Below are 55,397 nucleotides of genomic sequence, written 5' to 3' on the forward strand. Positions count from 1 at the left end.
TCGCCTCAGAGAGACGGGGTATCAACATATCTGGCGTTGATTTTTGGCACGCTGTTGAGTTCTCAAGGAACGAACGCTTCCTTCGTACTCACCCTCACGGGCTTTCCTCCGGGCGCTTCCCTTCGTTCTTGCGATTCCGACTCTATCAGATCCTTTCGGGCCTGATTCCCTGTCGGCGGGGCCTTTCGACATTCACTACGTTAGCCGATTCCCTTGCCAACTCATAATCGAGTTCCGCGAGATTGAATTCAGGCATGCGGGCACGCCGAATTCGACCCCGCTGAGGGGTGACCGTAGGTAGTGGTTTGGCCGCTTCCGGCTGCTGGCGAATGCCGTACCCGGTTCAAGCGGCTCGGGCTACATTACGCACCCTCCGAGGGCGCGTCAACTTCGTCGACGCCTGGGTACGTGGGCCCGATAAGGGCTCACGGTCGGGTCGTTGGAGACCCAGAAGCGCCAGGGGTGGACGCCACCATCACCGGCCACACCTGTGCGCGGGCCGTTGCTTACCTGGTCGGAGCCGGTAGCAGTGCCCGTCAGGATCCGCAAGGGGGTCTCTCCGGGGGCGCAGGCGTCCGTGCCGTTCAGGGCGCGGTCCACACCCAGGGCCGTGGCCAGACGGGCAGGGCCTTTGGCCAGTTCTTTGTCGTTTCGGGCCGAGAGTCGACGTTTACGGGCGAGTTCGGCGCCCTCGATCACCTCGCCGGCCCGGAGCAGGACCGCGCTCGCGCGCCCCTCCGGTCCGCACACGAGGTTCATGCAGAACCACATGCCGTAGGTGAAGTAGACGTACACATGGCCGGGCGGACCGAACATCACGTCGTTGCGGGCGGTGCGGCCGCGATAAGCGTGGGAGCCGGGGTCGGCAGCGCCGTCGTAGGCCTCGACCTCCGTCAGGCGCAGGGCGATCGGACCGTCCGGGGTCGTACGTACGAGGATGCGGCCGAGGAGGTCGGGGGCGACCTCCAATACGGGGCGGTCGAAGAACTCCCTGGGGAGTGGCGTACGGTCCGGGGGCGTGATCATGGCGTCCGAGCCTAGTCCAGACCGGTGGATGCCAAGGGGTGGTCAAGCCCCGGTCTGATTGCCAGGGTGAGGGCGCGGAACCGGATGTGCCCGGATCGCGTTTGTAGGGATCAAGGGTCCACACGTAAAGGGAGAGTCATGGCGTTCAAGAAGCTGCTCGCGAGTCTGGGGGCCGGCGGGGCTTCGGTCGAGACGGTGCTGACCGAGGTCAACGTCGTTCCGGGTGGCGTCGTCCAGGGTGAGGTGCGGATCCAGGGCGGGTCCGTGAACCAGGAGATCGAGGGCCTGTCGGTGGGCCTGCAGGCCAAGGTCGAGGTCGAGAGCGGCGACGAGGAGTACAAGCAGAACATCGAGTTCACGAAGGTGAGCCTCGGCGGGGCCTTCGAGCTGCAGGCCGGGGCGGTGCACGCCGTGCCGTTCGGGCTGGAGATCCCGTGGGAGACGCCGATCACGATGATCGACGGGCAGGCGCTGCGCGGGATGAACATCGGTGTGACCACCGAGCTGGCGATCGCCCGCGCCATCGACTCCGGTGACCTGGACCCGATCAATGTGCACCCGCTGCCGGCGCAGAAGGCCATTCTGGACGCCTTCATCCAGCTGGGCTTCCGCTTCAAGAACGCGGACATGGAGCGCGGTCACATCCGCAACACACGTCAGCGGCTGCCGTTCTACCAGGAGATCGAGTTCTTCCCGCCGTCGCAGTACCGCGGGCTGAACCAGGTCGAGTTGAGCTTCGTGGCCGACGAGCACGCCATGGACGTCGTCCTGGAGATGGACAAGAAGCCCGGTCTGTTCAGCGAGGGCAGTGACACCTTCCGTTCGTTCCAGGTGGGTCAGCACGACTTCCAGGGGACCGACTGGGCGGCGTATCTCAACCAGTGGCTGTCCGAGGTCGGCAGCAAGCGGAACTGGTTCTAGGCTCGGAACTGCTGATTCCGTAATCGATCAGGAGGTACCGAGGTGACCGAGCTCAAGCGGCGGCCGCTCCCCCACGACTTCCATCCGCCCGTGCCGGCGTTCACGGTGACGAGTGAGGACGTCCAGGAGGGCGCCACGCTCAAGGACGCTCAGGTCTTCGCGGCCGGCAACACCTCGCCGCAGCTGCGGTGGGAGGGTTTCCCGGCCGGGACGAAGAGCTTCGCCGTGACCTGCTACGACCCGGACGCCCCGACGGGCAGCGGGTTCTGGCACTGGACCGTGTTCGACATCCCGGCCTCGGTGACCGAGCTGCCGGCGGGTGCGGGCAGCGGCAAGTTCGAGGGACTGCCCGAGGGCGCCGTGCAGGTGCGCAACGACTACGGGACGAAGGAGTTCGGCGGCGCCGCGCCGCCGCCCGGTGACGGGCCGCACCGTTATGTGTTCACGGTGTACGCCGTGGACCAGGAGAAGCTGGGTCCAAATTCCGATGCCTCTCCGGCGGTCGTCGGTTTCAATCTGCGCTTCCACACGCTGGCCCGCGCGCAGCTGGTCGGCGAGTACGAGGTGCCTGCGGAAAGCTGATGTCCGCCGAAGCCTGACGTTCATTGAACGTTTGCCCGCCCCCGGTCATGGAAGTGATCGGGGGCGGGCATTTTTTATTGCGTTGTCCATCTCGGCGTGCCCGGCCAGAGTTGATCCAAGCCCGCCAGGGGGGTGGGCCGGTGCACATGGGAGGTGGGCTGGATGCGGGACACGCTGGTGCTGAACGCGAGCTTCGAGCCGCTGTCTACGGTGACGATGAACCGGGCTGTCGTTCTGGTGCTGCAGGACAAGGCCGTCGTCGAGCAGGCCCACCCCGAACTGCGCATGCGCGGTGCCGCGGTCGACATACCCGTGCCCCGGGTGATCCGGCTGTGCAGATACGTGAAGGTGCCGTTCCGAAGACAAGCGCCATGGTCCAGGCGAGGTGTGCTGGTCAGGGACCGGCACCGGTGCGCCTACTGCGGCAGGCGCGCGACGACCGTGGACCACGTGGTGCCGAAGTCGCGGGGCGGGCAGGACTCCTGGCTCAACACGGTTGCCTCGTGTGCGGAGGACAATCACCGGAAGGCGGATCGGACTCCTGAGCAGGCCGGGATGCCGCTGTTGCGGCAGCCGTTCGAGCCGACGCCGCAGGATGCGATGTTGCTGACGCTGGGGGCGGAGGAGTTTTCGGCTCTGCCGGCTTGGCTGGCTCGGGATGCTGCCTGAGTTTTCGCCGTAGGGTGCCAGGTTGTTGGTTGGGCGCGGGTGGGTTGTGGCTTGTCGCGCAGTTCCCCGCGCCCCCAAGAACTTCAGTCGCCCGCGCTCCCAGAGAAACCGCAGCCTCCCGCGCCCCCGAAAAACCTCAGTCTATGGACGGCCTCTCGCGCCGTTCTGTCGCCTTCTCGGGGGCGGGGGTGCCGCCGCCCGGGGTGCCGCTCAGGCCGAAGTTGCCCATGGCGCCGGACAGGCCCTTGAGGGCGTCGCCGATCTCGCTGGGGACGATCCAGAGCTTGTTGGCGTCGCCCTCGGCGATCTTCGGGAGCATCTGGAGGTACTGGTAGCTCAGCAGCTTCTGGTCGGGGTCGCCGGCGTGGATCGACTCGAAGACCGTACGGATCGCCTGGGCTTCACCCTCGGCTCGCAGGGCGGCCGCCTTGGCCTCACCTTCGGCGCGCAGGATCTGGGACTGCTTCTCGCCCTCGGCGGTGAGGATCGCGGCCTGGCGCGTACCTTCGGCGGTGAGGATCGCGGCGCGCTTGTCACGGTCGGCGCGCATCTGCTTCTCCATCGAGTCCTGGATGGAGGTGGGCGGTTCGATCGCCTTGAGCTCGACGCGGTTGACGCGGATGCCCCACTTGCCGGTGGCCTCGTCGAGGACGCCGCGCAGGGCCGCGTTGATCTCCTCGCGGGAGGTCAGGGTCCGCTCCAGGTCCATGCCGCCGATGATGTTGCGGAGCGTGGTGACGGTCAGCTGCTCGATCGCCTGGATGTAGCTGGCGACTTCGTAGGTGGCCGCGCGGGCGTCGGTGACCTGGTAGTAGATGACCGTGTCGATGTTCACGACCAGGTTGTCCTGGGTGATCACCGGCTGGGGCGGGAAGGGCACGACCTGTTCGCGCAGGTCGATGCGGTTGCGGATGGTGTCGATGAACGGGACGACGATGTTGAGGCCCGCGTTGAGCGTCCGTGTGTAGCGGCCGAAGCGCTCGACGATGGCGGCGCTGGCCTGCGGGATGACTTGGATCGTCCTGATCAGGGCGATGAAGACCAACACCACCAGAATGATCAGGACGATGATGATCGGTTCCATCGGTCTTCCCGTACCCTTCTCCGCCTCGGCGCTTTCGGAAGATCTTATGGCTGTTGAAGATCTTGCTGGTCGAGTCTGTCAGACCGTCGCACAACTCGGGGGCTGTTCGGTTCAGTTGAGTCCTACGAGGTCAGATGACGATCGCGGTGGCACCTTCGATCTCCACGACATCCACTTCCTGGCCGACTTCATAGGCGCTGCCGTTGTCGAGGGAGCGTGCCGACCAGATCTCGCCGCCGAGCTTGATGCGCCCTCCGGAGGCGTCGACGCGCTCCAGTACTACGGCTTGCTTGCCCTTCAACGCCTCTACGCCGGTGGCGAGTTGGGGGCGTTGCGCGCTGTGCCGGGCCGCGATGGGCCGTACGACGGCGATGAGGGCGACCGAGACGACGACGAAGGCGAGGACCTGGGCCACGACGCCGAAGCCCAGTCCGGCCATGACCGCGGCGGCGACGGCGCCCACGGCGAGCATGCCGAATTCCGGCATTGCCGTGACCACGAGGGGGATTCCGAGCGCAGCCGCGCCTACGAGCCACCACACCCAAGCGTCGATGTCGTTCACATGGTCATGGTAGGACCGCGGGTCCCGCCTCCGACAGGGCGCGATGCGCGGCAGCGGGCTTCTTGTCCGGGCTTTCGCGGGTGCTTCACAGAGTGGTGCTGCACCGAGTCAGGACAGCGGCAGGCCCTGGGCGGTCCAGCGGTCACCCACCTGTTCCACGACGAGCGGGAGGCCGAAGCACAAGGAGAGGTTGCGGCTGGTGAGTTCGAGCTCCAGCGGGCCGGCGGCGAGCACCTTGCCCTGACGGATCATCAGGACGTGGGTGAAGCCGGGGGCGATCTCCTCGACATGGTGGGTGACCATGATCATCGAGGGGGCGATCGGGTCGCGGGCGAGGCGGCCGAGGCGGCGTACGAGGTCCTCGCGGCCGCCGAGGTCGAGGCCGGCGGCGGGCTCGTCGAGGAGGAGCAGCTCGGGGTCGGTCATCAGGGCGCGGGCGATCAGGGTGCGCTTGCGCTCGCCCTCGGAGAGGGTGCCGAACTTCCGGTCGACGTACTCGGTCATGCCGAGGCGGTCGAGGAAGGCGCGGGCGCGCTGCTCGTCGACGTCCTCGTACTCCTCCTGCCAGCCGGCCGTCATGCCGTACGCGGCGGTCAGCACGGTCTGCAGGACGGTCTGGCGCTTGGGGAGCTTGTCGACCATGGCGATGCCGGCCACGCCGATGCGCGGGCGCAGCTCGAATACGTCGGTGCCGGGCCTGCCGAGGGTCTCGCCGAGGATGGTCGCGGTGCCCTTGCTGGGGTAGAGGTAGCTGGACGCGACGTTGAGGAGGGTGGTCTTGCCGGCGCCGTTCGGGCCGAGGATGACCCAGCGCTCGCCTTCCTTGACCGACCAGGAGACCTGGTCCACCAGAGCCCGGCCCTCCCGGACCACGGATACGTCCTGAAGCTCCAGAACATCGCTCATGAGCGCGTTGTCTCCCCTTGCAGTGTGACCGGTCTCGGCGTCTCGGCTGTGCGTGCGCGTTTGTGGGCGCCGCCCTCAACGAAATCTACGCCACCGGCCGCCCGGTCCATTCCATCGGTCCGGTCCTTAGGGTGGAGGCATGCTCTCGGAACCGCGTTCAGGACGCCTTGCGGCTTGGGGAAATGCCCTTTTGGCCGGACTTGTCTCTCCCGATGATGCCGTGCTCACGATCGTCGGGGACGATGCCGTGCACCGTATGGAGGGGCTGCCCGGTGAAACGGGGCCGGTAGGGCTCACACTCGCGCTCGGGCGGCTGCGGGCACTCGGCGTGACCGGGCTGCGGCTGGCGCTGCCCGCGCCGGGCCATCCGCTGGGGCTGAGCGGTCCGCCGGAGTTCAACGCACGGGCGTTGGACGCCGAGGAGGCGGTCATCTGTTACGGCGCCGCGTTCGGGCTGGTGCCCGAGGTGTACGAGGCCGGGCCCGAGGGCGATCTGCATGTCGAGGTGGTCTGGCACTGTCTGCCGGTCCGGGAGGCACCGCCCGCCGACGTGCCCTCCCTCGGCGAGGCCGAGCGGGAGCTGGCGGAGGCTCTGCGGGACGCCACGGAGGTGTTGTCGCGGCTGGACGTCGCCGCGTCGGGGCCGGTGGCGGAGGCGGCGATCGATGCGTACCGGGCACGGGCCGAGCGGAAGCGGGACGTGCTGGCTCCGGGGTATCCGCCGCGGGCGGTGCGGGTGCTGGAGCTGGCGCAGCGGGTCGGACTGCTGGTCTCGCTGGCCCGGGAGAACGGGCACGGGGGCGCGGTGAGCTCCGCGGAGATGGGGGCGCGGGCGGAGGCGCTGCGGCCGGTGGAGCGGGTGGCTCGGCGGGCGCAGGTCGCCGCGTACAACTCCGTTGTGGAGGAGCGGGAGCGGGGGGTGAGGTGAGCGGGGGTGTGCAGTGAGCGCCGGGTTCTTTGGCGCCGGTGTTCGGGGTGCCGTAGCTGGGGGCTTTGCCCCCAGACCCCCTTTTCGACCTGGACGGCCTCGTCCTCAAGCGCCGGACGGGCTGGATGGCTGACGTGCGCCGAGACGGTTCCGCATGAACGGGACCGTTCCGCGTAAAAGTGACCCCGGCCTCCCGCTTGCTGACGGGAGGCCGGGGTCACTGCGTACATGAGACCGCGTCAGCGGTTGAGGCCCAGGTTGCCGAAGGCCGGGTTCAGGACGCCCACGACGTTCACGCTGTTGCCCACCGCGTTCACCGGGATGTGCACCGGGGCCTGGACGAGGTTGCCCGAGATGACACCGGGCGAGCCCACGGCCTTGCCGTCGGCGTGTGCGTCGGTGGCGGAGGCCATACCGGCACCAGCGGCGATCAGACCGCCGGCCACCATCGTCACGGCCGCTGCCTTCTTCAGGTTCTTCACTGTTCTAAGCCCTCCCTGGCGATTGCTGCGACGCTCGCCGCAGCACGCAATCAAGAACGGCGGAGATCCACGAAGGATGCGCCATCCGGGGGACATTCCCACGACGGTATGAATCTCAGTCCGGAACGGAACCCTCCGTGTTGCCGTCCGGCGCGCCCGCGCGTGCGGCTCGTGTCAGCCGGTCACGCCGTGGCGCACGGCCCACAGAGCCGCCTGGGTGCGGTCCGCCAAATCGAGCTTCATCAGGATGTTCGAGACGTGGGTCTTGACGGTCTTCTCGGACAGGACGAGGGCGCGCGCGATCTCGCGGTTCGAGCGGCCGTCCGCTATCAGGCCCAGCACCTCGCGCTCCCGCTCCGTGAGTGAACCGCCTCTCCCCTGGCCCGAGTTGGCCTCCTCCTGGGAGAGCAGGGCGCCCGCGACCTCGGGCTGGAGCAGGATGTGCCCGGCGTGCACGGAGCGGATGGCTCCGGCGAGTGCGTCCGGGTCCACGTCCTTGTAGACATAGCCGGCGGCGCCCGCGCGCAGGGCCGGGACCACCGTGCGCTGCTCGGTGAAGCTGGTGACGATCAGCACGCGCGCGGGGTTGTCCAGCTCGCGCAGTCTGCGCAGGGCGTCCACGCCGTCCATGCCCGGCATCTTGACGTCCATCAGGACGACGTCGGGCCGCAACTCCTCGGCGCGGGCGACTCCTTCGGCGCCGTCGGCCGCCTCGCCCACGACCTCGATGTCGTCCTGCACCTCCAGGAAGGTGCGCAGGCCGCGGCGGACCACCTGGTGGTCGTCGACGAGCAGCACCTTGATTGCGTCAGCCACCGGGGACCTCCATCTCGATCGTGGTGCCCTTTCCGGGCGCCGACTCCACGGTCAGCGTGCCGCCGACCCCGCTCGCGCGGTCGCGCATGGAGACCAGGCCCAGATGGCGTCCCGCCCGTCGTATCGCCTTCGGGTCGAAACCGCTGCCGTCGTCCGTCACCCGCAGGACCGCCGCGGTGCCGCGCCGGGCCAGGGTCACGTCGACCCGCTGTGCGCCGGAGTGCCGCAGGGCGTTGTGCAGGGCCTCCTGGGCGACGCGGAGAAAGGCCTCCTCCTGGGAGGCGGGCAGCGCCCGTACGCCACAGCAGTCGAAGGTCACGCGCGCGGTGTGGGCGCGGTCGAGGACCTGGATCTGGGTGCGCAGGGTGGCCACGAGGCCGTCCTCGTCGAGGGCCGCGGGGCGCAACTCCACGACGGCGGCGCGCAGTTCGTCGGCGGCCTCGGCGGCGAGCGCCGCCACCTGCTGCAGCTCGCCCTTGGCCCGGGAGGGGTCGCGGTCGACGAGGGCGGCGGCGGCCTGGGCGGTCAGGCGCAGGGAGAAGAGCTTCTGGCTGACCGCGTCGTGCAGTTCGTGGGCGAGCCGGGAGCGCTCCTCGGCGATCGTGAGCTCGCGGCTGCGCTCGTACAGGCGCGCGTTGGTGAGGGCGATCGCCGCGTGCTGGGCGAAGATCTCCAGCAGCTCCGCGTCGTCCTCGGTGAAGCCGCAGCCGCCCTCCGGCTTGGGGCAGTTCTTGTTGGCGAGGAAGAGCGCGCCGATGACCTCGTCGCTGTCCTTGATGGGCAGGCCCAGGAAGTCGGACATGTCGGGGTGGGCGGAGGGCCAGCCCTCGAAACGGAGGTCCTTGCGCACATCGGCGAGGCGCTCGGTCTTCGCCTCCTGCAGCATCGAGGCGAGGATGCCGTGCTGGCGCGGGAGGGGGCCGATGGCCTTCCACTGGGCGTCGCTCACGCCGTCGACGACGAACTGGGCGAAGCCGCCGTGGTCGTCGGGGACCCCCAGCGCGGCGTACTGCGCGCCGAGCAGCTCGCGGGCCGAGGCGACGATCGTCTTGAGGACGTCGCGCACCTCGAGATGCCTGCTCATCGCCAGCAGTGCGGCACTCACCGCCGCCAGGCCGGACCGGGGCTCCTGACTCATGTCCTCAAGGTACCGGCGGGGTGTGACAGCGCGGATCGGACCTGTGGCGGCGCCGACTGCGCCGGTGGGCCTAGGGCCGGAGAACTAGGGCGAGGGCCCCGGGCCTACGGCTTAGGGCGAAGGGCCCCGGCATCTTGCGGCCCGCGTCCGAGGCGGGGCGGGCGGTGCGGTTCCTACGTTGAAGTCACCGCCGATCGAGAGGCGGCCGAGACGAGGGGACGTGTCATGCCGGTAGCGATCATCACGGGGGCCTCGAAGGGGCTGGGACGGGCGCTGGCCGAGGCGCTGGCCGCGCGCGGCTGGGATCTGGTGCTGGACGCCAGAACGGCCGGGGTCCTTCAGGAGGCGGCGGACGGAGTCAGGACGTACGGCACGCGCGTGACGGCACTGCCCGGGGATGTGACGGACGCCGGTCACCGGGCCGAGCTGGTGGCCGCCGCCTGGCGGCTGGGCGGGCTCGATCTGCTGGTGAGCAATGCGAGCGCCCTGGGCGCCAAGCCTCTCGTACGCCTGGAGGCGCTTCCTGCTGAGGGGCTGCGGCGGGCGCTGGAGGTGAACGTGGTGGCCGCGCTGGGCCTGGTCCAGGAGGCGCTGCCGCTGCTGCGGGCGTCCGGGGCGGGCACGGTGATCACGGTCAGTTCGGACGCGGCCGCCGAGGCGTATGAGACATGGGGCGGGTACGGGGCGTCGAAGGCGGCCCTGGACCATCTCGCCGCGGTGCTCGGCGCGGAGGAGCCGGGGCAGCGGGTCTGGGCCGTCGACCCGGGCGACATGGCCACCGATCTGTACGCGGCGGCCGTACCGGACGACGGCGATCCGCGGCCGGCGCCCGTCAGTGTGGTGCCGGGCTTCCTGCGGCTGCTGGACGAGCGACCGGCCAGTGGCCGCTATGCGGTTCCGGCGCTGCTGGAGGGGCAGCGATGACGGTGGCGACGGGCGTCCCTCCGCGCGAGCCTGTCCGGGCGTGGAGCAAGGTCCCGGAGGAACTGCTCGCCCGCGTTCCGGTCGAGCAGCGCGGGGCCGGGCTCGGCCGGGATGCCGTACGGCTGCTCGTGTCGCGCGGGACGCAGGTGTCGCACCACGCCTTCACGGAGCTGCCGCGGCTGCTGCGGGCCGGAGACCTGCTCGTGGTGAACACCTCGCCCACGCTGGCGGCCGCCGTGGACGGGCGGGTCGGGCACGCGCGCGTGGTGGTGCATTTCTCCACGCGCGCAGACGACGGGCGGTGGGCCGTCGAGCTGCGCGATCCCGACGGAAAGGGCACCACGCGCGCGCGTGCGGGCGGGCCCGCGGGTGTGGAGGTGCGCCTGCCGGGGGGTGTGCGGCTGGTCCTGGAGGAGCCGCTCGGCGCGCACGCCGACCGGCTGTGGTGGGCGCGGGCGTCCGGGGCGGAGGTCCTCGGGATGCTGCGGGAGCACGGGCGGCCCATTCGCTACTCCTATACGGAGCGGGATCAGCCGCTGTCGGTGTACCAGACGGTGTTCGCGCTGCCGACGGCCGACGGGGCGGGCAGTGCGGAGATGCCGAGCGCGGCGCGGCCCTTCACCGCGCGGCTGGTGGCCGAGCTGGTGAGCCGGGGCGTGCAGTTCGCGCCGATCACGCTGCACACCGGGGTGGCCTCGGCGGAGGCGCACGAGCCGCCGTATCCGGAGCGGTTCTCGGTGCCCGGGGCCTCGGCGCGGCTGATCAACGCGGCGCGGGCGGGCGGCGGGCGGGTCGTCGCCGTCGGGACGACCGCTGTACGGGCGGTGGAGTCCGCTGCCGGGCCCGACGGCGTCGTACGCGCGCGTGCGGGGTGGACGGACCTCGTCATCACCCCGGAGCGCGGGGTGCGGGTGGTGGACGGGCTGCTGACCGGTCTGCACGAGCCGGAGGCCTCCCATCTGCTGATGCTGGAGGCGATCGCCGGACGGGCCGCGATCGACCGCGGCTACGACGAGGCGCTGCGCGGTCTGTATCTGTGGCACGAGTTCGGGGACGTCCATCTCCTCCTTCCGGAGGAGAGTCCTCACACAGAGCATTGCTGCAGCAACTGCTGGTGAGACCTTAACGGGCCCGATGTGAGCCCGCGCATAGGGCGCACATCACGTACGAAGGACGTTAGGAGATAAAGCGTCCCCTTTTGAGCGGGGCGGACGGTCCAGTCTGCCCCGTTTTGCCCTTCCCTGATCCACTATCCAGGATCGTACGTCACACCTTTGCCTGGAGTTTTTGCGGTCGCTAAGAATGGCTGCCGTCGCTGAGCGCCGCGGGTTCCCACCGCGGCGTTTGTGCGGGCCGGGCCCCATGCCCCCCGCAGACCCCGAGCGACTCCGCGCTATTCGAAGAGGTCCGTCTGCCATGCCCAAGAAGTTCGAGATTCGCCGACTCAGTCGTTCGCTCAACCGCCACCAGCGGATCGCCGTGGCCGGTGTCGCCACCCTCGGTGCCGCCGCTCTCGCCTTCTCCGCGGTGCCCAGCAACGCCGACACGACCACGCAGGACACCGCGGCCTCCACGGCCAAGGTGGAGTACAGCACCAAGCCCATCAAGGACGTCAAGGCCGACGTCACCGACCAGCTCGCCGGTGCCGACCTGAAGGCGCAGGCCGCGAAGAAGGCCGCCGCCGAGAAGGCCGCGGCGAAGAAGGCCGCCGCGCAGAAGAAGGCCGCTGCCGCCGCCGCTGCCAAGAAGAAGGCCGAGGCCGCGCGCAAGGCCAAGGAGGCCGCGAGCCGGTCCGCCAAGCGCGCCACCGTCAAGAAGGCCGTCACCAAGACCTACGCCAACAACCTGGACGGCTGGATCAAGCAGTCCCTGGACATCATGAAGTCCAAGGGCATCCCGGGCAGCTACAACGGTCTGTACCGCAACATCATGCGGGAGTCCTCCGGCAACCCGAACGCGATCAACGGCTGGGACATCAACGCCATCAACGGCATCCCGTCGAAGGGCCTGCTGCAGGTCATCCCGCCGACCTTCAGCGCCTACCACGTCGCCGGCACGTCCTGGAACATCTACAACCCGGTCGCCAACATCACCGCTGCCGCCAACTACGCGGCCGACAAGTACGGCTCGATCGACAACGTCAACAGCGCGTACTGAGGTCGGCGCGGACCTCTTCACGTGAACTGAACGCCGAAGGGCGGCACCCCCTGACGGGTGCCGCCCTTCGTGGTACGAGGCCGCCGTACGACAGCGACGTACGAGCGCGCCTACTTGCGCATGACCTCCGGTTCGTGGCGGCGCAGGAAGCGGGCCACGAAGAAGCCGCAGATGATGCCGAGGACGATCAGGGCGAGCATGTCCATGCCCCAGGCGCCGACCGTGTGCTCCCACAGCGGGTCGTTGCTCTTGCCCTTGCCGGGCGGGCTGATCTTGTTGAAGTCCAGCGTGGCGCCCGCGGCGGCCACCGCCCAGCGCGACGGCATCAGGTACGAGATCTGGTTGGCGCCGATCGAGCCGTTCAGAGCGAACAGGCAGCCGGTGAACACGACCTGGATGATCGCGAACATGACCAGCAGCGGCATGGTCTTCTCGGCGGTCTTCACCAGCGACGAGATGATCAGGCCGAACATCATCGAGGTGAAGCCCAGCGCCATGATCGGCAGCGAGAGCTCCAGGAGCGTGGCGTTGCCGAGGACGAGCCCCTTCTCGGGGATCTCGCGGCTGGCGAAGCCGATGACGCCGACCATCAGGCCCTGCAGCAGGGTGACCGCGCCGAGCACGAAGACCTTGGACATCAGATAGGCGGAGCGGGACAGGCCGGTCGCGCGTTCCCGCTCGTAGATGACCCGTTCCTTGATCAGCTCACGGACGGAGTTCGCGGCGCCGGCGAAGCAGGCGCCGACCGCGAGGATCAGCAGCACCGTGGTGGCCGTGCCGTTCGGGACGGGCTGGCCGGTGGCCCGGTTGATCATCGGGTTGGGCAGCAGGCCCTTGCCCGAGTCGATGAGCAGGCTCACCGAGCCGAGGACGAGCGGCAGGATCACCGTCAGGGCCAGGAAGCCCTTGTCGGAGGCGATGACCGAGACATAGCGGCGCACCAGCGTGACGAACTGGGACATCCAGCCCTGCGGCTTCGGCGGCTTCATCGCCTGCATCGGCGGCATCTGTACGGACTGCGGCGCAACGGCGTCGATGTCCGCGGCGTACATCTGGTAGTGCTGCGAGCCCTTCCAGCGTCCCGCCCAGTCGTAATCGCGGTAGTTCTCGAAGGCGGAGAAGACGTCGGCCCAGCTGTCGTAGCCGAAGAAGTTCAGCGCCTCCTCCGGCGGGCCGAAGTAGGCGACCGCGCCGCCCGGGGCCATCACCAGGAGCTTGTCGCAGATCGCCAGCTCCGCCACCGAGTGGGTGACGACGAGGACCGTGCGGCCGTCGTCGGCGAGGCCCCGCAGCAGCTGCATGACGTCGCGGTCCATGCCCGGGTCGAGGCCGGAGGTCGGCTCGTCCAGGAAGATCAGGGACGGCTTGGTGAGCAGCTCCAGGGCCACCGAGACACGCTTGCGCTGGCCACCGGAGAGGGAGGTGACCTTCTTCTCCTTGTGGATGTCGAGCTTGAGCTCGCGCAGCACCTCGTCGATGCGGGCCTCGCGCTCGGCGCCGGTGGTGTCGGCGGGGAAGCGGAGCTTGGCCGCGTATTTCAGCGCCTTCTTGACGGTCAGCTCCTTGTGCAGGATGTCGTCCTGCGGGACCAGACCGATGCGCTGGCGCAGCTCGGCGAACTGCTTGTAGAGGTTGCGGTTGTCGTAGAGGACATCGCCCTGGTTGGCGGGCCGGTAGCCGGTGAGCGCCTTGAGCAGCGTCGACTTTCCGGAACCGGACGGGCCGATGACCGCGATCAGCGACTTCTCCGGGACGCCGAAGGAGACGTCCTTGAGGATCTGCTTGCCGCCGTCGACCGTGACGGTCAGATGGCGGGCCGAGAAGGAGACCTCACCGGTGTCGACGAACTCCTCGAGGCGGTCGCCGACCAGGCGGAAGGTGGAGTGGCCGACGCCGACGATGTCGTTCGGGCCGAGCAGCTGCGAGCCGCCCTTGGCGATCGGCTGGCCGTTGACGTACGTGCCGTTGTGCGAGCCGAGGTCGCGGATCTCGAAGCGGCCGTCGGGCGTCGCGTGGAACTCGGCGTGGTGCCGGGAGACCTGCAGGTCGGAGACGACCAGTTCGTTCTCCAGGGCACGGCCGATGCGCATGACGCGGCCGAGCGAGAACTGGTGGAACGTGGTCGGGCTGCGGTCGCCGTAGACCGGCGGCGCCCCCGCGCCACCACCGGGGCCCTGCTGCGCCGGGACCTGCGGCGCCCCCTGCTGCGGCCAGCCGGCCTGCGGGGCCTGCTGCGGCGGCGCCTGCTGCGCCCAGCCGGGGCTCGCGCCCTGGGCGGCGTACGGCTGCTGCTGTGGCTGCACGACGGCGGCCGCCGCACCGGCGACGGTCACCTTCGGGCCGTCGGTCGCGTTGCCGAGGTGCACCGCGGAGCCCGGCCCGATCTCCAACTGGTGGATCCGCTGCCCCTGCACGAAGGTGCCGTTCGTGCTGCCGTGGTCCTCGATGACCCAACTACGGCCGCTCCAGCTGATCGTGGCGTGACGCCAGGACACTCTGGCGTCGTCGATCACCATGTCGCCCTGCGGATCGCGTCCGAGGGTGTACGGCCTGGACGGATCGAGCGTCCAGGTACGTCCATTCAATTCCAGTACGAGTTCCGGCACTCCACGCCCCATGAGTAGTCCCCCGAGTTACCCCCATCACAGGGAGTCTAGGGATGTCGAACATCGTCGGGAACTATTTCAGGCTCGCCCCCCTGACCGAAAGTCGGGCCTTGTGAAGACCACGCGCGTGCGCATCGGATGGTTCCGTTGACGGGGTTGAAACCGACCCGGAGAGTGGTAATCCACGCGAGGGGGACCGGCACGGTGGCCGTGCCGTGCCGCGGATCGGGGGGTCTGCCATGAGCGCGTCGTCGAGGGTCGAGACCGTACGAAGCGGTACGCGGGTGCCGTGGGGAGACATCGTGCTGTCCGCGATCGCCTCGGTGAGCTGGGCGTTGATCGGAATGGCGGGCACGGCGGCGCTGGGTCTGCATCTGCTGGAGGCGGACGCCTCGGCCTCGCTCGGACCGATGACCGCGGCGGTCGTGGCGCTCGCCGCGGGCGGCTCGGTCACCCCGTCCGGCGATGTGTCGGCCTTCGGACTGAAGGGCGCGGAGGCGCACACGGCCGTCACGATCACGCCGCTGGGCGTGAGTCTGGTCGGCGCACTACTGCTGTCCTGGTTCTTTCTACGGTCCCTGCGGTCGACCGGAGTTGTCGTCGCACCGTCCGAACTCCTCGCGCGCGCGGGCGCGGTGGTCGCGCTGTTCGTGGCCACGCTGGGCGGGCTGGCGTGGGCGGGACACGATGTCATCACGATCGACGGGGGCTCACTGGGCCTCGACAAGCTGCCCGGCGGCGGAGGCGGGGGCGGCGGCGTGGAGATCCCCGGTCTCGGCGACATCGGTGACATCGGCGGGCTGCTGCCCGACAACATCGGCAACCTCATCGACGCGAAGGCGGCGGTCGGCTTCACCGTCGACACCGCGCCCACGCTGCTCGGCGGTCTGGTCTGGTGCGCCGGCGTCCTGCTGATCGCCCTGCTGGCCTCGCGCCGCACGCCCCTGCCGACCGGCTGGGAGGCCGTGCACCGGGTCGTGCGGCCGGCGGTGTCGGCGATCGTCGCGGTGATGCTGACGGCGGTGGCGGCCGGCCTCGCGGCGGCCGCGTACGCGGCGATCGGCGACGAGCACCCCAAGCGGATCTTCGGCGCCGCGCTGCTGGGCGCGCCCAACGGCACCTGGCTGGGCATCCCGATCGGCCTGTTCGTGCCGTTCGACGGCAACGCGAGCGGTCCGCTCGCCACCTTCCTGCCGGATCCGCTGGACGACCTGCTCACCGCGAAGACCGACCAGTCGGTGACGCTGGGGCGGCTCGCGGACCTGGACGGGCGGGTGTGGCTGCTGGGCGTGGCGGCGGCCGTGATGATGCTGCTGGCCGGAGTGCTGACGGCGGTGCGGACGCCGGAGGGCACGCCGGTCGCCTTCGCGGGCACGGGCGCCCCCACGGCAGGCGGCGCCGGTGGAACCGGCTCCCCCGGCGTGCGCGAGCCGGGCGCTCTCGCCTTCGCGGGCCGGTGCGCGCTGCGGCTGGGCATCGTCACGGCGTTGACGCTGCCGCTGCTCGCCTGGCTCACGGAGGTGTCCGTGGACGCCTCGCTGTCGGTGCTGGGCTTCGACGCGTTCGGCGCCGGGATCGAGCTGCACGGAAGCCTCGGCATGGCGCTGCTCCTCGGTGCCCTGTGGGGTGCGGGAGCGGGGGCCGCCGGGGCGCTGCTGGCCCGGGCCACGGGTGCGGCGGGACGAAGGGCGGCCCCGCTCGCGCTGACGGCCGTGCCCGCGGGGGCGGCGGCCGAGGGCGCCGGGCAGCCGCAGTACGCGCGCGAGGCGGGCGCCGGGGTTCCGGCCGAGCCGCGCGCGCGACGGGGCGAGCCCGGGCCGTCCGGGCCGTCCGGGCCGTATACGCCCAGCGCCTCGTACCGGGCGCCGAACCCCGCCACCAATCCCTATCTGCAACTGCCGGACGAGCTGCGCGAACCGGAGGACGCACGGCCGCCGTCCGGCGAGACCGCGGACCCCGGTGAGCGGACGCGTGAGCTGCCTCGTGAGCAGGGCGGTGAGCAGGGCGGTGAGCAGCCGCCCAGGACGCCCGAGGAGGGCGCCGGCGGCATGTACGGTGCGCCCACGGTCGCCCGCCCGATCGGTGGCCCGCCTCCGCGGTCCTCGCGCCGTCCACCCCGGCAACGCCCCGGCGACCGCTCGAAGCCCGCACCGGGCGAGCAACCGCCGCCGCCTCCTCCCCCACCGCCACCGCCGCCGGGGAGGCCCAAGGGCCGCCGGTGAGCTGAGGGCGGCGGGTCGTACAAGAGCCCTTCAGCCTCGCGTCACCCACCCGACACCCACTGTTCCGTGTCCGTCAGGCGGACCACAGCGGCGGTGGGCACTGCGTGCCGGATACGGTGGGTACACCATGAGCGCTTCGCAGACCCCGCCCTCTGACGTCACGCCCGACGCCCCCACTCTGCTGGTCAAGATCTTCGGCAAGGACAGGCCGGGCATCACGGCCGGTCTCTTCGACACCCTCGCCGCCTACTCGGTCGACGTGGTCGACATCGAGCAGGTCGTCACCCGTGGCCGAATGGTGCTGTGCGCGCTGGTGACCCAGCCGCCCGCCGGGCTCGAGGGCGACCTGCGCGCGACCGTGCACAGCTGGGCCGAGTCGATGAAGATGCAGGCGGAGATCATCTCCGGCCACGGCGACAACCGGCCACGCGGTCTCGGGCGCTCGCTGGTCACCGTGCTCGGTCATCCGCTCACCTCGGAGGCGACCGCCCGGATCGCCGCCAAGATCGCCAAGGCCGGCGGCAACATCGACCGCATCTTCCGGCTCGCCAAGTACCCCGTCACGGCGGTGGAGTTCGCGGTCTCGGGTGTGGAGACCGAGCCGCTGCGCACGGCTCTCGTGACGGACGCCGCGGCACTCGGTGTCGATGTGGCGGTCGTCGCGGCGGGTCTGCACCGGCGGGCCCAGCGCCTGGTGGTCATGGACGTCGACTCGACGCTCATCCAGGACGAGGTGATCGAGCTCTTCGCGGCGCACGCGGGCTGCGCGGACAAGGTCGCCGAGGTCACCGCGGCCGCGATGCGCGGGGAGCTGGACTTCGAGCAGTCGCTGCACGCGCGCGTGGCGCTGCTCGAGGGGCTCGACGCCTCCGTGGTGGACAAGGTGCGCAGCGAGGTGCGGCTGACACCCGGTGCCCGCACGCTCATCCGCACGCTGAAGCGGCTCGGATACCAAGTGGGCGTCGTATCCGGCGGGTTCACCCAGGTCACCGACGACCTCAAGGAGCGGCTCGGGCTCGACTTCGCCCAGGCCAACACCCTGGAGATCGTCGACGGAAGACTCACCGGCAGGGTCATCGGCGAGATCGTCGACCGTGCGGGCAAGGCGCGGCTGCTGCGCCGGTTCGCCGCCGAGGCGGGCGTACCCCTGGTGCAGACCGTCGCGATCGGTGACGGCGCCAACGACCTGGACATGCTGAACGCGGCCGGTCTCGGGGTCGCCTTCAACGCCAAGCCGGTCGTACGGGAGGCGGCGCACACCGCCGTGAACGTGCCCTTCCTGGACACCGTCCTGTATCTGCTGGGCGTCACCCGCGAAGAGGTCGAGGCGGCGGACACGATGGACGAGCAGTAGAGCGTCGACCAGTAGCGGAGCATCTTCGTACGTCGAGTTCGTACGTCGAGGGGCCCGGCACCGTGGTGGTGCCGGGCCCCTCGTGCGTCGTGGCGGCTACTCGGTCGGTGCCCAGTAGTCGATCAGCTTGGCGGTGGCCGGCTCCAGGCTCTTCCAGGAGCCCTCGAAGGACAGGACCGCGAAGGCGGCGGCCGGGAACCCGCGCTGGCTCATCCGCTCGCGGGCGTCGCCCTCGGCCGAGCCGGCCAGGATGTCGGCGAGGCCCTGCACACCCGGGTTGTGGCCGATGAGCACGGCGTTCTGTGCGTCGTCGGGGGTCTCGTTGAGCAGTGCGATCAGCTCGCCGGGCGAGGCCTCGTAGATACGCTCCTCGTAGACGGTTTTCGGCCGCTGCGGGAACTCGTGAACGGCGAGCTTCCAGGTTTCTCGGGTCCGGATCGAGGTGGAGCACAGGGCCAGGTGGAAGGGGATGCCGGTGTCGGCCAGCTTGCGTCCGGCGACTGCGGCGTCCGTGCGGCCCCGGTCAGCCAGGGGGCGCTCATGGTCGGTCACCTGCGGCCAGTCGGCTTTCGCATGCCGGAAGAGGACGATCCTGCGGGGTTCAGCGACGCTCATGGAATCCAGCTTCGCATGAAACAGGCCATCAGGCGCAGGTAGTTGACCGGCGGTCCGAGAGGGGTATCGGCGGTCCGAGAGGGGCTCAGCGCGCCACGAGCTGCTGTATGCGCTCGAAGAGGTGGGTGATCGCCGGGTCGCTCGCCGCCTGCGCGTGGGTGGGGTTCAGCATCAGGGCCAGGAGCACGATGAAGGCGAGCGTCGGCAGGGCCAGTGCCCACCAGGGCAGCCTGGTCTGGACGCCACCCGTGGTCGACGGGTGGTGCAGGGTCTGCGAACGGGCCGACATGAGAGCCTCCGCGATCTTCGAGTGGTCGGTGACCGCCCCCGCGGTCACGATTCGAAGGTACGCAGTCGGCGGCCCCCAACCCATCCGGAGACCCACCCACTTGACCCTGACACCCGCCCCCTAGGGGATGGTGGGGCTAGCCCCACCATCGGGCGTCACACATCGGCGTCACGCATCGGGCGTCACGGCGAGGCGATCGTCGCGATGATGGCGATGATCACGAAGATGGCGAGGAACGAGCCGAAGACCAGCAGCATCTTCTTCTGGCCGTTCTTGGGGTTCGGGTCGAGCACGGGCATGCGCCAAGTCTCCCACCTCGCGGCGCCGGCACTGCCGCCGGGGGTCAGGCGGCCGCCTCGTCCTCGACCGTGCGGTTGCGGCCCGCCAGGACGCCGACCACCATCTGCGGGATCAGCAGGGCGGTCATGAGGCCGATCGGCAGGCTCCAGCCGCCGCTGTGCTGGTAGAGCACGCCCACCAGGAGCGGCCCGGGGATGGAGATCAGATAGCCGGTGCTCTGCGCGAAGCCGGACAGCTGGGCCACTCCGGCGCTGGTCCTGGACCGCATGCCGACCATCGTCAGGGCCAGCGGGAACGAGCAGTTGGAGATGCCGAGCAGCAGGGCCCACGCCCAGGAGCCGGCGGCGGGGGCGAGATAGAGGCCGGCGTACCCGGCGAGGCCGCACACGCCCAGCGCGATCACGATGGGGCCCTGGTGGGGCAGCCGGGTGGCGAGGCGCGGGATGACGAAGGCCAGCGGCACACCCATGACCATGGTGACGGCGAGCAGCAGTCCCGCGGTGCCCGCGGGCACGCCCGCGTCCCGGAAGATCTGTGCCATCCAGCCCATGGTGACGTAGGCACCGGTGGCCTGGAGCCCGAAGTAGACGGCGAGGGCCCAGGCGGTGCCGCTACGGGTGATCCGCAACGCGGGCGCCGCCACGCGCGCGTGCTCCCGCTGCCCGGCCGGCTGCTCGGCGGACCGGCCGTCGGGCTGTCCGGCGGACCGCGCGCCCGGCTGCTCGGCGGACCGCGCGCCCCGCTGCCGTACGAACGGGATCCACGGCACGATGGCGACCACCCCGAGCAGCGACCAGATCGCGAGCCCCGACTGCCAACTGCCGCCCAGGGCCTCGGTCATGGGCACCGTCACCGCCGCCGCGACCGCGGTGCCCAGGGCGAGGGCCATCGAGTAGAGGCCGGTCATGGAACCGACCCGGTCGGGGAACCAGCGCTTGACGATGACCGGCATCAGGACGTTGCTGACCGCGATGCCCATGAGCGTGAGCGCGCTGGCGGCTAGGAAGCCCGCCGTGCTGTGGGTGTACGGCCGCACCAGGAGTCCCGCGGCGATGGCGACCATGCCGGCGCAGACCACCGCGGCCGGTCCGAAGCGGCGGGCCAGGCGGGGGGCGGTGACGCCGAAGACGGCGAAGCAGAGCGGCGGCACGGAGGTGAGCAGTCCGGCCACGCTGCCGCTCATGCCGAGCCCGTCGCGGACCTCCTCCAGGAGCGCGCCGAGACTGGTGATGGCAGGCCGGAGGTTCAGGGCGGTCAGCACGATGCCGACCACCAGCAGCCGCGTCGCCCACGCGCGCGTGGCGGGCTCTGTGGTCGTGTGCGCCTCCGGGGTGCGTATCTGCGGGGACGTGACCGTCCTGGATTCCTCGCTTGCCATGACGCCCATCATAGAATCATGGGATGATTGGTTGTCCATCGTGCGGCCGTCCCGACCGTCCTGCCCGCCCGGCCCCGTCCCTCCCGTGCGAAGGTGTGCCATGCCCTTGAGCCACCCGCGCCGTTCGGCGCTGTCCGAGCAGGTCATCGCCGCGCTGCGGCATCAGATCACCTCGGGCGAGTGGCCGGTCGGCTCACGCATCCCCACCGAGCCGGAGCTGGTCGAGCAGCTCGGTGTGGCCCGGAACACGGTCCGTGAGGCCGTCCGCGCGCTCGCCCACAACGGCCTGCTGGACATCCGTCAGGGCTCGGGCACCTACGTCGTGGCGACCAGTGAGCTGGCGGGCGTGATGCACCGCCGCTTCGCCGACGCGGACCCGCGGCACGTCGCCGAGCTGCGCTCCACGCTGGAGTCGGCCGCCGCGAGACTGGCCGCCGAGCGGCGCACGGAGAAGGACCTCAAGCAGCTCGACACGCTGCTCGTGCGGCGCGAGGAGGCCTGGGAGTCGGGCGACACGGAGGCGTTCGTGGCGGCGGACGCCACCTTCCACCTGGCGGTGGTGGCGGCGTCCCACAACGACGTGATGAGCGCGATGTACGCCGACCTCGGCGAGGTGCTGCGGGACTGGCTGCGCGACGACGTCGGCGAGGCGCTGACGCCGGAGACGTACATGGAGCACACCCGCCTGGTGGACGCGATCCGCGCGGGCGACGCCGAGGCGGCGGGCTCGGCGGCGGCGAGCTATCCGGTCCTGTGCCGTCCGGGCCGTCCGGGGCGGTTCACCGCTTCTGGTGGCTGATCCACACCGAGCGGACCTCCTCCCAGCACCGTCCGGTGAGCCGTACGGTCATGGCCGGCCAGGCGTCGACCCGGGCGCCGTCGGTGTCGAGGTCCCACCAGCGAGCGCACTCGACGTGCAGGCTGACGCCGTCGGTCCGCGGATAGGGGTTGTGGCAGTACGCGGTCACGTGCGAGCCGGTGATCCGGATGCGGCACTGGGCGCCGAAGGGCTCCGGCGAGGGCGGCTTCGCGGGCTGCACGCGCGCGTGGGGCATCGCGTCGTACGGCAGGGACATCACCTCGTAGGGCAGGGACAGCACGAGGACGACGGCGAAGGTCGCTGAGGCCAAGCTGCGGAACAGACGCACAAGGGGACCTCCTCGGCCGTGCTCGGGAGGGAATCACGTGCCGGAACACGTCATCCCACGTGCTGAACACGTCATCCAGAGTGCCCAGTTGAGGCCCCGACCCGCCCGGCCGGGTAGGCCGAACGGGTGACATGCCAAGGGCGCGCGCCCGGCAGGACACGCGCCCTCGATCGCCGTCGTACGGCAGCGGCGGCGCTCACGCGCCGATGGCGTGCAGACCCCCGTCGACGTGGATGATCTCGCCCGTCGTCTTCGGGAACCAGTCGCTCAGCAGGGCGACGATGCCCTTGCCGGCCGGCTCCGGGTCCTTGAGGTCCCACTCCAGCGGGGAGCGGCTGTCCCACACCGCGGCCAGGTCGCTGAAGCCCGGGATGGACTTGGCGGCCATCGAGCCGATCGGGCCCGCGGAGATGAGGTTGCAGCGGATGTTCTGCTTGCCAAGGTCACGGGCGAGATAGCGGCTGGTGGCCTCCAGGGCTGCCTTGGCCGGGCCCATCCAGTCGTACTGCGGCCAGGCGTACTGGGCGTCGAAGGTGAGGCCGACGACCGAGCCGCCGTTCTGCATCAGCGGCAGACAGGCCATGGTCAGCGACTTCAGGGAGTACGCCGAGACGTGCATGGCCGTGGCGACCGACTCGAACGGCGTGTTCAGGAAGTTGCCGCCGAGCGCGTCCTGCGGCGCGAAGCCGATGGAGTGCACGACGCCGTCGAGGCCGCCGAGCTCCTCGCCGACGACGTCGGCCAGGCGGCCCATGTGCTCGTCGTTGGTGACGTCGAGCTCGATGACCTTGGTGGGCTTGGGGAGCTTCTTGGCGATGCGCTCGGTCAGCGTGGGCCGCGGGAACGCGGTGAGGATGATCTCGGCGCCCTGCTCCTGGGCCAGCTTGGCGGCGTGGAAGGCGATGGAGGACTCCATCAGCACACCGGTGATCAGGACGCGCTTGCCCTCGAGAATTCCGCTCATGGTGATCAGTGACCCATTCCCAGTCCGCCGTCAACGGGGATGACGGCTCCAGTGATGTACGAGGCGTCGTCGGAGGCGAGGAACCGCACCGTCGCGGCCACCTCCTCGGGCTGCGCGTACCGGCCGAGCGGCACCTGCGACACGATGCCCGCCCGCTGCTCGTCGGTGAGCACCTTGGTCATGTCGGTGTCGACGAAGCCGGGCGAGACGACATTGAAGGTGATGTTGCGCGAGCCCAGCTCACGGGCGAGGGAGCGCGCGAAGCCGACGAGACCGGCCTTGGAGGCGGCGTAGTTCGCCTGGCCGGGTCCGCCGAGCAGGCCGACGACCGACGAGATGAGGACGACACGGCCCTTCTTGGCGCGCAGCATGCCGCGGTTGGCGCGCTTGACCACGCGGAAGGTGCCGGTGAGGTTGGTGTCGAGGACGGACGTGAAGTCCTCCTCGGACATCCGCATCAGGAGCTGGTCCTTGGTGATGCCGGCGTTGGCCACCAGGACCTCGACCGGGCCGTGCTCCGCCTCGATCTCCTTGTAGGCCTGCTCCACCTGCTCGGTGTCGGTGATGTCGCACTTGACCGCGAGGAAGCCGGCCGGCGGCTCTCCCGAGCGGTATGTGATCGCGACCTTGTCGCCGGCGTCGGCGAATGCGCGGGCGATGGCGAGGCCGATGCCCCGGTTGCCTCCGGTGACGAGAACCGAGCGGCTCAACGGATCACCCTTTCGATAGCGGTCTGATGCCTCCGCCCGACACCTGGATGACAGGCGGCTTCCTCGAAAACCTATCGGTCGGACGCCTCCGGCGGACAATCGGGCACCGACAGTGGCCAACGGGACTCGCTGTCGGGTCCCTACAGAAAGTTCTCCGGACCGGAGCGAAACCTGTGGTCCGCCGGGCCGCTCACGCGACATGATCGGAGCAGCCACAGGTCACGACAGGTCACAACGGGTCACGACAACAAGGAGAGACCTCGGTGCCTCATTCCATCGACGAAGCCTTCACGGCACTTCCTCTACGCGCCCTGGCCGACGCGGCGCTGGCACGCGCGCGTGCGCTGGGCGCCGAGCACGCGGACTTCCGGTTCGAGCGGGTGCGCAACGCCTCCTGGCGGTTCCGCGACGCCAAGCCCGCCGGTTCGTCGGACACCACCGACCTCGGGTACGCGGTCCGGGTCGTGCACGGCGGCACCTGGGGCTTCGCCTCGGGTGTGGATCTGAGCCTCGACGCCGCCGCCAAGGTCGCCTCGCAGGCGGTGGCGATGGCCAAGCTGTCGGCCCAGGTGATCAAGGCGGCCGGTTCGGACGAGCGCGTGGAGCTCGCCGATGAGCCCGTGCACGCGGACAAGACGTGGATCTCGTCGTACGAGATCGATCCGTTCACCGTGCCCGACGAGGAGAAGTCGGCGCTGCTGGCGGACTGGAGCGCCCGGCTGCTCGCGGCGGGCGGCGTGGACCATGTGGACGCCTCCCTGCTCACCGTGCACGAGAACAAGTTCTACGCCGACACCGCCGGGACGGTGACCACCCAGCAGCGCGTACGGCTGCACCCTCAGCTGACGGCCGTGTCGGTCGACGAGTCGAGCGGCGAGTTCGACTCGATGCGGACGATCGCGCCGCCGGTCGGACGCGGCTGGGAGTACCTCACGGGCACCGGCTGGGACTGGGAGGGCGAGCTGGAGCAGCTCCCGGAGCTGCTCGCCGAGAAGATGCGCGCGCCCAGCGTCGAGGCGGGCCTGTACGACCTCGTCGTCGATCCGTCCAACCTCTGGCTGACCATCCACGAGTCCATCGGCCACGCCACCGAACTGGACCGCGCGTTCGGCTACGAGGCCGCCTACGCCGGCACCTCCTTCGCCACGTTCGACCAGCTGGGCAAGCTCAGGTACGGCTCCGAGCTGATGAACGTCACCGGTGACCGCACCGCCGAGCACGGCCTGGCGACCATCGGCTACGACGACGAGGGCGTCGAGGGCCAGTCCTGGGACCTGGTCAAGGACGGCACGCTCGTCGGCTACCAGCTCGACCGGCGCATCGCGAAGCTCACCGGCTTCGACCGCTCCAACGGCTGCGCCTACGCCGACTCCCCCGGGCATGTGCCGGTGCAGCGCATGGCCAACGTGTCGCTGCAGCCGGACCCGGCCGGGATGGCCACCGAGGATCTGATCGGCGGGGTCGACCGCGGGATCTACGTCGTCGGGGACCGCTCCTGGTCCATCGACATGCAGCGCTACAACTTCCAGTTCACCGGCCAGCGGTTCTTCAGGATCGAGAACGGGCGGATCACCGGGCAGCTGCGGGACGTCGCCTACCAGGCGACGACCACCGACTTCTGGGGCTCGATGGCCGCGGTGGGCGGCCCGCAGACCTATGTCCTCGGGGGCGCGTTCAACTGCGGCAAGGCCCAGCCGGGCCAGGTCGCCGCCGTCTCGCACGGCTGCCCCTCGGCCCTCTTCAAGGGCGTCAACATCCTCAACACCACCTCGGAGGCCGGTCGATGAGCGCGGGTACCAGCAAGGCGAGCAAGCCCCACGAGGTCGTCGAGCGGGCCCTGGCGCTGTCCACCGCCGACGGCTGCGTCGTCATCGCCGACGAGCACTCCACCGCCAATCTGCGCTGGGCGGGCAACGCGCTCACCACGAACGGCGTCACGCGCGGGCGCACCCTCACGGTGATCGCCACCGTCGACGGCAAGGAGGGCACGGCCTCCGGCGTCGTCTCCCGTTCGGCCGTGACCGCGGACGATCTGGAGCCCCTGGTGCGGGCCGCCGAGGCCGCCGCGCGCGGCGCCGGACCCGCCGAGGACGCGCAGCCCCTGGTGACGAACGTGGCGCAGTCGCCGGACTTCACCGACGCGCCCGCCGAGACCACCTCCGCCGTGTTCACCGACTTCGCGCCCGCCCTCGGCGAGGCGTTCGCACGCGCGCGTGCGGGCGGCCGCGAGTTGTACGGCTTCGCCAACCACGAGCTGGTGTCGAGCTATGTGGGCACGTCGACGGGGCTGCGGCTGCGGCACGACCAGCCCAACGGGACGCTGGAGGTGAACGCCAAGTCGCCGGACCGCACGCGTTCGGCGTGGGCCGGGCGCTCCACGCGCGACTTCAAGGACGTGGACCCGGCGGCGCTGGACGCGGAGCTCGCGGTGCGCCTGGGCTGGGCCGAGCGCCACATCGACCTGCCGGCCGGGCGCTACGAGACACTGCTGCCGCCGACCGCCGTCGCGGACCTGCTGATCTACCAGCTGTGGTCGGCCTCGGGCCGGGACGCGGCGGAGGGCCGCACGGTGTTCTCCCGGCCGGGCGGCGGCACGCGCGTGGGCGACCGGCTCAGCGAGCTGCCGCTGACCCTGTGCAGCGACCCGAACGAGCCGGGGCTTGAGTCGGCGCCGTTCGTGATCGCGCACTCCTCCGGCGGCGACCAGTCCGTCTTCGACAACGGCCTGCCGCTCGCTGCCACCGACTGGGTGCGCGAGGGCGAGCTGGCGCATCTGACCACCACCCGGCACAGCGCCGGTCTGACCGGTCTGCCGGTGGCCCCGGCGATCGACAACCTGATCCTGACCGGCGGCCAGGACCGCTCTCTGGAGGAGATGGTCGCGAGCACCGAGCGCGGGCTGCTGCTGACCTGTCTGTGGTACATCCGCGAGGTCGACCCGGCGACCCTGCTGCTGACCGGGCTGACCCGGGACGGCGTGTACCTGGTGGAGAACGGCGAGGTGACCGGCGAGGTGAACAACTTCCGCTTCAACGAGTCGCCGGTCGACCTGCTGGGGCGGGCCACCGAGGCCGGGCGCACCGAAAAGACGCTGCCCCGGGAGTGGAGCGACTGGTTCACTAGGGCTGCGATGCCGGCGCTGCGGGTGCCCGACTTCAATATGAGCTCTGTCAGTCGGGGCGTATAACCTCGTAGCCGGTGGTCGAGCGACCGCCCGAGATCATCAAGGAGATACGAGAACCGTGACGGACATCGTCGACGAACTGCAGTGGCGTGGGCTGATCGCCCTCTCCACTGACGAGGACGCATTGCGCAAGGCGTTCGCGGACGGTCCCGTCACGTTCTATTGCGGCTTCGACCCGACCGCGCCCAGCCTGCACCTCGGCAATCTCGTGCAGATCCTGACGATGCGCCGCATCCAGCAGGCGGGCAACCGCCCTCTGGGCCTGGTCGGGGGCGCCACCGGCCTGATCGGTGACCCCAAGCCCAACTCCGAGCGCACGCTCAACGCCCCCGAGATCGTCGCCCAGTGGGTCGAGCGGCTGCGCGCGCAGATCGCCCCGCTGCTGGACTTCGAGGGTCCGAACGCCGCGGTGATGGTCAACAACCTGGACTGGACGCAGGGCCTGTCGGCCATCGAGTTCCTGCGGGACGTCGGCAAGCACTTCCGCGTGAACAAGATGATCGCGAAGGAGGCCGTCTCCCGGCGCCTGGAGTCCCAGGAGGGCATCAGCTACACGGAGTTCAGCTACCAGATCCTCCAGGGCATGGACTTCCTGCAGCTGTTCCGCCGGTACGGCTGCACCCTGCAGACCGGCGGCAGCGACCAGTGGGGCAACCTCACCTCGGGCACCGACCTGATCCACAAGGTCGAGCCCGACGCGGTGGTGCACGCCCTGGGCACGCCGCTGATCACCAAGGCCGACGGCACCAAGTTCGGCAAGACGGAGTCCGGCACGGTCTGGCTCGACCCCGAGATGACCACGCCGTACGCCTTCTACCAGTTCTGGCTGAACGCGGACGACCGGGACGTCTCCAAGTTCCTGCGCATCTTCAGCTTCCGCTCCCGCGAGGAGATCGAGGAGCTGGAGCGGCAGACCGAGGAGCGTCCGCAGGCCCGTGCCGCCCAGCGTGCGCTGGCGGAGGAGCTGACGACGCTGGTGCACGGCGCCGACCAGACGGCCGCGGTGATCGCCGCGTCCCGCGCCCTGTTCGGACAGGGCGAGCTGGCGGAGCTGGACGAGAAGACGCTGACCGCCTCGCTGTCCGAGGTGCCGCACATCAAGGTCGCCGAGCTCGGCCCTGTCGTCGACCTGTTCGCCGAGGTCGGGCTGGTGGCCAGCAAGTCGGCCGCGCGGCGCACGGTCAAGGAGGGCGGCGCCTACGTGAACAACGTGAAGGTCGCCGCCGAGGACGCGGTCCCCACCGCGCAGGACCTGCTGCACGGACGCTGGCTGGTGCTGCGGCGCGGCAAGAAGAACCTGGCGGCGGTGGAGGTCGTGTCCGCGTAGACACGGCCCGCGAAGACGCATCCCGAGGGGCGGGTTCCCGGCTGGGCCCGCCCCTTCGGCGTGCCTGGGCTAGGCCCGCTGCCGCTGCTGCTTCTTCTTGCCGAGCGTCGCCATGTACAGCATGTCGACCACGAAGACGATGACGATCGCCGCGACCAGCTGGAAGGCGTGCCGGCTCCAGTCGATGCCGGAGGTCGACTCGACACCGGCGGCGCGGGCGATCGCGTTGCCCACGATGGCGCCGAGCATGCCGCAGATGGTGGTCAGCCAGAGAGGGCTGTGCTGCTTTCCGGGAATGATCGCCTTGGCGATCAGACCCAGCACGAAACCGACGATGATCGCCCACAACCAGCCCATGGCTGCCTCCTAGTACGGATCGACGTGAGCATTACGCCCAGTGTCGGCCCGTGCACCGTACGGCGCATGTCGGGGAGGGCCGTACGCGCTACGGCTGAGGCCGTTCGCCCAGGCAGGAGACGACCCGGTCTCGTAGGCGGCGCAGGCGCGGCGTAACGTTGGAGGTGTCCGGGAGTCGTCCCCCGACCGGGGATGCACCGGTCACGGGGGCGGGCAGAGTCCGATGCGGGCGGATGGTGGAATCTGATGCGGAAGCAGCATGGCACGGGCAACGGCCAGGTTTTCCGGATCACCGGCGCCCGGACGAGCCTCGACGAGGACGTGCGCGGACGGCAGCGCAGGTATGTCATCTCGATGTCGATCCGTACGGTGGCGGTGATCCTGGCGGCCTCGCTGTGGAACGTCGAACGGCACGTGGCGATCGTGGCGTTGGTGCTCGGGCTGGTCCTCCCCTATATCGCCGTGGTGATCGCGAACGCGGGGCGGGAGAACGCGCCGTCGCTTCCGTCGACGTTCGTGAGCGTTCCGATGCGTCCGATGATTGGGCCGCCGCGGACGAACGACGGTCCTGCGGAACCGGTCCCGGAAGATGTCGCGGGTGAGGCCGCGCCCGGTGCAAAAGGCGAACCTCGCGACCGGGCGTGATCCCGGCGGGCCGCGTGCGGACGGGCTTCGGGGCCGTGCCGAGGCTCAAGAAATGCTCAGATCAATCATGTTGTTCCGGTGCCAAGCGACCGGTTACCCGTGACATACTTCGTAGGCGCTCCGCATCCCCCGTCGGAGCGACGGACCGACGCCGGGCAGCTCCCCCCGTGGCTGCTCGGCGTCGCCTTGTTTGCCGTACCTGTGAGACGAATCCGTGAGTGAAGAGACCCCGATCTGCTCCGCCAAGGGCTGCCGTGCCGCAGCCGTGTGGGTGCTGGCGTGGAACAACCCGAAGATCCACACGCCGGAGCGGCGCAAGACGTGGCTCGCGTGCGAGGAGCACCGGGAGCATCTCTCCCAGTTCCTCGGTGTCCGGGGGATGTTGAAGGACGTCGTGAAGTTCGAGGACTGGGAAGCGCCCGAGGGGTCGTAGGGCCGTAAAGCCGTAGGGCCTGTCCTAGCCGCCGATCGCGGACATCGGGCGGTCCGGCTGGATGAACGACGGGTCGTCAAGGCCCGCTCCGGCCTTCTTGCCCCACATGGCCAGGCGCCAGATGCGGGCGATCTCCTCGTCCGGTGCGCCGGAGCGCAGGGCGGCGCGCAGGTCCGTCTCCTCCGTCGCGAACAGGCAGGTCCGTATCTGTCCGTCGGCCGTGAGGCGGGTGCGGTCGCAGGCCGCGCAGAACGGGCGGGTGACGGACGCGATGACGCCGACGCGGTGCGGTCCGCCGTCCACGATCCACCGCTCGGCGGGCGCCGAGCCGCGCTCCTGGGAGCCTTCCGGGGTCAGCTCGAAGCGGGTGCGCAGGGCGGTGAGGATGTCGCCCGCGGTGACCATCCCCTCGCGCTTCCAGCCGTGCTGGGCGTCCAGGGGCATCTGCTCGATGAAGCGCAGTTCGTAGTCGTGCTCGATCGCCCAGGCGAGGAGGTCCGGGGCCTCGTCCTCGTTCAGCCCCGGCATCAGGACCGTGTTGACCTTGACCGGGGTCAGGTCGGCGGCGCGGGCGGCGTCCAGGCCCTCGATGACGTCCTTGTGCCGGTCGCGGCGGGTGAGGGTCTTGAAGACGTCCGGGCGGAGGGTGTCCAGCGAGACGTTCACCCGGTCCAGGCCCGCCGTCTTCAGGGCCGCGGCCGTGCGCTTGAGGCCGATGCCGTTGGTCGTCAAAGACATCCGGGGGCGGGAGCGCAGCGCGGCGACCCGCTCGACGATGCCGACCAGACCCGGGCGCAGCAAGGGTTCGCCGCCGGTGAAGCGCACTTCCTTTATGCCGAGCGCGGTGGTGGCGATGTCGATCAGGCGGACGATCTCGTCGTCCGTGAGCAGGTCCGGTTTGGCCAGCCACTGCAGGCCCTCCTCGGGCATGCAGTACGTGCACCGCAGGTTGCACCGGTCGGTCAGCGAGACCCTCAGGTCGGTGGCCACCCGGCCGTAGGTGTCGATGAGCACGTGGGCCCCCTCCCCCTCATTGCGCGCCAGCTCTGCTTCGCCGGCTGTGCTTCGTGTTTCCGTTACCTGCGAGCCTACGTGACACGACTGACAACTACAGCGGCCCGATCCCACCAGGTACGACGCGGCCGCGTCGTAGGGATCTACGACGCGGCCGCTCAGTGAGGTGCCGAGGTGCGGTCAGTGGGCCCCGGTGCCGGTGAGGGACCGGACCTCCAGCTCGGCGTACTTGCCGGCGTCCGGCTCCTCCTTGGACAGATAGGTGCCGACGACGCCCAGCAGGAAGCCGACCGGGATCGAGATGATGCCCGGGTTCTCCAGCGGGAACCAGTGGAAGTCGACGTCGGGGAACATCGAGGTCTCCTTGCCGGAGACCACCGGCGAGAACAGCACCAGGCCGACCGCCGTGATCAGGCCGCCGTAGATCGACCACAGTGCTCCGGAGGTGTTGAACCGCTTCCAGAAGAGGCTGTAGAGGATGGTCGGCAGGTTGGCGGAGGCGGCGACCGCGAACGCGAGGGCGACGAGGCCCGCGACGTTCAGATCACGGGCCAGGGCGCCGAGCAGGATGGAGACCGCGCCGATGCCGACCGTGGCCAGTCGGGCCGCGCGCACCTCCTCCTTCTCGTTCGCCTGGCCCTTCTTGATGACGTTGGCGTAGATGTCGTGGGCGAACGACGAGGACGAGGCCAGGGTCAGGCCGGCGACGACCGCGAGGATCGTGGCGAAGGCGACCGCGGAGATGGAGGCGAGCAGGACGGCGCCCCAGTTGGAGTCGACGCCGCCCAGATGCAGCGCCAGCAGGGGCGCGGCCGTGTTGCCCGCCTTGTTGGAGGCGATGATCTCGTCGGGCTTGATGAGCGCGGCGGCGCCGAAGCCCAGCGCGAGGGTCATCAGGTAGAAGGCGCCGATGAGGCCGATGGCCCAGTTCACGGACTTACGGGCGGCCTTGGCCGTGGGCACGGTGTAGAAGCGGATCAGGATGTGCGGCAGGCCCGCGGTGCCCAGGACCAGGGCGATGCCCAGGGAGATGAAGTCCAGCTTGGACGTCGAGGTCAGGCCGTACTTCAGGCCGGGCTCCAGGAAGGCAGAGCCCTTGCCGCTGTTGTCGGCGGCCGTGCCGAGCAGGTCGGAGATGTTGAAGTTGAACTTCAGCAGCACCAGGAAGGTCAGCAGGATGGCGCCGACGATCAGCAGGACGGCCTTGACCATCTGGACCCAGGTGGTGCCCTTCATGCCGCCGATGGTGACGTAGACGATCATCAGGACGCCGACCAGGGCGACGATGCCGATCTTGCCGCCGTCGCTGGTGATGCCGAGCAGCAGCGAGACCAGGACGCCGGCGCCCGCCATCTGCGCGAGCAGGTAGAAGATCGACACGACGATGGTGGAGGTGCCGGCCGCGGTGCGGACCGGACGCTGGCGCATGCGGTAGGCGAGGACGTCGCCCATCGTGTAGCGGCCCGAGTTGCGCAGCGGCTCGGCGACCAGGAGCAGCGCCACGAGCCAGGCGACCAGGAAGCCGATGGAGTACAGGAAGCCGTCGTACCCGGCGAGCGCGATCGCGCCCGCGATGCCGAGGAAGGACGCGGCGGACATGTAGTCGCCGGAGACCGCGAGGCCGTTCTGGAAGGCGGTGAACTGCCGTCCGCCGGCGTAGAAGTCGGCGGCGTTCTTGGTCTGGCGGCCGGCCCACACCGTGATGACGAGGGTGGCGGCGACGAAGACCGAGAACAGGGTGATGATCAGCCCCCGGTGCTCGCTTGCCTCTCCGGCCGCGAGCAGGGTGGTCTGTACGGAGCTCATGCGCCTCCCTCCATACGGGACTTGATGGCCTCGGCCTTGGGGTCGAGCTTCGCGGCGGCGTGCCGCGAGTACCACCAGGCGATGAGGAACGTGGTCAGGAACTGCGCCAGGCCGAGCGCCAGGGCGACGTTGATGTTGCCGAACAGCTTGGTGCCCATGAAGTCGCCCGCGTAGTTCGACAGCAGGACGTAGAGCAGGTACCAGGCGGTGAACGCGATGGTCAGCGGGAAGGCGAAGGAGCGGTAGGAGCGGCGCAGTTCACCGAACTCCGCGCTCTCCTGCTCCGCGACGAACTCCTCGGTGGAAGGAAGTCGGGCTTGGGTTTTCGAGGGGGGCGGTGTCTCGGTGGCCACGGAGTCTCCTCGCGTTGCGGGTGCGGTTGTGACGGGGATCGGGGGCGAGTTTCCTCGCGCTCCCTGCTCAAGGTCACGGCGCCACGCGAAGACGGGTTCAACTGACTTGACCGGTTTCCGAACTCTTCTTGGGCAGCTCATTGCTGACCAGCGACATGGGGGGTTAGGTTCTGGCCTGCACCGCCCGTCATGTACCTGCCCGAGAACCACCGTGTCTCGGGCGGTTCCGTTTCCGGATGATGTGGAGATCCCATGGCTCATCTGCGTTCCAGACGCCGTCTCGCCCTCGCCGTGCCCGTCGTGCTGTCCCTGACGGCCTCGCTCGGTTTCCTGCCGGCGGCCGCACAGGCCGCCCCGCGCGCGGAGGCCGCCGCGCAGACGGCCGACGCGGGGACCTACGCGTATCTCGTCAACACCAGGACGGACCACCACACCATCAAGTCGGTGGAGAAGGCGATCGCCGCGAACGGCGGCAGCATCGTGGCCTCGTACGACCGGATCGGCGTCATCGTCGCCCACTCGGCGAACCCCGACTTCGCCGCCAAGATACGCAAGGTACGCGGTGTGCAGTCGGCGGGTGCCTCCCGCACCTCGCCGGTGACCGCGGCGGGCACGACGGACGAGGGAGCGGTCCAGCACCTCTCCGCGGCCCAGGCCGCCAAGGTCGCGAAGGGCTCGGCGGCCGGCCAGGAGCCGCTCGAGGCCGACCAGTGGGACCTCAGGGCGATCGGCGCGGACAAGGCCGCCCGGATCGACCCCGGCAGCCGGAAGGTGACCGTCGGCGTCATCGACACCGGTGTGGACGACACCCACCCGGACATCGCGCCCAACTTCTCCCCCTCGCAGTCCGCGAACTGCGTGAGCGGCAAGGCCGACACGACGTACGGCGCCTGGCGGCCGGTGGACGCCGACCACTACCACGGCACGCATGTGGCGGGCGAGATCGCCGCGGCCCGCAACGGCGTCGGTGTCGCGGGCGTGGCGCCCGGCGTGAAGGTCGCCAGCATCACCGTCGCCCAGCCGGACGCGAACTCGCTGTTCTTCCCGGAGAGCGTCGTGTGCGCCTTCGTGTTCGCCGCCGACCACGGCGTCGAGGTCACCAACAACAGCTATTACGTTGACCCGTGGCTGTACAACTGCATGGACGACCCCGATCAACGTGCCATCGTCGATGCGGTCAACAGGGCCCAGCTGTACGCCCAGCGCAAGGGCACGCTCAATGTCGCCTCGGCGGGCAACTCCAACGACGACCTCGACTCGCACGCCCTCACCGACGCCTCCAGCCCCGACGACGGGACGCCGGTGACGCGGACGGTCGACCCGCACGAGTGCTTCGACGTGCCGACCCAGCTGCCGGGTGTCGTCACGGTCAGCGCGACGGGCTTCACGAGCGCCAAGTCGTACTACTCCAGCTACGGCGACGGCGTCATCGACGTCGCGGGACCGGGCGGTGACGCCCGCGTGCCCGCGGACACGCCGTCCAAGAACGGCCGCATCCTCTCCACGCTGCCGAACAACCAGTACGGCTTCCTGCAGGGCACGTCGATGGCCTCGCCGCACGTCGCCGCGGTCGCCGCGCTGCTGAAGTCGACGCACCCGCACGCGTCGCCGGCCCGTCTGCAGGCCCTCCTCAAGGCGCAGGCCGACAACCCGGGCTGCCCGACGGACCCGTACGACACCGACGGCGACGGCGTGGTCGACGCGACCTGCGAGGGCGGCAAGCACGTCAACGGCTTCTACGGCTACGGCATCGTCAACGCGCTGCGCGCGGTGAAGTAGGGCTCTGCTGCCCCTGAGAGGGGGGCCGGACGGTTTTCCGTCGGGCCCCCCTCTCTCTGTCTCTCTGTACGCAATATGTTGATTGAATCAATAATGCATAGTGCTGTCATGACGGGTATCACGACAGACATCAACACTGCATGGGGGGAACTGGGCGGCGATCCCGCCCTGGTCTCCCGGGTCTCCACCGTCGCGCGCCGGGGAGCGCTCGAAGCGCGGCTTCCCGTACGGGAGTTGGCGCGCGCCTGCGTCGGAGCGTGCGCGCTGGCCGCCGCCGAGCTGGGAGCGCTGCGGGGCGGGCTCACGGAGGTGCCCGGCGTGGTCGTGGACGACGGGGCCGTGGCCACGGCCTTCCGCAGTGAGCGGCATCTCACGGTCGACGGGCGGGCGCCGGTCACCTTCGCGCCGCTGTCGCGGTTCTGGCGCACGGCGGACGGCTGGGTACGGACGCATGCGAACTATCCGCACCACCGCGCGCGGCTGCTGGAGGTGCTGGGTGTGCCCGACGACGTGGACGCCGTCGGGGCGGAGCTCGCGCGGCGGAGCTCGGCCGAAATCGAGGAGGCCGTGTACGCGGCCGGAGGGCTGGCCGTCGCGCTGCGGACGCCGAAGGAGTGGGCCGCGCACGAGCAGGCGGTCGCGGTGGCGGAGCGGCCCCTGGTGGAGCGCGAGCGGCTGGACGGCGCGCACGCGCGCGAGCTCCCGCCGGTCGACGGCTCTCCCCTGCTGCCCGCCGAAGGGCTCCGGGTCCTCGACCTGACCCGCGTCCTCGCCGGTCCCGTCGCCACCCGCACGCTCACCCTGCTGGGCGCGGACGTACTGCGCGTGGATCCGCCGCAGCTGCCCGAACTGCCCGACCAGCACGCCGACACGGGGTTCGGGAAGCGGTCGGCGACGCTCGACCTGACGGCCGACAGGCGCACCTTCGAGGAGCTGCTCGCGGCGGCAGACGTGGTCGTCACCGGCTACCGTCCCGGCGCCCTGGACCGCTTCGGGCTGTCGCCGCAGGCCCTCGCCGAGCGGCGGCCCGGGGTGGTCGTGGCGCAGGTGTCGGCGTGGGGCGCGTACGGGCCGTGGGGTGACCGGCGGGGCTTCGACAGCCTGGTGCAGGTGGCCTCGGGGATCGCCGCCGTGGAGGGCTCGGCGGAGCAGCCGGGTGCACTACCCGCGCAGGCGCTCGACCACGGGACCGGCTATCTGCTGGCGGCCGCCGTGCTGCGCGCGCTCACCGAGCAGTCCCGTGAGGGCGGCAGCCGGTCCGTACGGCTGGCGCTGGCACGGACGGCGGAGTGGCTCGTGCACGGCATCGAGGTTGGGGAGGGCACCGAGGCCGAGGCGGGCATCGAGGACATGGAGGGCATCGAGGCCGGGGACGCGGAGGACGAGGCGTACGAGGGGCCCGGGCCCTGGCTCGCCGAGACCGACAGCGCCCTGGGGCGGCTGCGGTACGCCCTGCCGCCGGTGTTTTTCGCGGGCGGCCCCGCCAACTGGGCGCGGCCGCCGGTGCCCTGGGGGTCGCAGCCCGCGCACTGGGTCTGAGTCACGGGGGTGAGTGACAGGTCTGAGCCACAGGCGTGAGTCACGGCGCGACCGAAAACGTACCCATGGGCGGAATGCCGCACCGCCAGTTGTTTTACTTCACTTGCCCGGTTCTGCGACGGCCGGTGAAGATCTTGAGGTGACGTTGTCCAGACCCACGGCCGACGCGGCCGACGCGAGCGGGCCGATACGGCGTCCCGGCGCCCGCCGGGCCGTGGCCGTCCTCGTCCTGGTGACGCTGGCCGCGCTCATACCGCTGCTCGGTCCGTCCGCCGCGCTGCACGACACCGGCGAGGCCGCCGCACCCGGCGTCGGCGGCATCGCGCTGCTGCGGGCGGTGCTGTTCGCCGTCCTGTGCGTCCCGGTGGGCGAGCTGTTCGTGAACCGCCTGGCCCGCGCGCTGCCCGGCGCTCCCTCGTCCGGACCGCCGCGCAGCTGGGCCCCGTACGCGGCGGGCGCCGGCATCCTCGCGGCACTGGGGCTGGCCTCGGTGGTGTCCACCGGCAACCTGGTGCCGCACAGCCTGGCCCAGATCGACGTGGGCGGTCTGTACGACTCCCGGGACGGCAAGCTCGCCCTGGTGGAGGTCAACGCCTTCCTCGCGGCGGGCCTGTGCGCCCTCTCGCGCCACCCTGCCACGCAGCTGTGGCCGCTGGCCGCGGTGATCGTGGCGGAGGCCCTGCGCGCGCACCCCACGACCGAGCACCATCCGCTTCTCGGGTCCGGTCTGACGCTGGTGCACCTGACGTGCGCGACGCTGTGGGCGGGCGGTCTGCTGCACGCGCTGCGGACCCTGCGCGGCTGGGGTCGAGCGGAGGCGGGCGCCGCCCTGCTGGGGCTCTACGCGCGCGTGGCGGCCGTACTGCTCGCCCTCATCACCGCGACCGGGGTGTGGAGTTCGCTGCGCCGCATGCCCTCGCACACGATCCTCGACCAGCTGACGACGACGGCGTACGGGCGCACTCTGCTCGCCAAGGTGATCCTCGTGGCCGGCGTCGCCCTGCTCGCCCTGTGGGCGCGGATCCGGCTGAGCCGCGCCGCCGACCCCCTCACCGCCTGCTCGCCCGCGCGCGGGGAGGTTGCCGTTCTGGGGGTCGTGGTCGCGGTGTCGGGGCTGCTGACGGCGCTGCCGCTGCCCATCCGATGGTGACGTCGGACCGGTGAACGCCAGGATGGGGAACATCAGTTGGTGACCGTCAGTTGGTGACCAGCACCTTGAGCGCGGACCGGTCGTCCATCGCCTTGTAGCCGTCGGGCACGCCCTCCAGGCCGACCGTCATGTCGAAGACCGGCGAGGCGTCGACGGTGCCGTCCAGGACGTCGGGCAGGAGTTCCGGGATGTAGGCGCGGACGGGGGCGACGCCGCCGCGCAGCGCGATGTTCCGGTCGAACATGACGCCGAGGTCGAGGCCGGTGCCGCTGCCGTGCGGCACGCCGACGAAGCCGATCGCGCCGCCGTCGCGGGTGATGTCGACCGCCGTCCGCATGGACTGCTCGGTACCGACGGCCTCGATCACGGCGTGCGCACCCTGTCCGCGGGTGAGTTCGCGCACGGCCTCGACGGCCGCTTCACCGCGTTCGGCGACGACGTCGGTGGCACCGAAGCGGCGTGCGATGTCCGTACGGACCTGGTGGCGGCCGAGCGCGATGATCCGCTCCGCGCCGAGCCGCCGGGCGGCGAGCACCGCGCACAGGCCGACGGCGCCGTCGCCGACGACGGCGACGGTCGCTCCCGGGCGCACGCCGGCGCCGAGGGCGGCGTGGTGGCCGGTGCCGAGGACGTCGGAGAGGGTCAGCAGGGAGGACAGCAGACGGTCGTCGGAGGCGGCCTCCTTGGGGAGCTGCACGAGGGTGCCGTCGGCGAACGGCACGCGGACGGCCTCGCCCTGGCCGCCGTCGTAGCCGACCGAGCCCCAGAAGCCGCCGTGCCCGCAGGAGGTGGTCAGGCCCTCGCGGCAGTAGTCGCAGACGCCGTCGGACCACATGAAGGGCGCGACGACGAGGTCACCCCGGCGCACGGTGCCCACGCCGGAGCCGGTCTCCTCGACGACGCCGAGGAACTCGTGCCCGATCCGCTGCCCCGGCCGCCGGTGCGACTCGCCCCTGTACGCCCACAGGTCGCTGCCGCAGATGCAGGCGCGCAGCACCCGCACCACCGCGTCGGTGGGCAGCTGCGCCACGGGCTCGGGCACGTCCTCCATGCGCATGTCGTACGGGGCGTGGATGGTGGTGGCGCGCATGGCGGGGGTCCTTCTCGTGCCGGGTCGTGAGCGCGCTCAGGGGTGGCGAGCGCACTTCACGGTACGTCGCCCCCGGTGCAGGCCGCTCGCCGAGCGCACCCGGAACGCCCCCGTGCGCCTCAGCACCGCGCCGCAGGTGTGACCGACCGGACGTCGGCGGCGGGGATCCGGACCCAGCGCTTCTTTCCGGCCGTGCTGATCGTCACGGCCTCGGGGTCGGCCAGCACCAGCTCCCCGCATCGCACTCCCCCAGTGGTGTTCACGAGGACGTAGGGCCCGCTGCTGCCGGGACTCGCGGAGGTCTCCACCGGCACGAGCCACGACACCGCGATGGCGGCGACGATCGCGCAGAGCCCGGCGACGGACAGCCGCCGCGCCGTGCTCAAGGCGTCCTGCGTCCGTTCGACCTCGTCCAGGATGCCGGAGAGCAGCCGGTCACCGGTCAGCCACACCCGCTGCCCCACCTGGCCGTTCGCCGCCCGTACGGCGCCCAGGGAGCCGGCAAGGAGCAGTACGAAGGCGAGGACGAGGAGCAGGGCGGTCACCCAACGCCAGCCGCCGGGCATGCCGGCCACGCTCTCGCGGCCCTTCAGCACGAAGACCACGCCGACCAGTCCCGTGAGACCTGCCAGGCCGTTGCGCCAGCCCTCCGCCTGCCGGCGTACCGTGCCGAGCTGGTCGTACTGGAGTTGCTGACCCAGCTGCGCGTACCGCTTCTTCGCGATGTCGGTCACGGCGCCGCCCCCGGCTCGGGAGGCGGGACCGGCACGTCCCAGAAGGCACCGCATCCGGTGTCCGGGGACTCCGGTGGCCGCTCGGCGTGGGGGTAGCCGCACTGGCAGTAGACGGGGATGTCACCGGTGAGGGGTTCGGGCGCGCGCCGCCCGCGGCCCCACAGCCGCTTGGGCGGGCCGAGGACGCCGTACGAGACCCGGAAGACCGTGTCCACCCTGCACGTCGGGCAGTACCCCTTGACGGTGTACCAGCGTCCGTCCTCGGACCGTGTGACGGTGAACGGCTCGTCCGGACGGACCTCGGCCTCGTGTTCGCGGAACTCGGTCGCAACGTGATCGGGCATCAGGTCCTCAACTGGCGTCTTCGGCGACGTAGAACTCGGCGGACGGTGTCGGCGCCGGGTGGGCGGGAACGTCTGCGGGCAGGGTGAGCACGAACAAGGGGGCGTACAGGGCGAGCCGGTCGTACACCCACTGGGTCGTCTCCCCCAGTTCGCGTGCGGTGACGGCGACACGCTCGGACGTGACGGCGCCGCTCAACGCGGGTGCGCGGCCCGTGTACTGCCGGCTCAGCAGGATCAGGTCCTGCCAGCAGGGGACCACGTCGGAGGCGGGCTGCGGCCGTTCCATCAGCAGATCGAGCCCCAGGGGTCGGTACAGCGCGAGCCGGTCCCAGGTGCGGGTCAGCGACCAGCCGAACCGTGCCGCCGCGCGGACCAGGTCCAGCGGGCCTACGGGCCCGTCGCCGATGAGGTCCTCGCCGAACAGGGCGCTGTCGTACTCGGTCGGACGGTGCTCGCGCCAGTCCTCCGGACCGGTCTCCGGCTCCCGCCAAGGGGCGCCGAGGGAGGCGTACCGGGTGAGCGTCGCCAGGCTGTCGCCGAGCGTGCTGTCGTTCTCGCGCGCGTGGGCGACGAGGAGGGCCACGGTCGGCCGGGACCGCCAGCGCACGACGTCCTTTTCCGCCTCACAGCACACCACGAGGTCGGCGAGGGTGGGACGAAGATCCGGTGGCAGCGAACTCGACACCCCTTCCAGGGCGGAGACGTCGAGTCCGACGAGGGGGCCCAGCGGGACGAGGCGTTCGACTGCTGGGCGCAGTGCGGTGCGTGCCTTGGCTGCGGCAAGCAGGGCGAAGAAGATATCGAGGCCGTTGTGCAGGGCGGTGGTTTGTATGGCGTGCTCGATGCTGTACCCGGTCCCGGGGGTTCGGTCGAGGTGGCGCAGGCTCGAGTAGTGCTTGTCCCGGCAGAGCAGCAGTTCCCAGTCACTCGGCGCAACGGCGCGCCATTGCTCGACGAGCGCGGGGGCGCGTCCGTCCACTAGCCCTTCGTTCGCGAGTACGGTCAGTCGTTCCGCCACCGCCGCATCGTCGGCGGCTACACGAACCGCCGCCTGTGCCGTGTCCAGAAGATGTACGCCGTCATCGCGCCAGGAAAGCCGCAGGAGCCGCTCCGGGTCCCCGCGAAAGACAGCGCCCAGGAGGTCGCTGTCGAGCCGGGTGAAAACGGTCCCGGTCATTCCGGCCAGGTCCGGAAGGTCGAGCGCCCGCGTGGCGAGCACGTCCGCGAAGCGTTCGACCACCTCTGCCACGGGCAGCCCCAGCATGCCTGAAGCCCGGCCCAGCTGACGGCGCGTGAGGCGCTGATGGCTGGTGTATTCGCTGATGCCGAAGCTTTCCGTGAACTCGTCCACCTGCTCCTTTGTCCAAGACTTCGGCAAGTCGCGGGTCTCCGGTACCGGTTCGACCGGCTCGGGCGGTTCGGCCGCGACCGGACCTACGTGCGGCCAACCCAGCCACGCGTAGCGGTTGAGCACGTCGTCGTACAGCTCCTGGGGTGGCGGTTGCCCCACTACGTGGGCATCGGGCGCGAAGAATCGGGGATGCCAGCGAAGAACGGCGAGATCCTCGCGTGTGGCGACCTCATCGGCCGGAGCCGGTTCTGCGGTCTCGGGCACCTTCACGGGGAATCCGGCGGCCTCGAACCGCCGCGCCCTGGCCAGTGCCTCCCGAATGGGGAGACCTTGGCCGAGGCTGAAGCGGCTGAGCACCTGGATCACGCCTTCGACGGAATCACCGCCGACGAGTCCACGAGCAAAGGGGCCGCTGCCATAAAGGATTCGTGTGTCGGTCTCATCGAGCAGCAACCGGTGTGCGGCTTCAAGTCCGGTGACGGCGGGCACTTCCAGGCCCATGATGGCGTAGCGGCGCAGCCGCCTCATGAGCCGACCCAGACTGATGTTTTCGTCCCTATGCCTCGGCAAAGCGGCTTTCAGTGAATGCCTGGACCAGTCGAAATAATCCGTCGTGAAGTGCACTTCCCAGGCCTCGGGATGCGGATAACCATCTGTCGTCTCCGGCAGCGCCAGCTCATCCCGCCCACGGCGGGCCAGTTCGATTCCCACACCGCGCAGTATGGCCGCCCGCCAGGCAATGAAAGCGGAGTTCGTCGTCCCGGTGCGAATGAGAGGTGTGTCGTACTCTGCACGCCGAACCAGGCTGGGGTCGACGGGAAAACACCCCACCTGGCGGAAGTCGAGCAACACCGACCTGTCCCACGCGGTTCTGCTGGTCAGCCGCGCATCGGTGGCCAGGAGCCGGTCGACCAGTGGCATCGCCGCATCCGGGTGCACGCCCGCGAAAGCCCAGAGCCACTCCAGGGTGAGCCAGTGAGGAGCGTCGAACCTATTGGACGCGTGTCGGATCTTCTCGTCCACCCAGCCTCTGTCGTACGACAGCATCCGTGCCCGGTCCGCGCTGAGTTCTGGAGTGTGTGCCGCGCGCAGGTCCACGACGAAACCGAAAGGGCGACCGACCCCTTCGTGCCAGTCTGTGGCCTCTTTGTCGGTGTGTCCGGACCTGGCGTCCGAGCTGAACCAGGAAAGTGCACTCGCGTCCCGGCTCGCGTCCACCGCCCCAGGATCCGTCAAGATCCCATCAGCCAGCAAACACCCATTCCCCTTAACCCACCAGGCATCAGCCCCCGCCGGAACAGGACTAATCGCGTCCCCGAAGTAGTACAGCGCACCCTTCTCCCAGGTGCGCAGAACGTCCCCGCCCCGCTCCACCCGCATCGCGAACTCCGACCGCCACACGCGTGTGCCGAGTTCCTTCGCGACGTCGACGCCGTCCTGCTGGAGGTAGAGCCGCACCCGGGTGCCGCCGGTCGGCTGGGCCTCCTCGCTGCGCCGGATGCGGAACAGGCTGCCGGTGGAGGCCACGTCGACGCACAGGCCTCCGCCCGGGTCGGCACGGCCGTACTCATCGGTGGCGCGGGTCCAGATGCTGATCTCGTCGGCCAGCATGAAGTAGCTGAACACCCCGATGCCGAAACGGCTGTTGGGGTAGATCCGCAGATCGGGGTCGGCTCGGCGCCAACGGGCCTGTTCCCTGCGGTACTCGCGGGACTGCTCGAACCGGCGCCCGGCGCGCGAGAAGGTGCCGCGCAGCGCCCTGCGGTCCATGCCGACGCCGTTGTCCTCGCACTCGATGTACGGCCGGCCTTCGTCATCCGTGCCCTGCCGGAACACGATGTCACCGTTCCAGTGGTACGGGATCCGCCCGTCGGCCTCGCCGTAGCGCAGCCTGGCCTGGCGGTAGCGGCAGGCGTCGAGGGCGTTCTGGTACAGCTCCCGTAGGGCGAGGGCCGGATCGCCGTAGAGCTGTGTGCCCATGAGGAGTTCGCGCATCTCGTCCTCGGCGAGGCCGAACCGCATGAGCGGGACGGCATACGCGTCCGCCCTGGTCGCGCTGTCGTAGCGCGGACGCAGTCGGTGGCAGGTGATCCGTTCGGGCAGCTGGGCGAGGAGCGCGGTGGGCTCGGCGCGGGCGAAGCGCAGACGTACGTTCTGTACGGCCTCGTCGGTCCAGCCGGTCAGGATCTCCATCGCGGCGTGCACGGCGGGGTGGGGGCAGGGCAGATCCAGGTCGAGTGTTCTGCTCAGCCGGTCGCGTGCCCAGCGCAGTTCACGGACGCCGGCCACCGCCTCGGCGGGACGGAGGCCGTCCGTGACGCCGATGTTGTCCACCAGCACACCGGGCAGCTGGCGCAGGTCGCCGCCGAGCAGACCCGCGACGCCGAGGAGCCAGGTCAGTTCGCGGGGGCGCCACCGTTCGGTGACGCCGTCGGTCCGGAAGAGCTCGTTCAGGCGCCATTGCGCGTCGGCGTTCAGCAGCTCGCCCTGGTACGGCTCGGCCGGGGCGATCGCGATGTGTCGGCAGACCCGTACCAGTTCGTCGGTGAGCTCGTGGTGGCGGGCCCGTGCGGCGTCCGGACCGATCAGTACCTTCGCGAGGGGTGCGAGCAACTGCGGAGCGTAGGTGTCCCAGAGCTGTTCCTTGCCGGTGACGTGCCGGTGCAGCAGCCAGCCGGCCACGGCGCGGGCGTCCTCGTCGCGTCCCCTTCCGGCCAGTTCGCGCCCTTTGCGCCACAGCAGGGCGTGCGCGGCGAACGTGTGCTCCAGGTCGGCGCGTTCGGGTTCGCGGCCGAGGGCCCCGGTGTCCGGATCGAGGTGGAAGGGGTCGACGGCGGCGGTCTCCTTGATGCCCATCGCGTAGACCGCCTCGCGGACGAACGGGGCGGCAGCGAGCACGGCGAACTCCCCCGCGTCCACGAGTGGTCCGCCCTGTGTCTGCGACGGCGCCAGGAGGGCCTTGAGCCCCCGGTCGAGCACGCGGACCGGGTAGTCGTCGTCCGCCCAGGGGTCCGGGACCCCGGCGAGAGCACTGCTGCGCCACCGCGCGCACTCCGCCGTCAACCGGACGAGGGCTTGGTGGAGTTCGGTGCGGCGGGTCTCGGTCAGGCCCTCGACCGCGGCCCACAGTTCGGCCGAGCCCACGGCGGTCGCCCACTCCTCGTGGAGGGTACGGCCGGCGCACAGCGGCACCGGGTGAATGGCGTCCGGGCCGCTGGGCGCGTAGTGCGCCGTGGGTGTCTGCACCTGCCGGTGGGCGCGGGCGAACTCGGCGGTCCTTCGGACGGTGTGCGCGATGACGTCGGCGACCGTGCGGGGCGCGGTGTCGGCGTGCAGGGCATCGGCCAGGGCGCGCGTGAAATGACTGCCCCTCTTCTCGTCGGAGCCGCAGGTCTCGCCGGGTCCGCAGCCGAACAGCACCGCCACCCGGTCTCTTCGGGCCGGGAAGATCGTGGCGGCTCCGCCGTTGGACGTGCCGTCGGTGCCGTCCGCGGTCGAGTTGTCCCGGCAGGCGTCGACGGTCAGCAGCACCGTCCCGGCGCGACAGCCGCGCAGCAGTTCGGCGAGGTCGAGGCCGATGAGCGAGTCCAGGGCGACCTGTGGGGGCGTCGTCGCCCAGGTGAGCTGGGCGTCGGCGGGCACGAGATGGTCCGCCCCGTCCGCGGACAGCCCGTGCCCGGTGAAGTGGATGAGGACCGTGCCGCCTTCGGGGGCGGTGGCGCAGACCCGGCTGATCGCGCTCCGGATTCTTGAGCGCAGCGCGGGCTCGTCCTGGGCGGCGCCGAGGGATTCCACGCTGTAACCCGACGAGTGGAGCGCCTCGGTCATGAGCTCGACGTCGCGGGCCACCGTCTGCGTCAAGTCCGCGAAGTGTTCCGACAGTTCGCAGCGTGGAACGGCGACGATCAGTGCTTGTCTGCTGTCCATGCCCGACCGTGCCCCCGTCCCTGTGCCCGCGACGCAGGTCAGGATGGCACAGGGGGGAGCAGTGAACACAGAATCAGGTCACCGGAGGCTGCGCCAACGAACCGGCGCACAGGGGCCCCTGACGGTCAGGACTGTCAGTGACGGGTCGTATCCTCAAGGACCATGCTCGAAGACCGTACGACCGCAGCGTCCTCCCCCACAGCGTGGCCGGCCGCGTATCCGCAGGGGTACGCGGTCGTTGACGTGGAGACCACCGGCCTGGCGCGGGACGACCGGATCATCTCCGCGGCCGTCTACCGGCTGGACGCGCGCGGCGAGGTCGAGGACCACTGGTACACGCTGGTCAATCCGGAGCGGGACCCGGGGCCGGTGTGGATCCACGGTCTGACGAGCGAGATGCTCCGGGGCGCACCCCTCTTCCGGGACATCGCCGAGGAGTTCGCGTCCCGGCTGCAGGACCGTGTGCTCGTCGCGCACAACGCGGTCTTCGACTGGCAGATGATCGCGCGGGAGTACGCGCGCGCGAAGCGCGAGGCACCCGTGCGGCAACGGCTGTGCACGATCGCCCTGTCCAAGGAGCTGGGCCTGCCGCTGCCCAATCACAAGCTGGAGTCGCTGGCGGCCCACTTCGGTGTCGTGCAGCAGCGTGCGCACCATGCGCTGGACGACGCGCGCGTGCTGGCGGAGGCGTTCCGTCCGAGCCTCGCGGCCGCGGCGGCGGGGGGCGTACGGCTGCCGCTGCTGGAGTGCCGGCCGCTCACGGAGTGGACCGACAGCCCCGTGCCCCGCCAGTCCGGCGGCTACGGCGGCTACCGCCCGAGCAGTTGGCGCCCCTCCCGCAAAAGGCCCGCGTGCCCGTACCCCAACCCGGGGCGCTACGAGGACGGCAAGCCGCTCAAGCAGGGCATGCGGATCGCCTTCTCCGGGGACACCTCGGTCGAGCGGGAGCTGCTGGAGGACCGCGCGGTCGAGGCCGGGCTGCATGTCGCGACGAGCCTGTCCCGGCTGACCAGCCTGCTCGTCACGAACGACCCGGACTCGGGCACCTCCAAGGTCGTCAAGGCCAAGCAGTACGGGACGCCGGTGGTGGACGAGGCCGCGTTCGGTCAGCTGCTGCGGGACGTGGAGCCCGCGGACGGGTGATTGCCGCGCGACTCGCCCGGCGCCCGCTCGCCCGCACCCCGGTGAGGGCTCACCCTGTGGCGCATGGCGACCTGTGAAGTATGTGGCAATGACTACGGAATGTCCTTCGAGGTGCATGCGCAGGGCGCGGTGCACGTCTTCGACTGCTTCTCCTGTGCGATCCACCGCATGGCACCCGTGTGCGAGCACTGCCGTGTGCAGATCATCGGCCAGGGCGTGGAGGTCGACGGGCAGTGGTACTGCGGCGCGCACTGCGCCCGCGCGGAGGGCAAGGCGGGGATCGTCGACAAGGTGTAACCCGCTACCCGCCTGATTGCACCCCACGACCGAGTTGTACGGTCGTGGGGTGTACCGCTTCCTGTTGTCCCGGCAGTGGGTGATCCTCACCCTCGTCGCCCTCGTGCTGATCCCCACGATGATCAGGCTGGGCATCTGGCAGAAGCACCGCTACGAGATGCGCACCGCCCGCAACGACCTCGTCTCCGCGGCGCTGCACGCCAAGCCGGTACCCGTGGAGCGGCTCACCTCGCCCGGACATGCGGTCACCAGCTCCGAGAAGTACCGCACCGTCACCGCGACGGGCACCTTCGACACCGACCGTCAGGTCGTCGTCCGGCGCCGCACCAACTCCGACGACGAGGTCGGCTTCCACGTCCTGACCCCGCTCGTCCTCACGGACGGCAAGGTCGTGCTGGTCAACCGCGGCTGGATCCCGGCGAACGGTGCGCAGACCTCGTTCCCGAAGGTCCCCCCGCCGCCCGCCGGCAAGGTCACCATCAAGGGCCGGCTGAAGGCCGACGAGACGACCGCGGCGAGCGGCATCAAGGAGCTCAAGGGGCTGCCGGACCGGCAGATCATGCTGATCAACAGCGAGGAGCAGGCCCGCCGCCTGCACGCCACCGTGCTCGGCGGCTACATCGAGCAGACGGCGCCGGAGTCGAAGGGCGACAGCCCGGAGCAGATCTCCGACCCCGGCAGCGAGGACGCCCCGCTGAACTATGCGTACATGATCCAGTGGTGGCTGTTCGCCGCCGCCGTACCGGTGGGCTGGTGGGTCCTGGTCCGGCGGGAGCGCCGCGACCGCACGGAGGCGGCGGCCAAGGAGCAGGCCACGGAGACGGAACCGGCAGCCGTCTGAGCGGGCGGCACGCGTGCGTGCCGTCACTCCCCCGGCCCCGCCCCTGATTGTCCCGAAGGACGTCCGGGAACTCGCAACTGCGTGCACCCCCGCATCGAGGACTACGCGCTCATCGGCGACGAACAGACCGCCGCCCTGATCGGCCGCGACGGCTCCGTCGACTGGCTGTGCCTGCCCCGGTTCGACTCGGCGGCCTGCTTCGCCCGGCTGCTCGGCGACGAGGAGAACGGGTACTGGCGTATCGCCCCGAAGGGCGTCGAGGGCCCCTGCACCCGCCGCGCCTACCGGCCCGACACGCTCGTCCTGGACACCGAGTGGGAGACCGGCGAGGGCGCGGTGCGCGTCACCGACCTGATGCCGCAGCGCGACCGCGCCCCCGACCTCGTACGCGTCGTGGAAGGCCTGCGCGGCCGGGTCACGATGCACAGCACTCTGAAGATCCGCTTCGACTACGGCTCGATCGTGCCCTGGGTGCGCAAGTCCGGCGGGCAGCGGGTGGCCGTCGCGGGCCCGGACTCGGTGTGGCTGCGCAGCGAGCCCGAAGTGCGCACCTGGGGAAAGGACTTCGGCACGCACGCGGAGTTCACGGTCGAGGAGGGCGAGAAGGTCGCGTTCGTCCTCACCTGGCACCCCTCGCACGAGGCACGCCCGAAGGCCGTCGACCCGCACAAGGCCCTGCACTCCAGCGTCCACGACTGGCAGAAGTGGGCCCGGCGATGCCACTACCGCGGCCCCTACCGCGACGCCGTCGTCCGCTCCCTGATCACGCTGAAGGCCCTCACCTACCGGCCGACCGGCGGAATCGTGGCCGCCCCCACCACCTCGCTCCCCGAGGAACCGGGCGGCGTGCGCAACTGGGACTACCGCTACTGCTGGCTGCGCGACTCCACCCTCACCCTGAACGTGGGTCTGTCGGCGGGCTACCGGGAGGAGGCGGAGGCTTGGCGCGACTGGCTGCTGCGCGCGGTCGCGGGCGACCCGGCCGACCTGCAGATCATGTACGGCCTGGCGGGCGAGCGCCGGCTGCCGGAGTGCGAGCTGCCGTGGCTGGCCGGCTTCGCGGGGTCAAGACCGGTGCGCATCGGGAACGCGGCCGTCGACCAGCTGCAGTTGGACGTGTACGGCGAGGTCATGGACTCGCTGTATCTGGCCCGCCGTGCCGGCCTGCCCGCCAAACCGCACATGTGGAACATCCAGGCCTCCCTGATCGAGTGGCTGCGCGCGGCCTGGCGGCAGCCCGACGAGGGGCTGTGGGAGGTGCGCGGCGGCCGGCGCCAGTTCGTCCACTCCAAGGTCATGGTGTGGGTGGCCGTCGACCGCGCCGTGCGCACCCTGGAGGAGAACCCGGAGCTGCCCGGCGACCTGGAGGGCTGGCGCGCGCTGCGGGACGCGGTGCACCGCGAGGTGTGCGAGCGGGGCTTCGACCCGAAGCGGAACACCTTCACGCAGTACTACGGCTCGCGCGAGCTCGACGCCGCGCTTCTGCTCATGCCCCGCGTCGGCTTTCTGCCGCCCGACGACCCCCGGGTGACCGGCACCATCGACGCCGTCCGCGAGGAGCTGGGCCAGGGCGGTCTGCTGCGCCGCTACAGCACGGACCGTACGGCGGTCGACGGGCTGCCCGGAGACGAGGGCACCTTCCTGGTGTGCTCGTTCTGGCTCGCCGACGCGCTGCACATGACGGGCCGCGGCAAGGAGGCACGGGAGCTGTTCGACCGGCTGGTGGGCCTCGCCAACGACGTCGGTCTGCTGTCCGAGGAGTACGACCCCGTGCAGCGCCGCCAGCTGGGCAACTTCCCGCAGGCCTTCAGTCACGTGGGACTGGTGCACACCGCCCTCGCCCTGTTCGGGGACGACGAGGCAGGATAGGGCCATGGATCTTGGACTGAAGGACCGGGTGTACGTCGTCACCGGGGCCACGCGCGGCCTCGGCAACGCCACCGCGCGTGAACTCGTCGCGGACGGCGCCAAGGTGGTCGTCACGGGGCGGGACGAGAAGCGGGTCGCCGACGCGGCGGCCGAGCTGGGGCCGAACGCGGCCGGGGTCGCCGTCGACAACGCGGACCCGGAGGCGCCTGCGCGGCTCGTCGAGGCGGCGCGGCAGCGGTTCGGGGGGTTCGACGGCATTCTCGTGAGCGTGGGTGGGCCCGCCGCCGGGTTCGTGGCGGACAACACGGACGAGCAGTGGCAGTCGGCGTTCGAGTCGGTGTTCCTGGGGGCGGTACGGCTGGCGCGAGCGGCTGCCGCGGAGCTGGAGCCCGGGGGTGTGATCGGGTTCGTGCTGTCCGGGTCGGTGCACGAGCCCATTCCGGGGCTGACCATCTCCAACGGGCTGCGGCCGGGGCTCGCCGGGTTCGCCAAGTCGCTCGCGGACGAGTTGGGGCCGCGTGGGATCCGGGTGGTGGGTGTGCTGCCCGCTCGGATCGACACCGATCGTGTGCGGGAGTTGGACGGGATGTCCGCGGATCCGGAGGCGACGCGGGCTGCTCACGAGTCACGCATTCCGCTGCGGCGGTACGGTCAGCCGGAGGAGTTCGGGCGGGTGGCGGCATTTCTGCTGTCGCCGGCCGCCTCTTATCTGACCGGGATCATGGTGCCCGTCGACGGGGGGATGCGGCACGGATTCTGACTGCGGGTCGGCGGTGGTTGATCGCGCAGTTCCCCGCGCCCCTGAAAGAACGGGTCGGATTTTGGGTGCGGGTCCGTTCGGGTTGATCGCGCAGTTCCCCGCGCCCCTTAAAAGCCTTTAACTGACCCTCTCTGCGCGGTGCTTGAGCGCCTTCAGGTGTACTTCTGCGGGGAAGGTGGCGAGGCCGGCCGAGTTGCGGGCGTGGGTCAGGGACTCGGTGGTGAGGTGGTGGAGGGCTGTGCCCGGGTCCACGTGGGGTTCCAGTTCGAGTTGTACGCGGGACCTGGGGGCGGTTCGGGCTCCGGTCAGGCGGACGTGGGCGTGGGCCACGCCCTCCAGTCGGTTGGCCTCGCCCGCGAGGACGCCTTCCAGGGCGCGGCCCCGCAGCAGAGCGCCCTCGCCGTCGCCGGTGTCCACCAGGACCTCGGCGAGGCGGCGTCGGCGCAGGACCGCGGTCAGCCACCACAGGGCGAGCAGGACGACGACGGCCAGGACGGCGAGGACGGTCGGCCACCACCAGCCCTCGTCCCGCCAGCGGGTGCGCTCGGCCGCGCTGAGCAGCACGTCGTGCCGGCCGTCGTGGATCCACCAGGAGGGGGGCCGCACGCCGAGTCCCACGGCCAGCACGGACCCACCCAGCACGAGCAGGACCAGTCCGATGAGCCCGATCAGCACACGGTTGACGGTCCTGAGCACCGCACTCACCCCTTCCGTCCGGGACGCCGCACATGCACCGTCAGCGCGGGCGGCCGGGCGAGCCCCAGGCCGCCGATCGCCTCGGTGAGCGTGGTGTCCAGGTCCGTGTGCACGTCGTCCAGTTCGCGGAAGTGCGAGACGGCGGCGACGTCGGCCCGCCTGCGGCGCATCCGCACCCGTACGGACTGGACGCCCGCGACCTCCATGGCCCGGTCGCGCAGCACCAGGGCGGCGGCCTCGCGGTGCAGCCCGGCGCGCACGTCGGCCTGGGGGCGCCGCATCGGCAGGACGCCGCGCAGTCCCGGCGTGACGGCGAGCACGATCAGCCACAGGCCGAGGGCCGCGGCGACTCCGGCGCCGACGAGCACCCACGTGTCGTCGAGGGGGCGTTCGGCGAGCTGCCGAGCCAGTCGGCGGCGCCAGTCCATCGCGGGACGGTCGGCGCGCACGGCGGCGATGTCGTAGAGGAAGAGGCCCGCGACGGCGAGGGTCAGCAGCGCGACGAGGGCCGCGGGGACGCGGCGGGCGGACCAGAAGCGGCCCTCGCGGGCGGATTCCGCCGCCGGTGGGGGCGGTGCTCCCCGGTCGAGGTCGTCGCCGGGTGCCTTCTCGATGACCGGCAGCCGCTGTGTGGTGCCCTCGGAGCCCTGGGGCTCGCTCATCGCGTCCTCCCCTGTGCCGCGCCGTGCGCCGGGGTCAGATGCAGCCGCTCCACATGGACCGCGACCTCCGGCACCTCCATGCCCACCAACGCGCGTACCCGCAAAGCGACATGTCGACGCACAGCCGCGCATCGGCCGCCGATGTCGCAGGGATAGCCGAGTTCGACATGGACGCGGACGTGGGCGCTGTGGTGGTGGACCACGACGGAGGCGTGCGGCGCCGCCGCGTCCCCGGGCAGGTCGGTGAGCATCTCGCGGGCCGCCTGGGCGGCGATCTTCGCAACCACCCGGTCGGCGATCCTGGTGGCTCCGCGCTCCGCCGCCTCGACGACGGCCGAGGGTCTGTGCAGCTCACCGACGCCGTCGCTCACCGAGCTCACCGCCGACGGTCGTCACGCGTGCGGAAGAAGTCGCCGACCTCCAGGTCGCCCTCGACGAACCGGCCGACGACGAAGCCGATGGCGCCCAGCGCGGCCACCAGCAGGAAGGCCCCGAAGCCGCCGAAGTATCCGGCGAAGCCCAGTGCCATGCCGGCGATCATGCCGACCACGGCCATGCTCATCGTGCGCTCCCCTCAGCGGTGCGGTTGTCCGGTCGTCGGCGGGTCACTGGATCCGGGGCTCCGGCTCCTCGTCCTCTTCCTCGGGCAGCTTGACATCGCTCACCGCGATGTTGACCTCGACGACCTCCAGGCCCGCCATCCGTTCCACCGCAGCGACGACGTTCTCGCGCACGGCACGTGCGACGTCGGAGATCGAGACGCCGTAGTCGACGACGATCTCCAGGTCGAGTGCCGTCTGCACCTCGCCGACCTCGGCCTTCACGCCCCGCGTCACGGATTTCGAGCCGCCCGGCACCCGGTCGCGCACGGCTCCGAAGGTGCGGCTGAGCCCGCTGCCGAGGGCGTGTACGCCGACCACGTCCCGCGCGGCCAGTCCGGCGATCTTCTCGACGACTCCGTCGGCGATCGTCGTCCGTCCACGGGTCGCCGGGTCACCGCCGCCGCGCCGTGTGGTCCTGCGGGCGGTCGCGGGAGTGTCCGGGGCCTCTTTCCCCAGTCCGGGAGTCGTCGTCCGGTTCTGCTCCGTCATGTCGGTCATCGCCGTACGTCCCTTCGGTTCGTCCTCCTTGGTCCACGGTATGTGGGGTTGCGGTCCCGCGCGCCAGGGATGCGGCAGGCTGGAGGAATGACGGCGGAACGGTGGGCACAGGCAGTGCGGCATCAGGTGGGTCTGGGCAGGCTGCTGCCCCTGGGCGGACCGCGTGACGGCTCGTGGATCTCGGAGGAGGCGGCCGAGGCGGTGCTGCGGCGCGCGGCCGGGGAGTTGCGCGGGGTGCGCCTGGACGGACTCCGGATCGCTCTCGCCGACCCGGACGACGTGCAGGAGCCGGCCGTGCCGCCTCCGCCGTCCGCGCTGCCACCCGGAGCACTGCGGGTGACGGCCACGTTCGCGGCGACGGCCGCGGCGCCGCTGCCGGCGACGGCGGCCCTGGTGCGTACGACCCTGGCGGCCACGGCGGACGAGCGGCTCGGTCTGCGGGTGGCGGAGGTGGATCTGCGGGTGACGGCCCTGCTGGACGAGGACCCGGAACCCGCGCCCGTACGTGAGCCCGAGCCGCCGTACGCCGCCGAGCCCGGATCCGACGACGAGAGCCGGGCCGCGGCCGCCGCCCGGTCCGTCCCCGGGGTCGCCCGTCTGACCGGCGGTCTGGGCCGGGCCGTACAGCTGGAGGAACGGCGGACCGAGGGCGCGTTGGCGCACCGCCACGCGCGCGTGGAGCTCGCCGTGGACCCGGGCCACCGGCCGTCGGAGGTGGCCCGGCAGGTCCGTGCGGCGGTCCGGGACGCACTGTCCGACCACCCGACGGTGGCGGTGCTGGTGACGGCGGTCGGCTGAGCGGCTACTCGCCGAGGCCGGCCAGGTCCCTCAGCCGCCGGGCCTGCGCGGCACGCTCGGCGGCGCGCTGGTCGTCGTACGAACGGCCCTGCGCGCCCCGGATCAGCGCCTTCGTCTCGATCACGGCGTCGCGCGGCGCCGCCAGGATCGCCGACGCCAGATCCTGTACGGCACCGTCGAGCTGGTCGGCCGGCACGGCGAGGTTGGCCAGGCCGGTGCTGACGGCCTCCTCGGCCATGACGAAGCGTCCCGTCACACAGATCTCCAGCGCACGGGCCTGTCCGACCAGCCCGACGAGCGGATGTGTGCCCGTCAGGTCCGGCACCAGCCCGAGGCTGGTCTCGCGCATGGCGAACTGCACATCGTCGGCGACGACGCGCAGATCGCAGGCGAGGGCAAGCTGAAAGCCCGCTCCGATGGCATGCCCCTGGACGGCGGCGATGGACACGATGTCGCTGCGCCGCCACCAGGTGAAGCCGTCCTGGAACTCGGCGATGCTCGCGTCGAGTTCACCGTCGCTGCTGCGCGCAAGGTCGATGAAGGTCGGCTCGCCCTCGATTCCCTCGGGCGTGAACATTTGCCGGTCGAGGCCGGCCGAGAAGGACTGGCCCTCGGCGCGCAGCACCACGACACGGACCGACCCCGGCAGGACCCTCCCGGCCTCGGCGAGCGTCCGCCACATCGCGGGGCTCTGCGCATTGCGCTTGGCCGGGTTGGTCAGCGTCACCGTGGCGATCGCGTCGTCGACGGTGAGCCGTACGCCGTCCTTGTCGAGTACCGGACCGAGGTCCTTGGCGGGCGTGGCCATGGGGTGCCTCCGATGTGTGCGGTCAGCAGAGCATGCTCAAGTGACTGCACAGTAACCACCCGGCCGATCGTCCGACCGACCGGGTGGCCACCATCGAAGCCGAGGGGCCGCCCGGGGTCAGCCTGCGGCTTTCTTACCCCGGGTCGCCCCGCCACGCCCACGGAGCGTGACGCCCGACTCGCTGAGCATCCGGTGCACGAAGCCATACGAGCGGCCGGTTTCCTCGGCCAGTGCCCGAATGCTCGCACCGGAGTCGTACTTCTTCTTCAGGTCTGCCGCGAGCTTGTCGCGCGCGGCGCCGGTAACCCGGCTGCCCTTCTTCAGAGTCTCGGCCACCCGTGCCTCCTCATGGGAAGTGCGCTCTGGTCTCCTCATGATCACCCCTCCGGGCCTTCATGGCCACCCATTCGGCAAGGTCCGTAAGACAGGGATTTGACGACAGGAGCGCATCCCCACAAGGGGAATCCGGAATTCCACGTGATGCCGTTCGTACCGCCGAACGGGTTCTTCTCCGAAGTGCCAGGTCAGCGACGTACGACGGCCGAGCCCTTGTCGATAAAGGACTCGGCCGCGAATTCGATGTAGGACACACCTCGGTACGAGGAGATCTCACACAGATGATGGATCACCGATGGGCCGAATGATCCATACGCTGTGGATCACGCATTCGATCAAGCGAGAGCGACGAGATCCGCGTAGTCGGCGCCCCACAGGTCCTCGACGCCGTCCGGAAGCAGAATGATCCGCTCCGGCTGCAGTGCCTCGACGGCACCCTCGTCGTGGGTGACGAGGACGACGGCGCCCTTGTAGGTGCGCAGCGCGCCGAGGATCTCCTCGCGCGAGGCGGGGTCGAGGTTGTTGGTCGGCTCGTCCAGGAGCAGGACGTTGGCGGAGGAGACCACGAGGGTGGCCAGCGCGAGCCGGGTCTTCTCGCCGCCGGAGAGCACACCCGCCGGCTTGTCGACGTCGTCGCCGGAGAACAGGAACGAGCCGAGCACCTTGCGGACCTCGACGAGGTCCATGTCGGGGGCGGCCGAGCGCATGTTCTCCAGGACCGTGCGGTCGGCGTCCAGGGTCTCGTGCTCCTGGGCGTAGTAGCCGAGCTTGAGGCCGTGGCCGGGGGCGACCATGCCGGTGTCGGGCTGCTCCACGCCCGCGAGCAGGCGCAGCAGGGTGGTCTTGCCCGCGCCGTTCAGACCGAGGATGACGACCCTGGAGCCCTTGTCGATGGCCAGGTCGACATCGGTGAAGATCTCCAGCGAGCCGTACGACTTCGACAGGCCCTCGGCGGTGAGCGGGGTCTTGCCGCACGGCGCGGGCTCGGGGAAGCGGAGCTTGGCGACCTTGTCGGAGACGCGCACCGCCTCCAGGCCCGCGAGCAGCCGGTCGGCGCGCTTGGCCATGTTCTGCGCGGCGACCGTCTTGGTGGCCTTGGCACGCATCTTGTCGGCCTGCGAGTGCAGGGCGGCAGCCTTCTTCTCGGCGTTCTGCCGCTCGCGCCTGCGGCGGCGCTCGTCGGCCTCGCGCTGCTGCTGGTAGAGCTTCCAGCCCATGTTGTAGATGTCGATCTGGGCGCGGTTGGCGTCCAGGTGGAACACCTTGTTGACGA

At 70.6% G+C, this 55,397-nt stretch carries 55 protein-coding genes (1 of these 55 running past the window's edge); 24 read left to right on the top strand and 31 right to left on the bottom strand.

What is annotated here, in order from left to right; all coding sequences use genetic code 11:
• Positions 1-384: 384 nt before the first annotated feature.
• The gene (locus tag MQN93_RS29115; RefSeq protein WP_242711900.1) at positions 385-1,026 is read right to left on the bottom strand and encodes a DNA-3-methyladenine glycosylase; all 642 of its coding nucleotides are present in this window, start codon (positions 1,024-1,026) and stop codon (positions 385-387) included.
• 138 nt (positions 1,027-1,164) lie between these two features.
• Between MQN93_RS29115 and MQN93_RS29120 the strand changes: the two genes are divergently transcribed.
• The 3 genes from MQN93_RS29120 (at position 1,165) to MQN93_RS29130 (ending at position 3,198) form a co-directional block, all read left to right on the top strand.
• On the top strand, positions 1,165-1,947 hold the full coding sequence (locus MQN93_RS29120) for a sporulation protein (protein WP_242711901.1): 783 nt from the start codon (positions 1,165-1,167) through the stop codon (positions 1,945-1,947).
• A 42-nt stretch (positions 1,948-1,989) separates the two neighbouring features.
• The gene (locus tag MQN93_RS29125; RefSeq protein WP_242711902.1) at positions 1,990-2,529 is read left to right on the top strand and encodes a YbhB/YbcL family Raf kinase inhibitor-like protein; all 540 of its coding nucleotides are present in this window, start codon (positions 1,990-1,992) and stop codon (positions 2,527-2,529) included.
• A 162-nt stretch (positions 2,530-2,691) separates the two neighbouring features.
• Positions 2,692-3,198, top strand: coding sequence for an HNH endonuclease (locus MQN93_RS29130; protein WP_016436296.1), 507 nt, complete (start codon positions 2,692-2,694; stop codon positions 3,196-3,198).
• Between the two features lie 136 nt (positions 3,199-3,334).
• Here the strand turns inward: MQN93_RS29130 and MQN93_RS29135 are convergent, their stop codons facing one another.
• The 3 genes from MQN93_RS29135 to MQN93_RS29145 form a co-directional block, all read right to left on the bottom strand.
• The gene (locus MQN93_RS29135; RefSeq protein WP_242711903.1) at positions 3,335-4,282 is read right to left on the bottom strand and encodes an SPFH domain-containing protein; all 948 of its coding nucleotides are present in this window, start codon (positions 4,280-4,282) and stop codon (positions 3,335-3,337) included.
• Between the two features lie 130 nt (positions 4,283-4,412).
• Positions 4,413-4,844, bottom strand: coding sequence for an NfeD family protein (locus MQN93_RS29140; RefSeq protein WP_037782702.1), 432 nt, complete (start codon positions 4,842-4,844; stop codon positions 4,413-4,415).
• Between the two features lie 108 nt (positions 4,845-4,952).
• On the bottom strand, positions 4,953-5,750 hold the full coding sequence (locus MQN93_RS29145; protein ID WP_016436293.1) for an ABC transporter ATP-binding protein: 798 nt from the start codon (positions 5,748-5,750) through the stop codon (positions 4,953-4,955).
• Positions 5,751-5,889: 139 nt separating this feature from the next.
• On the opposite strand from MQN93_RS29145, the gene MQN93_RS29150 reads away from it, so the two are divergent.
• Complete coding sequence (locus tag MQN93_RS29150) at positions 5,890-6,678, top strand: Rv1486c family protein (protein WP_242711904.1); 789 nt, start codon at positions 5,890-5,892, stop codon at positions 6,676-6,678.
• Positions 6,679-6,917: 239 nt separating this feature from the next.
• On the opposite strand, the gene chpE is transcribed toward MQN93_RS29150, so the two are convergent.
• From chpE to MQN93_RS29165, 3 genes are all read right to left on the bottom strand, one after another.
• Positions 6,918-7,160 carry a chaplin ChpE gene (gene chpE, locus MQN93_RS29155; RefSeq protein WP_016436291.1) on the bottom strand — a complete coding sequence of 81 codons (243 nt, stop codon included), beginning with the start codon at positions 7,158-7,160 and terminating at the stop codon, positions 6,918-6,920.
• Positions 7,161-7,334: 174 nt separating this feature from the next.
• Positions 7,335-7,976, bottom strand: a complete 642-nt coding sequence (locus tag MQN93_RS29160) for a response regulator (RefSeq protein WP_016436290.1) — start codon at positions 7,974-7,976, stop codon at positions 7,335-7,337.
• A complete protein-coding gene (locus MQN93_RS29165; protein ID WP_242711905.1) occupies positions 7,969-9,114 on the bottom strand; it encodes a GAF domain-containing sensor histidine kinase in 1,146 nt (381 codons plus the stop codon). The genes MQN93_RS29160 and MQN93_RS29165 overlap by 8 nt, the downstream gene beginning before the upstream one ends.
• A 225-nt stretch (positions 9,115-9,339) precedes the next feature.
• On the opposite strand from MQN93_RS29165, the gene MQN93_RS29170 reads away from it, so the two are divergent.
• From MQN93_RS29170 to MQN93_RS29180, 3 genes are all read left to right on the top strand, one after another.
• Entirely contained in the window at positions 9,340-10,038 is a 699-nt protein-coding gene (locus MQN93_RS29170) for an SDR family NAD(P)-dependent oxidoreductase (protein ID WP_242711906.1), read from the top strand.
• A complete protein-coding gene (locus MQN93_RS29175) occupies positions 10,035-11,156 on the top strand; it encodes an S-adenosylmethionine:tRNA ribosyltransferase-isomerase (protein WP_242711907.1) in 1,122 nt (373 codons plus the stop codon). Before MQN93_RS29170 ends, MQN93_RS29175 begins: the two co-directional genes overlap by 4 nt.
• Before the next feature lie 298 nt (positions 11,157-11,454).
• Positions 11,455-12,195: a transglycosylase SLT domain-containing protein gene (locus MQN93_RS29180; protein WP_016436286.1), complete on the top strand. Its 741-nt coding sequence runs from the start codon at positions 11,455-11,457 to the stop codon at positions 12,193-12,195.
• Between the two features lie 110 nt (positions 12,196-12,305).
• Here the strand turns inward: MQN93_RS29180 and MQN93_RS29185 are convergent, their stop codons facing one another.
• Positions 12,306-14,801, bottom strand: coding sequence for an ABC transporter ATP-binding protein/permease (locus MQN93_RS29185; protein ID WP_242712062.1), 2,496 nt, complete (start codon positions 14,799-14,801; stop codon positions 12,306-12,308).
• A 239-nt stretch (positions 14,802-15,040) separates the two neighbouring features.
• Here MQN93_RS29185 and MQN93_RS29190 point away from each other — a divergent pair, with 239 nt between their 5' ends.
• Both MQN93_RS29190 and serB read left to right on the top strand, forming a co-directional pair.
• Positions 15,041-17,023 (top strand): streptophobe family protein, encoded by a 1,983-nt coding sequence (locus tag MQN93_RS29190; RefSeq protein ID WP_242711908.1) that lies wholly within the window; start codon positions 15,041-15,043, stop codon positions 17,021-17,023.
• A 127-nt stretch (positions 17,024-17,150) separates the two neighbouring features.
• Positions 17,151-18,377: a phosphoserine phosphatase SerB gene (gene serB, locus MQN93_RS29195; RefSeq protein WP_016436283.1), complete on the top strand. Its 1,227-nt coding sequence runs from the start codon at positions 17,151-17,153 to the stop codon at positions 18,375-18,377.
• A 96-nt stretch (positions 18,378-18,473) separates the two neighbouring features.
• On the opposite strand, the gene MQN93_RS29200 is transcribed toward serB, so the two are convergent.
• The 4 genes from MQN93_RS29200 to MQN93_RS29210 form a co-directional block, all read right to left on the bottom strand.
• On the bottom strand, positions 18,474-18,992 hold the full coding sequence (locus MQN93_RS29200) for a SixA phosphatase family protein (RefSeq protein WP_016436282.1): 519 nt from the start codon (positions 18,990-18,992) through the stop codon (positions 18,474-18,476).
• 85 nt (positions 18,993-19,077) lie between these two features.
• Positions 19,078-19,281, bottom strand: coding sequence for a hypothetical protein (locus MQN93_RS29205; protein ID WP_037783030.1), 204 nt, complete (start codon positions 19,279-19,281; stop codon positions 19,078-19,080).
• 182 nt (positions 19,282-19,463) lie between these two features.
• Positions 19,464-19,580, bottom strand: a complete 117-nt coding sequence (locus tag MQN93_RS44010) for an SGM_5486 family transporter-associated protein (RefSeq protein WP_016436280.1) — start codon at positions 19,578-19,580, stop codon at positions 19,464-19,466.
• A gap of 44 nt (positions 19,581-19,624) precedes the next feature.
• Entirely contained in the window at positions 19,625-20,971 is a 1,347-nt protein-coding gene (locus MQN93_RS29210) for a CynX/NimT family MFS transporter (RefSeq protein ID WP_242711909.1), read from the bottom strand.
• Positions 20,972-21,059: 88 nt separating this feature from the next.
• On the opposite strand from MQN93_RS29210, the gene MQN93_RS29215 reads away from it, so the two are divergent.
• A complete protein-coding gene (locus tag MQN93_RS29215) occupies positions 21,060-21,758 on the top strand; it encodes a FadR/GntR family transcriptional regulator (RefSeq protein ID WP_016436278.1) in 699 nt (232 codons plus the stop codon).
• Here MQN93_RS29215 and MQN93_RS29220 read toward each other — a convergent pair.
• The 3 genes from MQN93_RS29220 to fabG form a co-directional block, all read right to left on the bottom strand.
• A complete protein-coding gene (locus MQN93_RS29220) occupies positions 21,739-22,107 on the bottom strand; it encodes a hypothetical protein (RefSeq protein ID WP_016436277.1) in 369 nt (122 codons plus the stop codon). The two genes, MQN93_RS29215 and MQN93_RS29220, sit on opposite strands and share 20 nt — an antisense overlap.
• Positions 22,108-22,303: 196 nt before the next feature.
• Complete coding sequence (gene fabI / locus MQN93_RS29225; RefSeq protein WP_016436276.1) at positions 22,304-23,071, bottom strand: enoyl-ACP reductase FabI; 768 nt, start codon at positions 23,069-23,071, stop codon at positions 22,304-22,306.
• Between the two features lie 5 nt (positions 23,072-23,076).
• On the bottom strand, positions 23,077-23,781 hold the full coding sequence (fabG, locus tag MQN93_RS29230; RefSeq protein ID WP_016436275.1) for a 3-oxoacyl-[acyl-carrier-protein] reductase: 705 nt from the start codon (positions 23,779-23,781) through the stop codon (positions 23,077-23,079).
• A gap of 263 nt (positions 23,782-24,044) precedes the next feature.
• Here fabG and MQN93_RS29235 point away from each other — a divergent pair, with 263 nt between their 5' ends.
• The 3 genes from MQN93_RS29235 to tyrS are packed head-to-tail and all read left to right on the top strand — an operon-like array spanning position 24,045 to position 28,292.
• The gene (locus MQN93_RS29235; RefSeq protein WP_242711910.1) at positions 24,045-25,568 is read left to right on the top strand and encodes a TldD/PmbA family protein; all 1,524 of its coding nucleotides are present in this window, start codon (positions 24,045-24,047) and stop codon (positions 25,566-25,568) included.
• The gene (locus tag MQN93_RS29240) at positions 25,565-26,968 is read left to right on the top strand and encodes a metallopeptidase TldD-related protein (RefSeq protein ID WP_242711911.1); all 1,404 of its coding nucleotides are present in this window, start codon (positions 25,565-25,567) and stop codon (positions 26,966-26,968) included. The genes MQN93_RS29235 and MQN93_RS29240 overlap by 4 nt, the downstream gene beginning before the upstream one ends.
• 55 nt (positions 26,969-27,023) lie before the next feature.
• Positions 27,024-28,292: a tyrosine--tRNA ligase gene (gene tyrS / locus MQN93_RS29245; protein ID WP_242711912.1), complete on the top strand. Its 1,269-nt coding sequence runs from the start codon at positions 27,024-27,026 to the stop codon at positions 28,290-28,292.
• A 69-nt stretch (positions 28,293-28,361) separates the two neighbouring features.
• On the opposite strand, the gene MQN93_RS29250 is transcribed toward tyrS, so the two are convergent.
• Positions 28,362-28,649, bottom strand: coding sequence for a GlsB/YeaQ/YmgE family stress response membrane protein (locus MQN93_RS29250; protein WP_016436271.1), 288 nt, complete (start codon positions 28,647-28,649; stop codon positions 28,362-28,364).
• Positions 28,650-28,895: 246 nt separating this feature from the next.
• Here MQN93_RS29250 and MQN93_RS29255 point away from each other — a divergent pair, with 246 nt between their 5' ends.
• On the top strand, positions 28,896-29,294 hold the full coding sequence (locus MQN93_RS29255; RefSeq protein ID WP_242711913.1) for a DUF3099 domain-containing protein: 399 nt from the start codon (positions 28,896-28,898) through the stop codon (positions 29,292-29,294).
• Between the two features lie 214 nt (positions 29,295-29,508).
• The gene (locus tag MQN93_RS29260) at positions 29,509-29,727 is read left to right on the top strand and encodes a hypothetical protein (RefSeq protein WP_016436269.1); all 219 of its coding nucleotides are present in this window, start codon (positions 29,509-29,511) and stop codon (positions 29,725-29,727) included.
• Between the two features lie 24 nt (positions 29,728-29,751).
• On the opposite strand, the gene moaA is transcribed toward MQN93_RS29260, so the two are convergent.
• The 3 genes from moaA to MQN93_RS29275 form a co-directional block, all read right to left on the bottom strand.
• Complete coding sequence (moaA, locus tag MQN93_RS29265; protein WP_242711914.1) at positions 29,752-30,741, bottom strand: GTP 3',8-cyclase MoaA; 990 nt, start codon at positions 30,739-30,741, stop codon at positions 29,752-29,754.
• A gap of 180 nt (positions 30,742-30,921) precedes the next feature.
• Positions 30,922-32,547, bottom strand: a complete 1,626-nt coding sequence (locus MQN93_RS29270) for a monocarboxylic acid transporter (protein WP_016436267.1) — start codon at positions 32,545-32,547, stop codon at positions 30,922-30,924.
• Positions 32,544-32,900 carry a DUF485 domain-containing protein gene (locus MQN93_RS29275; RefSeq protein WP_016436266.1) on the bottom strand — a complete coding sequence of 119 codons (357 nt, stop codon included), beginning with the start codon at positions 32,898-32,900 and terminating at the stop codon, positions 32,544-32,546. Before MQN93_RS29275 ends, MQN93_RS29270 begins: the two co-directional genes overlap by 4 nt.
• A gap of 252 nt (positions 32,901-33,152) precedes the next feature.
• Here MQN93_RS29275 and MQN93_RS29280 point away from each other — a divergent pair, with 252 nt between their 5' ends.
• The 3 genes from MQN93_RS29280 to MQN93_RS29290 all read left to right on the top strand — a co-directional run bounded on the left by MQN93_RS29280 (position 33,153) and on the right by MQN93_RS29290 (position 37,368).
• Complete coding sequence (locus MQN93_RS29280) at positions 33,153-34,679, top strand: S8 family peptidase (protein WP_242711915.1); 1,527 nt, start codon at positions 33,153-33,155, stop codon at positions 34,677-34,679.
• Between the two features lie 108 nt (positions 34,680-34,787).
• Entirely contained in the window at positions 34,788-36,218 is a 1,431-nt protein-coding gene (locus MQN93_RS29285) for a CoA transferase (RefSeq protein WP_242711916.1), read from the top strand.
• Between the two features lie 139 nt (positions 36,219-36,357).
• The gene (locus tag MQN93_RS29290; RefSeq protein ID WP_242711917.1) at positions 36,358-37,368 is read left to right on the top strand and encodes a CopD family protein; all 1,011 of its coding nucleotides are present in this window, start codon (positions 36,358-36,360) and stop codon (positions 37,366-37,368) included.
• A gap of 46 nt (positions 37,369-37,414) precedes the next feature.
• On the opposite strand, the gene MQN93_RS29295 is transcribed toward MQN93_RS29290, so the two are convergent.
• From MQN93_RS29295 to MQN93_RS29310, 4 genes are all read right to left on the bottom strand, one after another.
• A complete protein-coding gene (locus tag MQN93_RS29295; protein WP_242711918.1) occupies positions 37,415-38,458 on the bottom strand; it encodes a zinc-dependent alcohol dehydrogenase family protein in 1,044 nt (347 codons plus the stop codon).
• 119 nt (positions 38,459-38,577) lie between these two features.
• Positions 38,578-39,192: a hypothetical protein gene (locus MQN93_RS29300; RefSeq protein WP_242711919.1), complete on the bottom strand. Its 615-nt coding sequence runs from the start codon at positions 39,190-39,192 to the stop codon at positions 38,578-38,580.
• Positions 39,189-39,536: a hypothetical protein gene (locus MQN93_RS29305; RefSeq protein WP_242711920.1), complete on the bottom strand. Its 348-nt coding sequence runs from the start codon at positions 39,534-39,536 to the stop codon at positions 39,189-39,191. The genes MQN93_RS29300 and MQN93_RS29305 overlap by 4 nt, the downstream gene beginning before the upstream one ends.
• 7 nt (positions 39,537-39,543) lie before the next feature.
• Positions 39,544-44,814, bottom strand: coding sequence for an HD domain-containing protein (locus MQN93_RS29310; RefSeq protein ID WP_242711921.1), 5,271 nt, complete (start codon positions 44,812-44,814; stop codon positions 39,544-39,546).
• Positions 44,815-44,976: 162 nt separating this feature from the next.
• Here MQN93_RS29310 and MQN93_RS29315 point away from each other — a divergent pair, with 162 nt between their 5' ends.
• From MQN93_RS29315 to MQN93_RS29335, 5 genes are all read left to right on the top strand, one after another.
• Positions 44,977-45,957, top strand: a complete 981-nt coding sequence (locus MQN93_RS29315) for a DEDDh family exonuclease (protein ID WP_016436258.1) — start codon at positions 44,977-44,979, stop codon at positions 45,955-45,957.
• 63 nt (positions 45,958-46,020) lie between these two features.
• A complete protein-coding gene (locus MQN93_RS29320; RefSeq protein ID WP_016436257.1) occupies positions 46,021-46,254 on the top strand; it encodes a metallothionein in 234 nt (77 codons plus the stop codon).
• A 49-nt stretch (positions 46,255-46,303) separates the two neighbouring features.
• Positions 46,304-47,095, top strand: a complete 792-nt coding sequence (locus MQN93_RS29325) for an SURF1 family cytochrome oxidase biogenesis protein (protein WP_242711922.1) — start codon at positions 46,304-46,306, stop codon at positions 47,093-47,095.
• 81 nt (positions 47,096-47,176) lie between these two features.
• Positions 47,177-48,964 (top strand): glycoside hydrolase family 15 protein, encoded by a 1,788-nt coding sequence (locus MQN93_RS29330; RefSeq protein WP_242711923.1) that lies wholly within the window; start codon positions 47,177-47,179, stop codon positions 48,962-48,964.
• Between the two features lie 4 nt (positions 48,965-48,968).
• On the top strand, positions 48,969-49,724 hold the full coding sequence (locus MQN93_RS29335) for an SDR family oxidoreductase (protein ID WP_016436254.1): 756 nt from the start codon (positions 48,969-48,971) through the stop codon (positions 49,722-49,724).
• Between the two features lie 117 nt (positions 49,725-49,841).
• Here the strand turns inward: MQN93_RS29335 and amaP are convergent, their stop codons facing one another.
• Genes amaP through MQN93_RS29360 form a run of 5 tightly spaced genes read right to left on the bottom strand, consistent with a single transcriptional unit; the run spans position 49,842 to position 52,182 of the window.
• A complete protein-coding gene (gene amaP, locus MQN93_RS29340) occupies positions 49,842-50,429 on the bottom strand; it encodes an alkaline shock response membrane anchor protein AmaP (protein ID WP_016436253.1) in 588 nt (195 codons plus the stop codon).
• Entirely contained in the window at positions 50,426-51,082 is a 657-nt protein-coding gene (locus tag MQN93_RS29345) for a DUF6286 domain-containing protein (RefSeq protein WP_016436252.1), read from the bottom strand. The genes amaP and MQN93_RS29345 overlap by 4 nt, the downstream gene beginning before the upstream one ends.
• Positions 51,079-51,462, bottom strand: a complete 384-nt coding sequence (locus MQN93_RS29350; protein WP_037782681.1) for an Asp23/Gls24 family envelope stress response protein — start codon at positions 51,460-51,462, stop codon at positions 51,079-51,081. The genes MQN93_RS29345 and MQN93_RS29350 overlap by 4 nt, the downstream gene beginning before the upstream one ends.
• Positions 51,459-51,644, bottom strand: coding sequence for a hypothetical protein (locus tag MQN93_RS29355; protein ID WP_016436250.1), 186 nt, complete (start codon positions 51,642-51,644; stop codon positions 51,459-51,461). The genes MQN93_RS29350 and MQN93_RS29355 overlap by 4 nt, the downstream gene beginning before the upstream one ends.
• A 43-nt stretch (positions 51,645-51,687) precedes the next feature.
• Positions 51,688-52,182, bottom strand: coding sequence for an Asp23/Gls24 family envelope stress response protein (locus MQN93_RS29360; RefSeq protein WP_016436249.1), 495 nt, complete (start codon positions 52,180-52,182; stop codon positions 51,688-51,690).
• 87 nt (positions 52,183-52,269) lie between these two features.
• Here MQN93_RS29360 and MQN93_RS29365 point away from each other — a divergent pair, with 87 nt between their 5' ends.
• Positions 52,270-52,980, top strand: coding sequence for a hypothetical protein (locus tag MQN93_RS29365; protein WP_016436248.1), 711 nt, complete (start codon positions 52,270-52,272; stop codon positions 52,978-52,980).
• Positions 52,981-52,984: 4 nt separating this feature from the next.
• Here the strand turns inward: MQN93_RS29365 and MQN93_RS29370 are convergent, their stop codons facing one another.
• The 3 genes from MQN93_RS29370 to MQN93_RS29380 form a co-directional block, all read right to left on the bottom strand.
• Positions 52,985-53,788 carry an enoyl-CoA hydratase/isomerase family protein gene (locus MQN93_RS29370; protein WP_016436247.1) on the bottom strand — a complete coding sequence of 268 codons (804 nt, stop codon included), beginning with the start codon at positions 53,786-53,788 and terminating at the stop codon, positions 52,985-52,987.
• 117 nt (positions 53,789-53,905) lie between these two features.
• Positions 53,906-54,124 (bottom strand): helix-turn-helix domain-containing protein, encoded by a 219-nt coding sequence (locus MQN93_RS29375; RefSeq protein ID WP_019758351.1) that lies wholly within the window; start codon positions 54,122-54,124, stop codon positions 53,906-53,908.
• Between the two features lie 335 nt (positions 54,125-54,459).
• Positions 54,460-55,397, bottom strand: partial view of an ABC-F family ATP-binding cassette domain-containing protein gene (locus MQN93_RS29380; RefSeq protein WP_242711924.1) — the 3' portion only. 661 nt of this gene lie beyond the right edge of the window; only the last 938 of its 1,599 coding nucleotides appear in the window; the start codon falls outside the window, past its right edge — the gene reads right to left on this strand; its stop codon occupies positions 54,460-54,462.

Source organism: Streptomyces spinosisporus (genome assembly GCF_022698145.1).
GTDB lineage: Bacteria > Actinomycetota > Actinomycetes > Streptomycetales > Streptomycetaceae > Streptomyces > Streptomyces spinosisporus.

What these genes read in the sequence shown, in the direction of transcription:
- MQN93_RS29115 (WP_242711900.1), bottom strand. Translation starts at nt 1,026, where the DNA reads ATGATCACGCCCCCGGACCGTACGCCACTCCCCAGGGAGTTCTTCGAC.
- MQN93_RS29120 (WP_242711901.1), top strand. Translation starts at nt 1,165, where the DNA reads ATGGCGTTCAAGAAGCTGCTCGCGAGTCTGGGGGCCGGCGGGGCTTCG.
- MQN93_RS29130 (WP_016436296.1), top strand. Translation starts at nt 2,692, where the DNA reads ATGCGGGACACGCTGGTGCTGAACGCGAGCTTCGAGCCGCTGTCTACG.
- MQN93_RS29135 (WP_242711903.1), bottom strand. Translation starts at nt 4,282, where the DNA reads ATGGAACCGATCATCATCGTCCTGATCATTCTGGTGGTGTTGGTCTTC.
- MQN93_RS29145 (WP_016436293.1), bottom strand. Translation starts at nt 5,750, where the DNA reads ATGAGCGATGTTCTGGAGCTTCAGGACGTATCCGTGGTCCGGGAGGGC.
- MQN93_RS29150 (WP_242711904.1), top strand. Translation starts at nt 5,890, where the DNA reads ATGCTCTCGGAACCGCGTTCAGGACGCCTTGCGGCTTGGGGAAATGCC.
- MQN93_RS29165 (WP_242711905.1), bottom strand. Translation starts at nt 9,114, where the DNA reads ATGAGTCAGGAGCCCCGGTCCGGCCTGGCGGCGGTGAGTGCCGCACTG.
- MQN93_RS29170 (WP_242711906.1), top strand. Translation starts at nt 9,340, where the DNA reads ATGCCGGTAGCGATCATCACGGGGGCCTCGAAGGGGCTGGGACGGGCG.
- MQN93_RS29175 (WP_242711907.1), top strand. Translation starts at nt 10,035, where the DNA reads ATGACGGTGGCGACGGGCGTCCCTCCGCGCGAGCCTGTCCGGGCGTGG.
- MQN93_RS29180 (WP_016436286.1), top strand. Translation starts at nt 11,455, where the DNA reads ATGCCCAAGAAGTTCGAGATTCGCCGACTCAGTCGTTCGCTCAACCGC.
- MQN93_RS29190 (WP_242711908.1), top strand. Translation starts at nt 15,041, where the DNA reads ATGAGCGCGTCGTCGAGGGTCGAGACCGTACGAAGCGGTACGCGGGTG.
- serB (WP_016436283.1), top strand. Translation starts at nt 17,151, where the DNA reads ATGAGCGCTTCGCAGACCCCGCCCTCTGACGTCACGCCCGACGCCCCC.
- MQN93_RS29200 (WP_016436282.1), bottom strand. Translation starts at nt 18,992, where the DNA reads ATGAGCGTCGCTGAACCCCGCAGGATCGTCCTCTTCCGGCATGCGAAA.
- MQN93_RS29205 (WP_037783030.1), bottom strand. Translation starts at nt 19,281, where the DNA reads ATGTCGGCCCGTTCGCAGACCCTGCACCACCCGTCGACCACGGGTGGC.
- MQN93_RS44010 (WP_016436280.1), bottom strand. Translation starts at nt 19,580, where the DNA reads ATGCCCGTGCTCGACCCGAACCCCAAGAACGGCCAGAAGAAGATGCTG.
- MQN93_RS29210 (WP_242711909.1), bottom strand. Translation starts at nt 20,971, where the DNA reads ATGATGGGCGTCATGGCAAGCGAGGAATCCAGGACGGTCACGTCCCCG.
- MQN93_RS29215 (WP_016436278.1), top strand. Translation starts at nt 21,060, where the DNA reads ATGCCCTTGAGCCACCCGCGCCGTTCGGCGCTGTCCGAGCAGGTCATC.
- fabI (WP_016436276.1), bottom strand. Translation starts at nt 23,071, where the DNA reads ATGAGCGGAATTCTCGAGGGCAAGCGCGTCCTGATCACCGGTGTGCTG.
- MQN93_RS29240 (WP_242711911.1), top strand. Translation starts at nt 25,565, where the DNA reads ATGAGCGCGGGTACCAGCAAGGCGAGCAAGCCCCACGAGGTCGTCGAG.
- MQN93_RS29250 (WP_016436271.1), bottom strand. Translation starts at nt 28,649, where the DNA reads ATGGGCTGGTTGTGGGCGATCATCGTCGGTTTCGTGCTGGGTCTGATC.
- MQN93_RS29255 (WP_242711913.1), top strand. Translation starts at nt 28,896, where the DNA reads ATGCGGAAGCAGCATGGCACGGGCAACGGCCAGGTTTTCCGGATCACC.
- MQN93_RS29270 (WP_016436267.1), bottom strand. Translation starts at nt 32,547, where the DNA reads ATGAGCTCCGTACAGACCACCCTGCTCGCGGCCGGAGAGGCAAGCGAG.
- MQN93_RS29280 (WP_242711915.1), top strand. Translation starts at nt 33,153, where the DNA reads ATGGCTCATCTGCGTTCCAGACGCCGTCTCGCCCTCGCCGTGCCCGTC.
- MQN93_RS29285 (WP_242711916.1), top strand. Translation starts at nt 34,788, where the DNA reads ATGACGGGTATCACGACAGACATCAACACTGCATGGGGGGAACTGGGC.
- MQN93_RS29295 (WP_242711918.1), bottom strand. Translation starts at nt 38,458, where the DNA reads ATGCGCGCCACCACCATCCACGCCCCGTACGACATGCGCATGGAGGAC.
- MQN93_RS29305 (WP_242711920.1), bottom strand. Translation starts at nt 39,536, where the DNA reads ATGCCCGATCACGTTGCGACCGAGTTCCGCGAACACGAGGCCGAGGTC.
- MQN93_RS29310 (WP_242711921.1), bottom strand. Translation starts at nt 44,814, where the DNA reads ATGGACAGCAGACAAGCACTGATCGTCGCCGTTCCACGCTGCGAACTG.
- MQN93_RS29315 (WP_016436258.1), top strand. Translation starts at nt 44,977, where the DNA reads ATGCTCGAAGACCGTACGACCGCAGCGTCCTCCCCCACAGCGTGGCCG.
- MQN93_RS29320 (WP_016436257.1), top strand. Translation starts at nt 46,021, where the DNA reads ATGGCGACCTGTGAAGTATGTGGCAATGACTACGGAATGTCCTTCGAG.
- MQN93_RS29335 (WP_016436254.1), top strand. Translation starts at nt 48,969, where the DNA reads ATGGATCTTGGACTGAAGGACCGGGTGTACGTCGTCACCGGGGCCACG.
- MQN93_RS29345 (WP_016436252.1), bottom strand. Translation starts at nt 51,082, where the DNA reads ATGAGCGAGCCCCAGGGCTCCGAGGGCACCACACAGCGGCTGCCGGTC.
- MQN93_RS29355 (WP_016436250.1), bottom strand. Translation starts at nt 51,644, where the DNA reads ATGAGCATGGCCGTGGTCGGCATGATCGCCGGCATGGCACTGGGCTTC.
- MQN93_RS29360 (WP_016436249.1), bottom strand. Translation starts at nt 52,182, where the DNA reads ATGACCGACATGACGGAGCAGAACCGGACGACGACTCCCGGACTGGGG.
- MQN93_RS29365 (WP_016436248.1), top strand. Translation starts at nt 52,270, where the DNA reads ATGACGGCGGAACGGTGGGCACAGGCAGTGCGGCATCAGGTGGGTCTG.
- MQN93_RS29370 (WP_016436247.1), bottom strand. Translation starts at nt 53,788, where the DNA reads ATGGCCACGCCCGCCAAGGACCTCGGTCCGGTACTCGACAAGGACGGC.